This is a genomic window from Serratia sp. GW822-FHT06E05, from assembly GCF_058799445.1.
On sequence record NZ_JBXALM010000008.1, the window covers coordinates 1 to 57,671 of the forward strand.

General features: G+C 56.2%; 53 protein-coding genes, 1 tRNA gene and 1 other annotated feature (1 of these 55 running past the window's edge). Of the genes, 38 read left to right on the forward strand and 16 right to left on the reverse strand.

What is annotated here, in order from left to right; translation table 11 throughout:
• Window positions 1-110: 110 nt before the first annotated feature.
• A tRNA-Leu gene (locus AC1RKC_RS17505) sits at window positions 111-197 on the reverse strand.
• A gap of 72 nt (window positions 198-269) precedes the next feature.
• Window positions 270-1,214, reverse strand: coding sequence for a LysR family transcriptional regulator (locus tag AC1RKC_RS17510; RefSeq protein WP_020825104.1), 945 nt, complete (start codon window positions 1,212-1,214; stop codon window positions 270-272).
• A gap of 132 nt (window positions 1,215-1,346) precedes the next feature.
• Between AC1RKC_RS17510 and AC1RKC_RS17515 the strand changes: the two genes are divergently transcribed.
• On the forward strand, window positions 1,347-2,339 hold the full coding sequence (locus tag AC1RKC_RS17515) for an aldo/keto reductase (protein WP_046374564.1): 993 nt from the start codon (window positions 1,347-1,349) through the stop codon (window positions 2,337-2,339).
• A 61-nt stretch (window positions 2,340-2,400) separates the two neighbouring features.
• Here AC1RKC_RS17515 and rsmC read toward each other — a convergent pair whose 3' ends face one another.
• Window positions 2,401-3,444, reverse strand: a complete 1,044-nt coding sequence (gene rsmC / locus AC1RKC_RS17520; protein ID WP_020825106.1) for a 16S rRNA (guanine(1207)-N(2))-methyltransferase RsmC — start codon at window positions 3,442-3,444, stop codon at window positions 2,401-2,403.
• A gap of 281 nt (window positions 3,445-3,725) precedes the next feature.
• Here rsmC and AC1RKC_RS17525 point away from each other — a divergent pair, with 281 nt between their 5' ends.
• The 14 genes from AC1RKC_RS17525 (at window position 3,726) to AC1RKC_RS17590 (ending at window position 16,434) form a co-directional block, all read left to right on the forward strand.
• Entirely contained in the window at window positions 3,726-4,163 is a 438-nt protein-coding gene (locus AC1RKC_RS17525; protein ID WP_020825107.1) for a DNA polymerase III subunit psi, read from the forward strand.
• Window positions 4,108-4,551 (forward strand): ribosomal protein S18-alanine N-acetyltransferase, encoded by a 444-nt coding sequence (gene rimI / locus AC1RKC_RS17530; protein ID WP_234528920.1) that lies wholly within the window; start codon window positions 4,108-4,110, stop codon window positions 4,549-4,551. The genes AC1RKC_RS17525 and rimI overlap by 56 nt, the downstream gene beginning before the upstream one ends.
• A 170-nt stretch (window positions 4,552-4,721) precedes the next feature.
• Window positions 4,722-6,311 (forward strand): peptide chain release factor 3, encoded by a 1,590-nt coding sequence (gene prfC, locus AC1RKC_RS17535; RefSeq protein WP_020825109.1) that lies wholly within the window; start codon window positions 4,722-4,724, stop codon window positions 6,309-6,311.
• A 532-nt stretch (window positions 6,312-6,843) separates the two neighbouring features.
• Window positions 6,844-7,458, forward strand: a complete 615-nt coding sequence (gene osmY, locus AC1RKC_RS17540) for a molecular chaperone OsmY (RefSeq protein ID WP_020825110.1) — start codon at window positions 6,844-6,846, stop codon at window positions 7,456-7,458.
• Window positions 7,459-7,613: 155 nt separating this feature from the next.
• Complete coding sequence (locus AC1RKC_RS17545) at window positions 7,614-7,775, forward strand: DUF1328 domain-containing protein (RefSeq protein WP_004857650.1); 162 nt, start codon at window positions 7,614-7,616, stop codon at window positions 7,773-7,775.
• A gap of 58 nt (window positions 7,776-7,833) precedes the next feature.
• The gene (locus tag AC1RKC_RS17550) at window positions 7,834-8,019 is read left to right on the forward strand and encodes a CsbD family protein (protein ID WP_020825111.1); all 186 of its coding nucleotides are present in this window, start codon (window positions 7,834-7,836) and stop codon (window positions 8,017-8,019) included.
• A gap of 10 nt (window positions 8,020-8,029) precedes the next feature.
• Entirely contained in the window at window positions 8,030-9,151 is a 1,122-nt protein-coding gene (locus AC1RKC_RS17555) for a patatin-like phospholipase family protein (protein WP_493092649.1), read from the forward strand.
• Window positions 9,148-9,924, forward strand: a complete 777-nt coding sequence (locus AC1RKC_RS17560; RefSeq protein ID WP_020825113.1) for a TatD family hydrolase — start codon at window positions 9,148-9,150, stop codon at window positions 9,922-9,924. Before AC1RKC_RS17555 ends, AC1RKC_RS17560 begins: the two co-directional genes overlap by 4 nt.
• A 195-nt stretch (window positions 9,925-10,119) precedes the next feature.
• Window positions 10,120-11,397, forward strand: coding sequence for a NupC/NupG family nucleoside CNT transporter (locus AC1RKC_RS17565; RefSeq protein ID WP_048762894.1), 1,278 nt, complete (start codon window positions 10,120-10,122; stop codon window positions 11,395-11,397).
• 366 nt (window positions 11,398-11,763) lie between these two features.
• Entirely contained in the window at window positions 11,764-12,543 is a 780-nt protein-coding gene (deoC, locus tag AC1RKC_RS17570; protein ID WP_020825115.1) for a deoxyribose-phosphate aldolase, read from the forward strand.
• Window positions 12,544-12,611: 68 nt separating this feature from the next.
• Window positions 12,612-13,934 (forward strand): thymidine phosphorylase, encoded by a 1,323-nt coding sequence (deoA, locus tag AC1RKC_RS17575; protein ID WP_115060171.1) that lies wholly within the window; start codon window positions 12,612-12,614, stop codon window positions 13,932-13,934.
• A gap of 69 nt (window positions 13,935-14,003) precedes the next feature.
• Window positions 14,004-15,227: a phosphopentomutase gene (gene deoB, locus AC1RKC_RS17580; protein ID WP_020825117.1), complete on the forward strand. Its 1,224-nt coding sequence runs from the start codon at window positions 14,004-14,006 to the stop codon at window positions 15,225-15,227.
• Between the two features lie 111 nt (window positions 15,228-15,338).
• Window positions 15,339-16,070, forward strand: coding sequence for a purine-nucleoside phosphorylase (gene deoD / locus AC1RKC_RS17585; RefSeq protein WP_020825118.1), 732 nt, complete (start codon window positions 15,339-15,341; stop codon window positions 16,068-16,070).
• A gap of 139 nt (window positions 16,071-16,209) precedes the next feature.
• Complete coding sequence (locus AC1RKC_RS17590; protein WP_232103368.1) at window positions 16,210-16,434, forward strand: helix-turn-helix domain-containing protein; 225 nt, start codon at window positions 16,210-16,212, stop codon at window positions 16,432-16,434.
• Window positions 16,435-16,529: 95 nt separating this feature from the next.
• On the opposite strand, the gene AC1RKC_RS17595 is transcribed toward AC1RKC_RS17590, so the two are convergent.
• On the reverse strand, window positions 16,530-17,216 hold the full coding sequence (locus tag AC1RKC_RS17595; protein WP_048762896.1) for a YtjB family periplasmic protein: 687 nt from the start codon (window positions 17,214-17,216) through the stop codon (window positions 16,530-16,532).
• A 104-nt stretch (window positions 17,217-17,320) separates the two neighbouring features.
• On the opposite strand from AC1RKC_RS17595, the gene serB reads away from it, so the two are divergent.
• From serB to nadR, 3 genes are all read left to right on the forward strand, one after another.
• The gene (gene serB, locus AC1RKC_RS17600; RefSeq protein WP_020825122.1) at window positions 17,321-18,298 is read left to right on the forward strand and encodes a phosphoserine phosphatase; all 978 of its coding nucleotides are present in this window, start codon (window positions 17,321-17,323) and stop codon (window positions 18,296-18,298) included.
• A 65-nt stretch (window positions 18,299-18,363) separates the two neighbouring features.
• Window positions 18,364-19,749 carry a DNA repair protein RadA gene (gene radA / locus AC1RKC_RS17605; protein ID WP_020825123.1) on the forward strand — a complete coding sequence of 462 codons (1,386 nt, stop codon included), beginning with the start codon at window positions 18,364-18,366 and terminating at the stop codon, window positions 19,747-19,749.
• A 56-nt stretch (window positions 19,750-19,805) separates the two neighbouring features.
• The gene (gene nadR / locus AC1RKC_RS17610; protein ID WP_020825124.1) at window positions 19,806-21,062 is read left to right on the forward strand and encodes a multifunctional transcriptional regulator/nicotinamide-nucleotide adenylyltransferase/ribosylnicotinamide kinase NadR; all 1,257 of its coding nucleotides are present in this window, start codon (window positions 19,806-19,808) and stop codon (window positions 21,060-21,062) included.
• Window positions 21,063-21,095: 33 nt separating this feature from the next.
• On the opposite strand, the gene AC1RKC_RS17615 is transcribed toward nadR, so the two are convergent.
• Window positions 21,096-22,097, reverse strand: coding sequence for a zinc-binding alcohol dehydrogenase family protein (locus tag AC1RKC_RS17615; RefSeq protein ID WP_044554103.1), 1,002 nt, complete (start codon window positions 22,095-22,097; stop codon window positions 21,096-21,098).
• A 98-nt stretch (window positions 22,098-22,195) separates the two neighbouring features.
• Between AC1RKC_RS17615 and AC1RKC_RS17620 the strand changes: the two genes are divergently transcribed.
• Window positions 22,196-23,107, forward strand: coding sequence for a LysR family transcriptional regulator (locus tag AC1RKC_RS17620; protein ID WP_020825126.1), 912 nt, complete (start codon window positions 22,196-22,198; stop codon window positions 23,105-23,107).
• Window positions 23,108-23,137: 30 nt separating this feature from the next.
• Here the strand turns inward: AC1RKC_RS17620 and ettA are convergent, their stop codons facing one another.
• The 4 genes from ettA to yfiR form a co-directional block, all read right to left on the reverse strand.
• Window positions 23,138-24,805 (reverse strand): energy-dependent translational throttle protein EttA, encoded by a 1,668-nt coding sequence (gene ettA, locus AC1RKC_RS17625; protein ID WP_041414175.1) that lies wholly within the window; start codon window positions 24,803-24,805, stop codon window positions 23,138-23,140.
• 140 nt (window positions 24,806-24,945) lie between these two features.
• The gene (gene yfiB / locus AC1RKC_RS17630; RefSeq protein ID WP_020825128.1) at window positions 24,946-25,443 is read right to left on the reverse strand and encodes an outer membrane lipoprotein YfiB; all 498 of its coding nucleotides are present in this window, start codon (window positions 25,441-25,443) and stop codon (window positions 24,946-24,948) included.
• A 35-nt stretch (window positions 25,444-25,478) separates the two neighbouring features.
• Window positions 25,479-26,726 carry a diguanylate cyclase DgcN/YfiN gene (gene dgcN / locus AC1RKC_RS17635; protein ID WP_048762898.1) on the reverse strand — a complete coding sequence of 416 codons (1,248 nt, stop codon included), beginning with the start codon at window positions 26,724-26,726 and terminating at the stop codon, window positions 25,479-25,481.
• Window positions 26,723-27,337 carry a regulatory sequestration protein YfiR gene (gene yfiR / locus AC1RKC_RS17640; protein ID WP_020825130.1) on the reverse strand — a complete coding sequence of 205 codons (615 nt, stop codon included), beginning with the start codon at window positions 27,335-27,337 and terminating at the stop codon, window positions 26,723-26,725. The genes dgcN and yfiR overlap by 4 nt, the downstream gene beginning before the upstream one ends.
• Before the next feature lie 737 nt (window positions 27,338-28,074).
• Between yfiR and sltY the strand changes: the two genes are divergently transcribed.
• Both sltY and trpR read left to right on the forward strand, forming a co-directional pair.
• Window positions 28,075-30,003 (forward strand): murein transglycosylase, encoded by a 1,929-nt coding sequence (sltY, locus tag AC1RKC_RS17645; protein WP_020825131.1) that lies wholly within the window; start codon window positions 28,075-28,077, stop codon window positions 30,001-30,003.
• A gap of 55 nt (window positions 30,004-30,058) precedes the next feature.
• Window positions 30,059-30,388 carry a trp operon repressor gene (trpR, locus tag AC1RKC_RS17650; RefSeq protein ID WP_020825132.1) on the forward strand — a complete coding sequence of 110 codons (330 nt, stop codon included), beginning with the start codon at window positions 30,059-30,061 and terminating at the stop codon, window positions 30,386-30,388.
• A gap of 21 nt (window positions 30,389-30,409) precedes the next feature.
• Here trpR and yjjX read toward each other — a convergent pair whose 3' ends face one another.
• Window positions 30,410-30,949 (reverse strand): inosine/xanthosine triphosphatase, encoded by a 540-nt coding sequence (gene yjjX, locus AC1RKC_RS17655; RefSeq protein ID WP_020825133.1) that lies wholly within the window; start codon window positions 30,947-30,949, stop codon window positions 30,410-30,412.
• Between the two features lie 111 nt (window positions 30,950-31,060).
• Between yjjX and gpmB the strand changes: the two genes are divergently transcribed.
• On the forward strand, window positions 31,061-31,708 hold the full coding sequence (gpmB, locus tag AC1RKC_RS17660) for a 2,3-diphosphoglycerate-dependent phosphoglycerate mutase GpmB (protein ID WP_020825134.1): 648 nt from the start codon (window positions 31,061-31,063) through the stop codon (window positions 31,706-31,708).
• On the opposite strand, the gene robA is transcribed toward gpmB, so the two are convergent.
• Complete coding sequence (gene robA / locus AC1RKC_RS17665) at window positions 31,705-32,574, reverse strand: MDR efflux pump AcrAB transcriptional activator RobA (RefSeq protein WP_020825135.1); 870 nt, start codon at window positions 32,572-32,574, stop codon at window positions 31,705-31,707. The genes gpmB and robA overlap by 4 nt on opposite strands.
• A 342-nt stretch (window positions 32,575-32,916) precedes the next feature.
• Here robA and creA point away from each other — a divergent pair, with 342 nt between their 5' ends.
• Window positions 32,917-33,396, forward strand: coding sequence for a protein CreA (gene creA, locus AC1RKC_RS17670; RefSeq protein WP_020825136.1), 480 nt, complete (start codon window positions 32,917-32,919; stop codon window positions 33,394-33,396).
• A 44-nt stretch (window positions 33,397-33,440) separates the two neighbouring features.
• On the opposite strand, the gene arcA is transcribed toward creA, so the two are convergent.
• A complete protein-coding gene (arcA, locus tag AC1RKC_RS17675; RefSeq protein ID WP_004949989.1) occupies window positions 33,441-34,157 on the reverse strand; it encodes a two-component system response regulator ArcA in 717 nt (238 codons plus the stop codon).
• A 633-nt stretch (window positions 34,158-34,790) separates the two neighbouring features.
• On the opposite strand from arcA, the gene AC1RKC_RS17680 reads away from it, so the two are divergent.
• The 5 genes from AC1RKC_RS17680 (at window position 34,791) to thrC (ending at window position 40,524) form a co-directional block, all read left to right on the forward strand.
• The gene (locus tag AC1RKC_RS17680) at window positions 34,791-35,477 is read left to right on the forward strand and encodes a tRNA/rRNA methyltransferase (protein ID WP_020825137.1); all 687 of its coding nucleotides are present in this window, start codon (window positions 34,791-34,793) and stop codon (window positions 35,475-35,477) included.
• A gap of 212 nt (window positions 35,478-35,689) precedes the next feature.
• Window positions 35,690-35,758, forward strand: coding sequence for a thr operon leader peptide (gene thrL, locus AC1RKC_RS17685; protein WP_071998276.1), 69 nt, complete (start codon window positions 35,690-35,692; stop codon window positions 35,756-35,758).
• Window positions 35,697-35,815: a sequence feature (Thr leader region), on the forward strand. Its footprint overlaps the gene before it by 62 nt.
• A gap of 25 nt (window positions 35,816-35,840) precedes the next feature.
• Window positions 35,841-38,300 (forward strand): bifunctional aspartate kinase/homoserine dehydrogenase I, encoded by a 2,460-nt coding sequence (gene thrA / locus AC1RKC_RS17690; protein WP_201895758.1) that lies wholly within the window; start codon window positions 35,841-35,843, stop codon window positions 38,298-38,300.
• A gap of 1 nt (window position 38,301) precedes the next feature.
• Window positions 38,302-39,231, forward strand: coding sequence for a homoserine kinase (gene thrB, locus AC1RKC_RS17695; protein ID WP_044554113.1), 930 nt, complete (start codon window positions 38,302-38,304; stop codon window positions 39,229-39,231).
• Between the two features lie 3 nt (window positions 39,232-39,234).
• On the forward strand, window positions 39,235-40,524 hold the full coding sequence (gene thrC, locus AC1RKC_RS17700) for a threonine synthase (RefSeq protein ID WP_020825140.1): 1,290 nt from the start codon (window positions 39,235-39,237) through the stop codon (window positions 40,522-40,524).
• 63 nt (window positions 40,525-40,587) lie between these two features.
• Here thrC and yaaA read toward each other — a convergent pair whose 3' ends face one another.
• The gene (gene yaaA, locus AC1RKC_RS17705) at window positions 40,588-41,361 is read right to left on the reverse strand and encodes a peroxide stress protein YaaA (protein WP_046374550.1); all 774 of its coding nucleotides are present in this window, start codon (window positions 41,359-41,361) and stop codon (window positions 40,588-40,590) included.
• 105 nt (window positions 41,362-41,466) lie between these two features.
• Entirely contained in the window at window positions 41,467-42,891 is a 1,425-nt protein-coding gene (locus AC1RKC_RS17710) for an alanine/glycine:cation symporter family protein (protein ID WP_046374549.1), read from the reverse strand.
• A gap of 381 nt (window positions 42,892-43,272) precedes the next feature.
• Here AC1RKC_RS17710 and tal point away from each other — a divergent pair, with 381 nt between their 5' ends.
• The 3 genes from tal (at window position 43,273) to AC1RKC_RS17725 (ending at window position 46,395) form a co-directional block, all read left to right on the forward strand.
• Window positions 43,273-44,226, forward strand: coding sequence for a transaldolase (gene tal / locus AC1RKC_RS17715; protein WP_020825143.1), 954 nt, complete (start codon window positions 43,273-43,275; stop codon window positions 44,224-44,226).
• A 150-nt stretch (window positions 44,227-44,376) separates the two neighbouring features.
• Window positions 44,377-44,964: a molybdopterin adenylyltransferase gene (gene mog / locus AC1RKC_RS17720; RefSeq protein ID WP_493092650.1), complete on the forward strand. Its 588-nt coding sequence runs from the start codon at window positions 44,377-44,379 to the stop codon at window positions 44,962-44,964.
• A 123-nt stretch (window positions 44,965-45,087) separates the two neighbouring features.
• Window positions 45,088-46,395, forward strand: coding sequence for an MFS transporter (locus AC1RKC_RS17725; protein WP_493092651.1), 1,308 nt, complete (start codon window positions 45,088-45,090; stop codon window positions 46,393-46,395).
• Window positions 46,396-46,446: 51 nt separating this feature from the next.
• Here the strand turns inward: AC1RKC_RS17725 and satP are convergent, their stop codons facing one another.
• Window positions 46,447-47,046, reverse strand: a complete 600-nt coding sequence (gene satP / locus AC1RKC_RS17730; RefSeq protein WP_041415204.1) for an acetate uptake transporter — start codon at window positions 47,044-47,046, stop codon at window positions 46,447-46,449.
• Window positions 47,047-47,371: 325 nt separating this feature from the next.
• Here satP and dnaK point away from each other — a divergent pair, with 325 nt between their 5' ends.
• The 4 genes from dnaK to nhaR all read left to right on the forward strand — a co-directional run bounded on the left by dnaK (window position 47,372) and on the right by nhaR (window position 53,018).
• Complete coding sequence (dnaK, locus tag AC1RKC_RS17735) at window positions 47,372-49,285, forward strand: molecular chaperone DnaK (RefSeq protein WP_020825147.1); 1,914 nt, start codon at window positions 47,372-47,374, stop codon at window positions 49,283-49,285.
• 106 nt (window positions 49,286-49,391) lie between these two features.
• On the forward strand, window positions 49,392-50,522 hold the full coding sequence (dnaJ, locus tag AC1RKC_RS17740) for a molecular chaperone DnaJ (protein ID WP_020825148.1): 1,131 nt from the start codon (window positions 49,392-49,394) through the stop codon (window positions 50,520-50,522).
• A 235-nt stretch (window positions 50,523-50,757) separates the two neighbouring features.
• Entirely contained in the window at window positions 50,758-51,924 is a 1,167-nt protein-coding gene (gene nhaA / locus AC1RKC_RS17745; RefSeq protein ID WP_122077100.1) for a Na+/H+ antiporter NhaA, read from the forward strand.
• 194 nt (window positions 51,925-52,118) lie between these two features.
• A complete protein-coding gene (gene nhaR, locus AC1RKC_RS17750) occupies window positions 52,119-53,018 on the forward strand; it encodes a transcriptional activator NhaR (RefSeq protein ID WP_004950031.1) in 900 nt (299 codons plus the stop codon).
• A gap of 69 nt (window positions 53,019-53,087) precedes the next feature.
• Here the strand turns inward: nhaR and rpsT are convergent, their stop codons facing one another.
• Window positions 53,088-53,348: a 30S ribosomal protein S20 gene (gene rpsT, locus AC1RKC_RS17755; protein ID WP_012005147.1), complete on the reverse strand. Its 261-nt coding sequence runs from the start codon at window positions 53,346-53,348 to the stop codon at window positions 53,088-53,090.
• A 390-nt stretch (window positions 53,349-53,738) separates the two neighbouring features.
• Between rpsT and ribF the strand changes: the two genes are divergently transcribed.
• The 3 genes from ribF to lspA all read left to right on the forward strand — a co-directional run.
• A complete protein-coding gene (gene ribF / locus AC1RKC_RS17760) occupies window positions 53,739-54,677 on the forward strand; it encodes a bifunctional riboflavin kinase/FAD synthetase (protein WP_020825150.1) in 939 nt (312 codons plus the stop codon).
• A 156-nt stretch (window positions 54,678-54,833) separates the two neighbouring features.
• The gene (gene ileS / locus AC1RKC_RS17765) at window positions 54,834-57,650 is read left to right on the forward strand and encodes an isoleucine--tRNA ligase (protein WP_129941555.1); all 2,817 of its coding nucleotides are present in this window, start codon (window positions 54,834-54,836) and stop codon (window positions 57,648-57,650) included.
• On the forward strand, window positions 57,651-57,671 hold the beginning of the coding sequence (gene lspA / locus AC1RKC_RS17770; protein WP_490649766.1) for a signal peptidase II. The gene runs 489 nt beyond the window's last position; the window shows 21 of its 510 coding nt (coding positions 1-21); the start codon lies at window positions 57,651-57,653; its stop codon lies off the right edge, out of view.

Genomic DNA, 57,671 nt, shown 5'->3' on the forward strand with positions numbered 1-57,671 from the left:
GAGGGACTTGAACCCTCACGTCCGTAAGAACACTAACACCTGAAGCTAGCGCGTCTACCAATTCCGCCACCTTCGCATTGATGCTGTGCAATATAAATCATGTGGTTATTTGGTGCGAAGAGAGGGACTTGAACCCTCACGTCCGTAAGGACACTAACACCTGAAGCTAGCGCGTCTACCAATTCCGCCACCTTCGCATACCAGATACATTACCGGAGTAACGTTACCACGGAGGCGAATTCTAGAGATTTTGGCGGGTACGTCAATAGTTATTTCCCCTGTTTGCGGGCGTTTGCTGGAAAAACGTCCGTTTTGGGTGACTGATAGCGTTCAAACAGCCAAATCAGCCAGTCAATCAACACCCTGACCCGTGGCGCAAGGAAACGGCCGGGGGGATACATGACGTAAATGGGCATCGGCGGTGGCGGGGTTTCTGCCAACACTTCGACCAATTCTCCTTTCTGCAGCCAGGGTGCCAGCGAATAATGCGCTGCCTGTATCAGCCCCATGCCGGCGCGGCAGCCGCTGGTGTAGGCATCAGCCCCGCTGACGCTCAGTTTGGCGGGCAATTCGCGCAATTCCACTTTGCCGTTGCGGCAAAACTCCAGCGGATAATCCCGGTTGCTGGTGAGGGAAAAATAACCTACCGCCTGGTGATGCTGTAGCCGGTCAATCGACTGCGGTACGCCGAACGCCGCCAGGTAAGCAGGCGAGGCGCAGGTCAGCTGTGGCAACATGGCAATGCGGCGTGCCACCAGGCTGTCATCTTCGGTTTCCCAGGCACGCAGCACGCAATCTACTCCATCACGCAGTAAATCCACATGGGTGTCGTTGGCACCCAATGCCAGGGTCAGATCCGGGTAGCGCCGGTAAAAGTCATCCAATGCCGGAATAACGATTTCGCGCGCCAGTGAATGGGGCATATCGATACGCACTTTGCCGGAGGGCTGCAGTTTTTGGTGGCTGAACAAGGTGTCCGCCTCTTCCAGTGCGCCCAGCAACTGTACGCAACGCTGGTAATAGAGGGTGCCTTCGCTGGTCACCTGTACCTGACGGGTGGTGCGCAGCAGCAGGCGCACACCGAGGCGCTGTTCCAGCCGCTTAACGGCATTGCTGACCGTGGCGCGGGGTAACTGCAGGCGTTCCGCCGCCCGACTGAAACTGCCCAGTTCGACGATACGGGTAAAAATGCGCATGGCCTGGATCTGATCCATCTTGCCCGCTCCGTATTGTTAGTGATTTATGAACAGTGATGAGCAATCTGCATTATTTATCTTTTTAGGCGAAACAACCAGACTCTGTTGCATCAGCATCTTCGCTGATAAAAACCGCAAGAGGGCAACACAATGCAACAACGCAAATTAGGTCCCACTGGCCCGCTGGTTTCCGCTCTGGGGTTGGGCTGCATGGGGATGAGTGATTTTTATTCGACCGCTCACGATGAACAAGAAGCTATCGCCACGCTGCACCGTGCGCTGGAGTTGGGCGTCACTCTGCTGGATACCGCCGACATGTACGGCCCACACACCAATGAACAGCTGATTGGCAAAGCGATCAAGGGCAAGCGGCAGCAGGTCTTTCTGGCCACCAAGTTTGGCATTGTGCGCGATCCGGCCAACCCTGCAGCGCGGGGCGTCAGCAGCCGACCGGAGTACATCCGCCGATCGGTGGAGGGCAGCCTGAAGCGTCTCGGGGTCGAGGTGATTGATCTTTATTACCAGCACCGCGTCGATCCTGAAGTGCCGATTGAAGAGGTGGTAGGTACGATGGCGGACCTGATTAGCGAAGGAAAAATCCGTTATATCGGGCTAAGCGAAGCTTCGGTCGCCACGCTGGAGCGAGCGCATAAAGTCCACCCGATTACGGCGCTGCAAACTGAGTATTCATTGTGGACACGCGATGCCGAGCAGGGCGTATTGGCGGCCTGTGAACGCCTGGGCATTGGGTTTGTTCCCTATAGCCCGCTGGGGCGCGGTTTTCTGACCGGAGCGATCCAACGGCCAGAAGATCTGGACGCTGACGATTTCCGTCGCAGCAACCCGCGTTTTCAGGGGGAAAACTTTGCACGCAATCTGGCGCTGGTGGAAAAAGTGACCGAGCTGGCTAAGCAGAAAGGCGTTGCGCCGTCGCAGTTGGCGTTAGCCTGGGTGTTGGCGCAGGGTGAGCACATTGTCCCGATCCCTGGCACCAAACGCCGTCGCTATCTGGAAGAGAATATCGCAGCGGCCGAATTGACGCTCAGCGCCGCCGAACTGGCGGCCATTGAGGCGGTGTTCCCCCTGCAGGCCGCGGCAGGGGCACGCTACGGTGCAGAGTCGATGACCTATATCAACGGCTAATAAAAAGGGCGCAGCGTGTAAACGCTGCGCCCTGATACGGAGACGCGTTAGCGGGTCGCCGTTACTTCTTTTTCTTGGTATCGCGCGGCGCACGGGCTACGGTCGCCTGATACACCTTGAAGCGACCATTTTGTGCCAGCACTTCATGGCTGCCGAAGGTGGCGTCCAGGATGTCCGGATACGGCAGGAAGGCGTTGGCCACGATGCGCAGACGGCCGCCGATCGGCAGGTGCTTCAACGCCCCGCGGATCAGGGTTTCTGCTGCGGTCAGGCTGGTTTGCAGGCCATCATGGAACGGCGGGTTGGAAATGATCAGGTCGAAACGGCCGGTAATGTCGGAATAGACGTTACTGACGATCACTTCGCCTTCAATGCCGTTGGCGGCAAGCGTAGCCCGGCTGGATTCCACGGCGGCGGCGTTAACGTCGCTGAGGGTCAGCTTCATCTTCGGCGACAGTTTGGACAGCACGGAAGCCATCACGCCAGCACCGCAGCCTACGTCCAGCACCTTGCCTTTCATGTGTTTTTCCAGGGTCGACAGCAGCAGTGAGCTGCCGACGTCCAGCCCGTCGCGGCTGAACACGCCCGGCAGGGTTTTCACTTCCAGATCGTGCAGCTGATAGCTTTCCCACCAGTCTTCCAGGTTGAATTCGGTCTGCGTATCCAGACGGCCGTGATACAGGCCACAGCGGCGGGCGCTGTCGATTTTCACCAGTGTGGCATAGTCTTCCACCATCTGGTCGGCACTGCGCACGCCGCTGCGGTTTTCACCGACCACGAACACTTCTGCGCCGACCGGCATCAGCGCCAGAATGTTGCACAGTTGGAATTGCGCTTCCTGTTTGCTCTTCGGCCAATAGTAGATCAACGTATCGCACTCGGCGACAAACGCAGCGTCCACGGTCAGCCCGAACTGCACGTTTTCGCCCATCGCCCGGTTCAGTAACTGCCAGTGATGGTACTGCTGGGTATGGACACGCACATCCGCGGCCTCGAATTGGGCCGGCAGGGCGTCCTGCAGGTCACCGGCAAACAGAACGCGGCGTTCGATAAACTCATCACTGTGGCGCAGCATGACTTCACTGGCGGGGGTTAATGCAGACATCAGGTTTTGGCTCCTAGAAATTAGACCGGGGATTATAGAGCTTTGTGGCGATATGTTCGACGGGTTTATGCCCAATAGCTTTCTGGCTCAAGCAAGGCGGGGATCGAGGGAGTTCCCGGGAGCTGAGATAACTCAGTGACTGGGATGAGCGAGGGAAGCCAACGCCGCTGCAGCCTGAAAGATGAAGGGGATGTTGGCGCAGTCCGCGCGGGTTTGTTAGCATAGCGCGGCGCATGGCAGGCATGGCGCACCACAACGGGTAGATCCTGACAGGAATCGGCATGGCATCAAAACGCGACTGGCTGTTACAACAACTGGGTATTACGCAGTGGACATTGCGCCGCCCGGGCGTGTTGCAGGGCGAAGTAGCGGTCAGCCTGCCGCCCGAAGTGCGTTTGCTGATCGTAGCGCAGGCACTGCCTGAGCATAACGATCCGCTGTTTTGCGACGTGTTGCGCAGCCTGGGGTTGACCCCGGCGCAAACCTACGGCCTGACGCCGGATCAGGTGGCGATGCTGCCTGAAGATACCGAATGCAACAGTTGGCGGTTGGGCGTTGCGGAGCCGCTCGCGGTGGCCGGCGCACAGCTACACAGCCCGGCGCTGGCCGAGCTTTCTCTCGATGCGGGTGCCAAACGCGCACTCTGGCAGCAGATTTGTCATCATGAACAGTATTTCTACCCTGACCGCGGCCGATCTGGCCACGGCCTTCAAGATTGAGCAAGCCAGTCACGCCTTTCCCTGGACGCAAGCCACCTTTTCCAGCAATCAGGGCGATCGTTATCTTAACCTGAAACTGGACGCCGACGGGCAGATGGCGGGCTTTGCCATTACCCAGATCGTGCTGGATGAGGCCACCCTGTTCAACATCGCCATTCACCCCGACTGGCAGCGTCGCGGCTTCGGCCGCCAGTTGCTGGAAGCCTTGATTGCACAGTTGGAAACCCGCGGTGTGGTCACTTTGTGGCTGGAAGTGCGCGCCTCCAACCATGCGGCGATTGCGTTGTATGAAGATCTCGGCTTTAACGAAGTGACCGTCCGCCGTAATTACTATCCGAGCGCCAATGGGCGTGAAGACGCCATCGTCATGGCGCTGCCGCTGGCTTAGCCGGTGTCTTGGTTTTAACTTCTTCCCGCCGGGAAAAGCATTGATTGTCACCGGTTGACAAATCAGCGAAAATGCCCGGCTATTATCTTTTATTTACCGCTTTGCCTGGCGCCGTGCGCGGCGCGTTCTGATGCTTTCGCAGGGCGGACTAACTGTAGAATCTGAAAAACATGTCTCCTAGTGAATTTGCCCGCGAAGTCTCGAAAAGAAGAACTTTCGCCATCATCTCGCACCCCGATGCCGGTAAAACTACCATTACCGAAAAGGTGTTGCTGTTCGGACAGGCGATCCAAACCGCCGGTACGGTAAAAGGCCGTGGCTCAAACCAGCACGCCAAATCCGACTGGATGGAAATGGAAAAGCAACGTGGTATCTCGATCACCACCTCGGTGATGCAGTTCCCGTATCGCGAATGCCTGGTTAACCTGCTGGATACCCCAGGGCACGAAGACTTCTCCGAAGATACTTATCGTACCCTGACCGCCGTCGACTGCTGCCTGATGGTGATCGACGCCGCGAAAGGGGTTGAAGATCGTACCCGTAAGCTGATGGAAGTAACCCGTCTGCGCGATACGCCGATCCTGACCTTTATGAACAAATTGGACCGCGATATCCGCGATCCGATGGAAGTGATGGACGAAGTCGAGCGTGAGCTGAAAATTGCCTGCTCGCCTATCACCTGGCCTATCGGCTGCGGCAAGCTGTTTAAAGGGGTTTATCATCTGTACAAGGATGAAACCTACCTCTACCAGACCGGTAAAGGCCACACCATTCAGGAAGTACGCATTGTCAAAGGCCTGGATAACCCAGAGCTGGACGCCGCGGTGGGTGAAGATCTGGCCGCGCAGCTGCGTGAAGAGCTGGAGCTGGTGCAAGGCGCTTCGCACGAGTTCGATCATGAAGCCTTCCTGAGCGGCGATTTGACCCCGGTCTTCTTCGGTACCGCGCTGGGCAACTTCGGTGTGGATCACATGCTCGACGGTCTGGTCGCCTGGGCGCCGGCGCCGATGCCGCGCGATAGCAACACCCGTAAAGTGGTGGCTGCGGAAGAGAAATTCACCGGTTTCGTGTTCAAGATCCAGGCCAATATGGATCCAAAACACCGCGACCGCGTGGCCTTTATGCGCGTGGTGTCTGGCCGTTACGAAAAAGGCATGAAGCTGCGCCAGGTACGTACCGGTAAAGATGTGGTGATCTCCGACGCGCTGACCTTTATGGCGGGCGACCGTTCGCACGTGGAAGAAGCCTATCCGGGCGATATCATTGGCTTGCATAACCACGGCACCATTCAGATCGGCGATACCTTCACCCAGGGTGAAGACATGAAGTTCACCGGTATCCCGAACTTCGCACCGGAGCTGTTCCGCCGTATTCGTCTGCGCGATCCGTTGAAGCAAAAACAGCTGCTGAAGGGTCTGGTTCAGCTGTCTGAAGAAGGGGCGGTACAGGTCTTCCGTCCAATCGCCAACAACGACTTGATCGTGGGCGCGGTGGGTGTGCTGCAGTTTGACGTGGTAGTTGCGCGTCTGAAAAGCGAATACAACGTCGAAGCCTTGTACGAGTCGGTCAACGTCTCTACGGCGCGCTGGGTGGAATGCAGCGACGTGAAGAAATTCGAGGAGTTCAAGCGTAAGAACGAGCTTAACCTGGCGTTGGACGGCGGCGACAACCTGTCTTACATCGCGCCTACCATGGTTAACCTGAATCTGACGCAGGAACGCTATCCGGAAGTGGTGTTCCGCAAAACGCGCGAGCACTAACAGATCAGCAGGGCGCCTTAGGGCGCCCTGTGTTATATTGCGTCTCCCCATTCTGCTAATTAATAAATCTCCTTCACCAGTTTCGTCTCCCCCGCATCCGCCAGCATTTACCCGGTCTTTCCTGTTTTTTCTGTCATATGGTCTATATTTAATAGGGCATCATTTAGCCAGTAAGCGTAATTCACTATTTTTTGCCACGATAATAGCGAGTTATTCGGTAGTGTTGCCAATAAGAGACAGTGTGATGTTATTAATATCAATAACATAGCTATAACCTTGATTTAACGGACGGGTGTTGTCGTCAATAGGCGACAGTTTTTAGTTCGATTATTAATCAACTTTTATTTTGTTATTGATTTTTAATGATTTTTTAAAGTTGGCACAGCCGTTGCAATATTCCTGGTGTGGCAACAATCGTCTTAGCGTGAATGTTTGAACGTATAGAAATCGTGAAGTATTCACTGAGTGAGTCGCGTTATGGCGACTGAAGGGTCCGCAATCATTTTGGATCCATAACCAAAGGAAGAGATCGATGAAAAATACTAAATTTGCACAATCACTGATGGCTGTTGTTTTGGGTTCCGTTCTGGTTAGTGGCAGCGCGCTGGCTGAAGATACGCTGCTCAACAAAGCGTCGAGTGCCGCTGATAGCGCGGGTGCCAAAATCGATAGCTCCATGAAAAAAGTTGACGGCTACATGGATGACAGCGCAACAACGGCTAAAGTTAAAAGTGCGCTGGTGGATGACAAAACCATTACCAGCAGCGATATCTCGGTGAAAACGGAAAAAGGTACCGTCACCCTGAGCGGTTTTGTCGGCAGCCAGGCGCAGGCCGAGCATGCGGTTGAAGTGGCCGGTAAAGTGGAAGGCGTCAAATCCGTCAGCGACAAGCTGCACGTGAAAGACGAAAGCAAACAGTCCGTGAAGGCTTATGCCGGTGACACCGCGACCACCAGTGAACTGAAAGCCAAACTGCTGGCCGATGACATCGTGCCTTCACGCAACGTGAAAGTGGAAACCACCGACGGTGTGGTGCAGCTTTCCGGTGAAGTGAAAACTCAGGCCCAGTCTGAGCGTGCAGAAAGCATCGCCAAAGCGATCGACGGCGTGAAAAGCGTTAAAAACGACCTGGTAGTTAAGCCGTAAGTTTTAGTACGAGCAACAATAAGCACCAAATCCTGGGTTGGCTGAAAGGTTAACCCAGGAAGCACCATCAAAAAAAGAAACTGACCGGCAACCTGGATGAGCCTGAAAAGGGCACAGGTTGCGATGTGTTTTTTCACTATGGTAAGGAGAAGCTTATGTTTCGTTGGGGCATTATCTTTTTAGTCATCGCACTGATTGCTGCTGCGTTAGGTTTCGGCTCTCTGGCGGGTACCGCCGCATGGGCTGCAAAAATCGTCTTCGTCGTGGGGATCATTCTGTTCCTGGTCAGCCTGTTTACCGGCCGCCGACGTCCTTAGCTTTTCTCTCAAAGTGTAACAAAGCTTAATTCCTTTTCTCACCGCAGGGAGGTCAGTCATGAATAGCGACATCATCCTCGGACGCTGGAAACAGTTGAAGGGCCGGGTGTGTCAGGCATTGGCGGAGTGGTCCGACAATGACTGCATCTGGCTGATGGGAAGCAATGACTGCCTCTCTGGCATACTGCAAGAGGATTACGGAAGAGAGCAAGACGAGGTATCCTCGGGTAAAACGTCTCACTGAGGATGCAGGGTTGGGATACAGAATACCCATCACGCTCGGCAATATAGAACCGCTGGCGTATAAACCTTACCGGCCCGGCAAAATGGCGCTGGTATGTGAAGGGGGCGGGCAGCGCGGCATTTTTACCGCCGGCGTGCTGGACGAGTTTCAGCGTGCCCGCTTTAATCCTTTTGATCTGATGATCGGCACTTCTGCCGGCGCGCAAAATCTCTCGGCCTTTATTTGTGGCCAGATGGGCTATGCGCGACGGGTGATCACCCGTTACACCACCTCCGCTGAATTCTTTAACCCGCTGCGCTTCGTGCGTGGCGGGCATTTGATCGATCTCGACTGGTTGATCGACACCACGTCGCAACAGCTGCCGCTGGCAATGGACGTGGCGGAAAAACACCTGATCGATGGCCGTGAATTCCTGATGTGCGCCTGCCGCAGCGATGACTTTGAACCCACTTACCTGCCAGCGCAGCGTGCCAGTTGGTTGCCGGCGATCAAGGCATCCAGTGCCATTCCGGGTTTTTACCGTATGGGCGTGGATTTGGACGGCGTCAGCTATCAGGACGGTGGCATCAGCGATGCGATCCCAGTCGAAGAGGCCTACCGACGCGGCGCGGACACTATCGTGGTGATCCGTACCGTGCCTTCGCAGATGTATTACACCCCGCAGTGGATGAAGCGCATGGAGCACTGGCTCAGCGAAAGCAGCCTGCAGCAGATGGTGCGTATCCTTCAACACCACGAACAAAGCTATCACCGCATTCAGCAATTCATTGAGAAGCCGCCCGGCAAGCTGCGCATCTTTGAAATTTTCCCGCCGAAGCCGCTGGCCAGCAATGCCTTGGGCAGCCGGCTGACCTCGCTCAATCAGGACTATCATCTGGGGCGCCGCTGCGGCCGCTATTTCCTGGCGACCGTCGGGCACTGGCTGGTCGAGCAGGACAAACTGGACAGTATGAAGGTGAAAAAGGCGCTGTCGCGCCGTTTGATCCAGCCTGAGAATGTCGTTATGCCTTCGCCGATCATCACCGACGTGGCACACCCGCGCGAACTTTCCACGCAGCCGGAGCCCAATCTGGCCGCGAGAGAAATTATTCTGCCGGGTGACGTACCCCCGGGTGAAGGGGGGTTGCTGTGACCCCAGATTTCACCGATACCCACTGCCACTTCGATTTCCCGCCGTTCAGCGGACAGGAGCTTGAAAGCCTGGCGTTGGCCGAACGGGCGGGCGTAAGGCGTATTATCGTGCCGACGGTGACTGCCGACCGCTTTGCGCGGGTGGTAAAACTGGCGCGCGACTATCCGCCGTTGTTCGCAGCCCTCGGGCTGCACCCGCTGTATATTGCCCAGCATCAGGAAGCGGAGCTTGAACAGTTGGCGGGTTTTCTGGCCAGCCGACCTCGGAAGCTGGTGGCGGTGGGGGAGATTGGTCTGGATCTGTATATGGAGAACCCGCAGTTCGAACGGCAACAGCGGCTATTGAAGGCCCAGTTGAAACTGGCTAAAGAACACGACCTGCCGGTGATCCTGCATTCCCGCCGCAGCCACGATCAGCTGGCGGCGATGCTGCGTCGTAGTGAAGTGCCACGTCGTGGCGTCGTACATGGTTTTGCCGGTAGCCTGTCGCAGGCGCAGGCGTTTATACGCCTGGGCTATTACATTGGCGTGGGGGGCACCATCAGCTATGAGCGGGCGCAGAAAACCCGTAGCGTGATGGCTCAATTGCCGTTGACCTCCTTGCTGTTGGAAACCGATGCGCCGGACATGCCGCTGGCCGGTTACCAGGGGCAGCCCAACCGCCCTGAACGTGCCGCCGAAGTTTTCCAGGAACTGTGCCGCTTGCGCCCCGAGTCAGCCGAGGATATTGCCGCCCAGTTGCAACACAACACTCACGCCCTGTTTACCCTTTAGGTGTCTAACCCGCCATAACTGTGATGATGCTCACGTTATAAGATTTTCATTTGCTTCCTGTTGTATGCATTTGTGACATAAATCGGTACGAGGGGTACCTCGCTCCGTATAATCGCTCCCCGAAATTACTCTAAAGCAACCCCGTGTTCCTCTCTGACAGGGATGCATTTCTTTTTCGCAACAGGGATACTTTGCATGCAACTCATCATGAGCCTGGTTGGCATGGCGGTGCTGATCGCCATTGCGGTGCTGCTCTCCAGCAACCGCCGCGCGATTAACCTGCGCACCGTTATTTGGGCATTTGTTCTTCAGGTCGCCATCGGCGCGCTGGTGCTGTACGTTCCAGTTGGTCGCGCGATTCTCGGCGGCATGTCGGCGGGCGTAGCTAACGTGATCGCCTACGGCAACCAGGGGATCTCCTTCATCTTCGGTGGCCTGGTTTCCGACAAGATGTTTGAAGTCTTCGGCGGCGGCGGTTTTGTGTTCGCGCTGCGCGTACTGCCGGTGATCGTGTTCTTCTCCTCGCTGATTGCGGTGCTGTATTACCTCGGTATCATGCAATTGGTGATCCGCGTGTTGGGCGGTGGCTTGCAAAAGCTGCTGGGTACCTCACGGACCGAATCACTGTCGGCGACCGCCAACATTTTTGTCGGCCAAACCGAGGCCCCGCTGGTGGTGCGTCCGTATATCGCTACCATGACCCAGTCTGAGCTGTTTACCGTGATGTGCGGTGGCCTGGCCTCGGTAGCCGGTTCTGTATTGGCAGGTTATGCCCAGATGGGGGTGCCGCTGGAATACCTGATCGCCGCTTCATTTATGGCTGCACCGGGTGGCTTGCTGTTCGCCAAGCTGATGGTGCCGGAAACCGAAAAAACCCACGATAAAGACGACGCGATGAAGTTGATCGCAGAAGATGAACGCCCGGCCAACGTGATCGATGCGGCTGCTTCAGGTGCGGCTTCCGGCATGCAGCTGGCGCTGAACGTCGGCGCGATGCTGTTGGCGTTTATCGCGTTGATCGCTTTGCTGAACGGTATTCTTGGCGGTGTCGGCGGCTGGTTCGATTATCCGCAGCTGTCGCTGGAACTGATACTTGGCTGGGTATTCTCACCGATCGCCTTCCTGATCGGCGTGCCTTGGCATGAAGCGATGGCGGCCGGCTCGTTTATTGGCCAGAAGATTATCGTTAACGAATTCGTCGCCTACATGAACTTCGGTGCTTATCTGCGTCCGGACGACGTGGTGGCGGCAGAAGGGCTGCAGGTGCTGTCGGCGCACACCAAGGCGATCATCTCCTTTGCGCTGTGCGGCTTTGCCAACCTGTCGTCGGTGGCGATCCTGCTCGGCGGTCTGGGCAGCATGGCGCCGAACCGTCGTCATGACATCGCGCGCTTCGGCCTGAAAGCCGTGGCTGCGGGTACGCTCTCCAACCTGATGAGTGCGACCATCGCCGGGTTCTTCCTGGCGCTGTAACCCCGGTCCTGTCCTGTGATAGCGCCGCGAGCCCTATTGCAGGACACCGCCTATACTCTAAGACGGGCGCAACGTGCCGTGCCCGCGTCCGTTTCTTTAGCGAATTTGTGAACGATATCGCGTTATTTTGTGATGTTCTTCACATATAATTCCGGCCTGTTACAGTGTTATTTCATATAGTGTGACCCTGAGCGCGAATTGCCCCCGGCGATCGTGTTCAAATAGCTATTACTGACCCTGCGCGATGCGAAGGGTTATGTGCGGTGAGAAGGATCTCAGTTGCCGCGGTGGGAACCCGTTCCCCAGCGCTATCTTCAAGGAACCAAGTCCGCTCGCCAACACCCAGGTACTCAGTTGGAGAGTTTTATGACCGAATTAACCGCAGCAGCGCAACGTGCGCTGACCTTAATGGATTTGACCACGCTGAACGACGATGACACCGATGAAAAAGTGATCGCGCTGTGTCGTCAGGCCAATAGCCCGGCCGGCCATACGGCGGCCATCTGTATTTACCCGCGTTTTATCCCGGTGGCGCGCAAGGCTCTGCGTGAGCAGGGGACGCCGGACATCCGCATTGCGACCGTCACCAATTTCCCGCATGGCAACGACGATATTGAAATCGCGCTGGCGGAAACGCGCGCGGCTATCGCCTATGGCGCCGATGAGGTGGACGTGGTGTTCCCTTACCGCGCGCTGATCGCCGGTAACGAGCAGGTGGGTTTTGAACTGGTCAAACAGTGCAAGCAGGCTTGCCAGGCCGCCAACGTGCTGTTGAAAGTGATCATTGAAACCGGTGAGCTCAAGCAGGCCAGCCTGATCCGTAAAGCATCGGAAATCGCCATCAACGCCGGCGCTGACTTTATCAAAACCTCTACCGGTAAAGTGCCGGTCAACGCAACGCTCGAAAGCGCGGAGCTGATGATGTCGGTGATCCGCGATCTTGGCGTTGCCAAAACGGTGGGCTTCAAGCCGGCCGGTGGCGTACGCACAGCGGAAGACGCGCTGCATTATCTGCAACTTGCCGATCGTATTCTGGGCGAAGGTTGGGCCGATGCGCGTCATTTCCGCTTCGGGGCTTCCAGTCTGTTAGCCAGCCTGCTGACGACGCTGGGCCACAGTGCCGGGCAGTCCGGCAGCGGTTACTGAACGATTACGTCGGCAAGGCGAGATAATCGCCGGCCTGCACTCTACTCTAGCTAAAACAGGGGGACGCTTTGTTCCTGGCCCAAGAAATTATCCGTAAGAAACGTGACGGTCAGCCGTTGAGCGAAGCAGAAATTCGCTTTTTCATCAATGGTATCCGTGACAACGTCGTTTCAGAAGGTCAAATTGCCGCGCTGGCGATGACCATTTATTTCCACGATATGACCATGCCGGAGCGCGTGGCGCTGACCATGGCAATGCGTGATTCCGGTACCGTGCTGGACTGGAAAAGTCTGACACTGAATGGGCCACTGGTCGACAAGCACTCCACCGGCGGCGTGGGCGATGTCACTTCGCTGATGCTGGGCCCGATGGTGGCGGCTTGCGGCGGCTATGTGCCGATGATCTCCGGCCGTGGTTTGGGCCATACCGGCGGTACGCTGGACAAGCTGGAAGCGATCCCGGGCTTTAATATCTTCCCGGACGACAATGCCTTCCGCAAAATTATTCAGGACGTGGGCGTGGCGATTATCGGCCAAACCAGCTCGCTGGCACCGGCGGACAAACGCTTCTACGCGACCCGTGATATCACTGCTACCGTAGATTCCATTCCGCTGATCACCGCCTCTATTCTGGCGAAGAAGCTGGCGGAAGGCCTGGATGCGTTGGTGATGGACGTCAAAGTCGGTTCCGGTGCCTTTATGCCAACCTACGCACTGTCGGCCGATTTGGCGCAGGCGATTGTTGGCGTAGCCAACGGCGCCGGCTGCAAAACCACCGCGCTGCTGACAGACATGAATCAGGTGCTGGCCTCCAGCGCCGGTAACGCCGTGGAAGTTCGCGAAGCCGTGCGCTTCCTGACCGGCGAATACCGCAACCCGCGCCTGCTGGAAGTGACGATGGCGCTGTGCGTGGAAATGCTGCTTTCCGGTGGACTGGCGAAAGATGATGCCGATGCGCGTGCCAAACTGCAGGCAGTGCTGGACAATGGTAAAGCGGCAGAAGTGTTTGGCCGTATGGTCGCCGCACAGCAGGGCCCGACCGATTTCGTCGAGCGCTACGACAGCTATCTGCCTGCCGCAACCCTCAGCAAGCCGGTTTACGCTGAGAAAAAAGGTATCATCAGTGCAATGGATACCCGTGCACTGGGCATGGCGGTGGTGTCCCTGGGCGGCGGTCGTCGCCGTGCAACCGACAGCATCGACTACAGCGTGGGCCTGACTGATATGGCGCGCCTGGGCGACAAAGTGGATACCCAGCAGCCGCTGGCGGTGATCCATGCCAACGACGAAGAGACTTGGCAGCAGGCGGCCGAAGCGGTACGCAGTGCGATGGTGCTGAGCGACAAAGCGCCGGAAGTGACGCCAGTAGTCTACAAGCGCATCACGGAATAATTAACGAATCAGGAGCGGCAGCGGCCTTTTCGCTGTCGCCCACAGCGTGAGAACACGCAGGAGAGCATGATGAAACGTACATTTATTATGGTATTAGACTCATTCGGTATTGGCGCGAGCGAAGATGCCGAGCGTTTTGGCGACAAGGGTTCCGACACTCTGGGTCACATCGCCGAGGTCTGCGCGCGCGGTGAAGCCAACGTTGGCCGTCAGGGCCCGTTGACGCTGCCTAACCTGAGCCGCCTGGGCCTGGGCAAGGCCGCGGAAGAATCCACCGGTACCTTCCCGCAAGGGTTGGATCGCAATGCGGACATCATCGGCGCCTATGCTTACGCCAGCGAACTCTCTTCCGGTAAAGATACGCCGTCAGGCCACTGGGAAATCGCCGGCGTGCCGGTACTGTTCGATTGGGGCTATTTCAGCGACGAACACAACAGCTTCCCGCAGGAGCTGCTGGACAAGCTGGTCGAGCGCGCTAACCTGCCGGGCTACCTCGGTAACTGCCACTCATCCGGCACTGTGATCCTCGACCAACTGGGCGAAGAGCACATGAAAACCGGCAAGCCGATTTTCTATACCTCTGCCGACTCGGTATTCCAGATCGCCTGCCACGAAGAGACCTTCGGCCTGGATCGTCTGTATGAACTCTGTGAAATCGCCCGTGAAGAGCTGACCGAAGGCGGTTACAACATTGGCCGCGTGATCGCTCGTCCATTCCTGGGCGACAAGCCGGGCAACTTCCAGCGTACCGGTAACCGTCACGATCTGGCCGTAGAGCCACCGGCGCCAACCGTGCTGAAAAAGCTGGTGGACGAGAAGGGCGGCGAAGTGGTGTCGATCGGTAAAATTGCCGATATCTACGCCAACGTGGGCATCACCAAAAAGGTCAAGGCTACCGGCATCGACGCGCTGTTCGACGCAACCGTGACCGAAATGGAAAAAGCCGGTGACAACACTATCGTGTTCACCAACTTCGTTGATTTTGACTCCTCTTACGGCCACCGCCGCGACGTTGCGGGCTATGCCGCTGCGCTGGAGCTGTTCGACCGCCGTCTGCCGGAGCTGCTGAAACTGGTGAAAGATGAAGATATCATTATCTTCACCGCTGACCACGGCTGCGACCCGACCTGGCCGGGCACCGACCACACCCGTGAGCACATTCCGGTCCTGATTTACGGTCCGAAAGTGAAACCGGGTTCGTTGGGCCACCGTGAAACCTTCGCCGACATCGGCCAGACCGTAGCCAGCTACTTTGGCGTGTCACCGATGGATTACGGTAAATCCATGCTCTAAGCCCCGTATTTCAAGCCGCAGCGTTGTTGCTACGCGCCTGGCTGCAACTCGAAATTCAAGGCTTAGATGTTTGATGTTTTTATTAAATATGATTTCTGAAGGAAGATAATTATGGCTACGCCGCACATTAATGCTGAAATGGGTGATTTCGCTGACGTAGTACTGATGCCGGGCGATCCGCTGCGTGCAAAATACATCGCGGAAACTTTCCTGGAAGGCGCGGTGGAAGTGAACAACGTGCGTGGCATGCTGGGCTTCACCGGTACCTACAAGGGCCGCAGAATCTCCGTAATGGGCCACGGTATGGGTATCCCATCCTGCTCCATCTATGCGCGTGAACTGATTGCCGAATTCGGCGTGAAGAAAATCATCCGTGTGGGTTCTTGCGGCGCGGTGCGTGACGATATCAAACTGCGTGACGTGGTGATTGGTATGGGTGCTTGCACCGATTCCAAAGTAAACCGTCTGCGTTTCAAGGATCACGACTACGCGGCAATCGCCGACTTCGATATGGTGCGTAATGCCGTAGACGCGGCAGCAGCGCAGGGTATCCCGGCGCGTGTGGGCAACATCTTCTCCGCTGATCTGTTCTATACGCCGGATCCGGATATGTTCCAGGTGATGAAGAAGTACGGCATCCTGGGCGTGGAAATGGAAGCGGCCGGTATCTACGGCGTGGCGGCTGAGCTGTTCGAAGAGTTCGGTTCCAAGGCACTGACCATTTGTACCGTCTCCGACCACATTCTGCGTCATGAAGCGACCACCGCTGCAGAGCGTCAAACCACCTTTAATGAAATGATCATTATCGCGTTGGAATCTGTGCTGCTGGGCGACAAAGCCTAATCATACTGCGGGCGCAGCGTTCTGCTGCGCCCCTGTCAATCTATTCATCGTGCTCCCCTCATTTTCTTGAAATGCTTTACCTTATAGGTAATTAGCGCTATTACTCTATTCATCAATCTATTCACTCCTCTATTCATCTATGACCAGCCTCGAGCAAGTTCTGCGTAAGGGGCCCGCCGCGTCGAAAGCACTCACTGATGCGCTGGGTATCAGCCAACCGACGCTGTCGCGCCGTATCCGTGTACTGGCGGAAGCGGTACTGGCTATGGGTAAAGGCCGAGCCACTCGCTATGCCTTGCGCAGGGCCGTGGCGGAGGAGACGTATTTTCCACTCTATCAGGTGGATGAGCAGGGCACAGCATGAGCTGATCAGCGAGGCGTTCCGTGGTCTTGCCGACCAGATGTTGATGCAGGTTCAAGGGTTGAATGAACACATCCAGCGTATGGCTTAAAGCAAGCCTAGGGCATCTTCTCTTCTTTCTTATCTTCCGGCTTTTCGTCATCATCATCTTCCACCGTATTGCCTTCCTCCAACGGCGTGTTGGCGGTTAACAGGTACGGGGACTGCTGCCAGCGGCTGCGGCGGTGCTGCAACAGCGTACGGGCCAGGATGATGCCGATGGCCAGCGCCAGCAAAATCATCAGGCGTAGCAGGTTGGTGGTGTTATCCACCTGTTTGGATTCGGTCGCCAGCACGTGGGTGTCCAGCGTGATGCGGATAAAGCCGATCGGCCCGTCTTTGTTCTCAATGGGTTCAACCAGCTGGTGATTGAAGTAGCTGCCGGCGCGTTTACCGTCAAGCGACAGGCGATCGCGTATACTTATCTGCTCACCGGCGTGGGAAACCAGGGAGCCGTCCAACTGATAGACGCTGGCGTCCAAAATGCGGCTGTGGTCGGTGAGCTGTTTGAGGATGGCGTCGATGCGTTGGTTGTCGACGTCGCTGTCGTCATCCATCAGGGGGGCCAGGCTGGATGCCACCTGTTTGGTCAGCGTTTGCGCCAGTTCTTCCACCTGTTCGGATCGCGCCAATTGGTGACTCAGGCTAAAATAGGAAGCGCCCTGCATCAACAGCACCAGCAAAGCCAGGCAAATCAGGATAATAGCGGTGCGGTGCAGGCGGAATTTCAGTTTAGCGCGGGCCATGCAGGTTCCTTGGGCATCTTGGACACTTTATGTTGCCAGAAGCAATGGCGATAGGATAGCTTGATGCGTCGTTTTATCATGCAGTGTTTTTTCAGGAGTTAAGGATGTCGAATAGTCTGACCTATTGCGATCTCCCGGCTGAGATCTCTCAATGGCCGGGTCTTCCCCTTTCGCTGAGCGGTGACGAAGTGATGCCGCTGGATTATCGGGCGGGTCATACCGGTTGGCTATTATATGGCAGAGAACTGAACAAAACGCGCATTACCGATTTCCAGCGCAAGCTGGGCGCGGCGATGGTGATCGTCACCGCCTGGTGCGTAGAGGATTATCAGGTGGTGCGTCTGGCGGGCACGCTGACGGCACGCGCCAAAACGCTGGCGGCGGAGAGCGGGCTGGACGTGGCGCCGCTGGGCAAGATCCCCCATCTGCGCACCCCCGGGTTGCTGGTGATGGATATGGACTCCACCGCGATTGAAATTGAATGCATCGACGAGATTGCCAAACTGGCGGGTGTCGGTGAGCAGGTGTCGGAAGTGACCGAACGCGCGATGCGCGGCGAGCTGGACTTTACCGCCAGCCTGCGTCAGCGCGTCGGTACGCTGAAAGGCGCCGATGCCAATATCCTCAAGCAGGTGCGTGACGAGCTGCCGCTGATGTCCGGGCTGACCAACCTGGTGCGCAAGCTGCAGGCGATGGACTGGCATGTGGCGATTGCCTCCGGCGGCTTCACCTACTATGCCGAGTATCTGCGTGACAGACTGAAGCTGGTGGCGGTGGTGGCTAACGAGCTGGAGATCCGCGACGGCAAACTGACCGGCGAGGTGCTGGGACCGGTGGTGGACGCGCAGTTCAAAGCCGATACGCTGGTAGCGCTGGCGGAAAAACTGGGTATTCCACCGCAGCAAACTGTCGCCATCGGCGACGGCGCCAACGATTTGAAAATGATGCAGGTTGCCGGGTTGGGCATTGCCTATCACGCCAAACCGAAAGTGTATGAGAAGGCGCAGGTGTCGATTCGCCATGCCGATCTTATGGGCGTGCTGTGCGTGTTGACCGGCAGCCTGAAACACGAAGTACGCTAAAGTAGGCCCCTGACCCGGCGATGACGCCCGTCAGCGGCAATGTGGTAATAAAGCAGAGGTAATACGTGGCAAAAGCAGCAAAACGGGCGTTTGTATGTAATGAGTGCGGCGCAGATTATCCGCGCTGGCAGGGGCAGTGCAGCGCTTGCCACGCCTGGAACAGCATTACAGAAGTGCGTCTGGCTGCCGTGTCTTCCTCTTCTCGCAACGAGCGTCTGAGCGGCTACGCTGGCGATGCCGGTATCAGCAAGGTACAAAAGCTGTCGGACATCAGCCTGGAAGAGCTGCCGCGTTTTTCCACCGGTTTCCTGGAGTTTGATCGCGTGCTGGGCGGCGGGGTGGTTCCGGGCAGTGCGATCCTGATCGGCGGTAACCCCGGCGCAGGTAAAAGTACCTTGCTGCTGCAGGTGCTGTGCAAACTGTCCGAGCAGATGAAAACCCTGTACGTCACCGGTGAGGAATCACTGCAGCAGGTCGCGATGCGCGCCCATCGTCTCGGCTTGCCAACCGGCGGCCTGAATATGCTGTCGGAAACCAGCATCGAACAGATCTGCCTGATCGCCGAGCAGGAACAGCCGAAGCTGATGGTGATCGACTCCATTCAGGTGATGCACATGGCGGATATTCAATCTTCGCCGGGTAGCGTTGCGCAGGTACGTGAAACGGCGGCTTATCTGACGCGTTTCGCCAAGACGCGCGGCGTGGCGATTGTCATGGTCGGTCACGTCACCAAAGACGGTTCCTTGGCCGGGCCGAAAGTATTGGAACACTGCATCGACTGTTCGGTGCTGCTGGACGGCGACGCCGATTCACGTTTTCGTACCCTGCGCAGCCATAAAAACCGCTTTGGTGCGGTGAATGAGCTGGGCGTGTTCGCCATGACCGAGCAGGGCCTGCGTGAGGTCAGCAACCCGTCTGCCATCTTCCTCAGCCGTGGCGATGAGGTCACCTCCGGCAGTTCGGTGATGGTGGTTTGGGAAGGTACGCGGCCGTTGCTGGTGGAAATTCAGGCGCTGGTGGATCATTCCATGATGTCTAACCCGCGGCGAGTGGCGGTCGGCCTGGAGCAAAACCGATTGGCGATCCTGTTGGCGGTGCTGCATCGCCATGGCGGATTGCAGATGTCCGATCAGGACGTGTTCGTTAACGTGGTCGGTGGGGTGAAGGTCAGTGAAACCAGCGCCGATTTGGCGTTGCTGATGTCGTTGGTGTCCAGCCTGCGTGACCGCCCATTGCCGAACGATTTGGTGGTGTTTGGCGAAGTGGGGCTGGCGGGGGAGATCCGTCCGGTACCGAGCGGTCAGGAACGGATTTCCGAAGCGGCGAAACACGGCTTCAAGCGTGCCATCGTGCCGCACGCTAACGTGCCGAAAAAACCGCCGGCCAATATGCAGGTGTTTGGCGTGAAGAAACTGGCGGATGCGCTGGACGTGTTGGAACAGTTTTATTAATTGCCACGCGGTACGCAGATTATGCTATTTTGTTTAGCATACTAAACGGAGGGGCTATGCGGCAATTCGATTACCTGAAGGCGTCGATTAAGCAAAAGAACTGCACTCTGCAGCAGGTGGCGGATGCCAGTGGCATGACCAAAGGCTATCTTAGCCAGCTGTTAAACGACAAAATCAAAAGTCCGAGCGCCCAGAAGCTGGAGGCGCTGCACCGTTACCTCGGGCTTGAGTTCCCACGCCGTGAGAAAAAGGTCGGCGTGGTGTTTGGTAAATTTTACCCTCTGCACACCGGTCATATTTACCTGATCCAGCGAGCCTGTAGCCAGGTGGATGAGTTGCACGTGATCCTGTGTCACGATGAACCGCGCGATCGGGAGCTGTTCGACAACAGCTCGATGTCGCAACAGCCGACGGTCAGCGATCGTCTGCGCTGGCTGCTGCAAACCTTCAAGTATCAGAAAAACATTCATATTCACTCGTTTGACGAACAGGGCATCGAGCCCTATCCGCACGGCTGGAACGTGTGGAGTGACGGGGTGAAAGCTTTTCTGGAGCAAAAGGCCATAGTGCCGAGCTTTATCTATTCCAGTGAAGCACAGGATGCTCCGCGCTATCGCGAACATCTGGGCATTGAAACCATTCTGATCGATCCCGAACGTTCATTTATGAACATCAGCGGCCGCCAGATCCGTCAGGATCCGTTCCGCTATTGGGACTATATCCCGACCGAAGTGAAGCCGTTTTTTGTACGCACCGTGGCTATCCTTGGCGGTGAGTCGAGCGGGAAATCGACCCTGGTCAATAAGCTGGCGAACATCTTCAACACTACCAGCGCTTGGGAATATGGCCGCGACTACGTGTTCTCGCACCTCGGCGGGGATGAAATGGCGCTACAGTATTCCGACTATGACAAAATCGCCCTGGGCCAGGCGCAGTACGTTGATTTTGCGGTGAAATACGCCAATAAAGTGGCGTTTATCGATACCGACTTCGTGACCACTCAGGCGTTCTGCAAAAAGTACGAAGGGCGCGAGCACCCCTTTGTACAGGCGTTGATCGACGAGTACCGCTTTGATCTGGTGATCCTGCTGGAGAATAACACCCCATGGGTGGCGGATGGGTTGCGCAGCCTGGGCAATCCCAACGATCGCAAGGCATTCCAGTATTTGCTGGAAGAGATGCTGCGGGCCAACAACATTGAATACGTACACGTAGAGTCCAGTGATTACGACGAGCGTTTCCTGCGCTGTGTAGAACTGGTCAAACAGCTGTTGGCGGCCGATGCCAGCCGCCTGGTTGGCGTTGCAGTCTAAGCCTGCGGGGCGCAGGCTGCGCCCCGTCGGTTATCAGTAAACAATCACCAGTTTTCCCTGCATATGTCCGTCGAGCAGTTTTTGATGCGCGGCGGTCAGCGTCGGCACCGTTAGCCCCTGCATCGTTTCGCTCAGGGTGGTGCTCAGCTTCCCTTCATCCAGCAGTTGCGCCACTTGCTTGAGGATCTCGCCCTGCTGAGCGATATCCGGCGTGTTGAACATACTGCGGGTAAACATCAATTCCCAGTGCAGCGCGGCGCTTTTCAGCTTCAGTGCGCTCTGGTCCAACGGCTGGGCGTTTTCCACGATGGTGCAGATATGGCCCATCGGCGCGATCAGATCGGAGATGGCTTGCCAGTGGCCGTCGGTATCGTTCAGGCACAGAATATAATCCACGTTCTCAATGCCCTGTTGCGCCAGGTTAGCTTTCAGATCGCGGTAGTCCACCACCAGATCGGCACCCCGTTCCAGACACCAGGCCGCCGACTCGGGACGAGAGGCGGTCGCAATCACCTTCACCTGACTGCGCTGGGCCGCAAACGGGATCGCCAGCGAACCAACACCACCGGCGCCGCCAATGATCAACAGAGTTTTCCCCGGTGCCGCATCCTGAATTTTCAGATGTTCGAACAGTGCTTCCCAGGCAGTCAGGGCAGTCAGCGGCATGGCGGCAGACTCGGCCCAGTTCAGGCTGCGAGGCTTGTGGGCAGTAATACGTGAATCGATCAATTGTTGGGTGCTGTTGCTGCCCGGGCGAGTGATATCACCGGCGTACCAAACCTCATCGCCGGGTTTGAAGCCGCTGACGCTGCTGCCCACTTCAACCACGACGCCGCTGGCGTCCCAACCGAGAATGCGTGGCTGCTGCAGGCCGCTTTTTTGCAGGCCGGCATGGACCTTGGTATCCACCGGGTTGACCGACACCGCTTTCACTTCCACCAACAGATCGTACTGACCCGGCGTGGGCTTTTCCGGGCTGATCTCTATGAAGGCGGCGGGGTTTTTCGGGTCTACGGCAATGGCTTTAATCGGCATGACTGTGCTCCTTTCGAATGAATAATCTCAGTGTAGACCTCTTGAGAGGGAGTGATAAGATGGACAATAACTAACTAAGTGTTCGTTTGAGGTGAACAATGAGGTTTAAGCAGCTGCAGGATATGGCGCTGTTTGCGCTGGTGGCCGAGTGCGGCAGTTTTACCGCCGCCGCCAAACGCGCCGCTTTGCCGAAGTCCAGCGTCAGCCAGCGCATCAGCCAGTTGGAACAGACGCTGGGCCTGCGCTTGCTGAACCGTACCACCCGCCAGCTCAACCTGACCTTTGCCGGCGAACGCTATCTGGAACACTGCCAGGAGATGCTGAATGCTGCCGAACGCGCCGATTTTGCGCTGCAACGGCTGCGTGACAACCCGAGTGGTCGGTTGCGCATCTCAACCCCTGCCGGGCTGGGGGCGACGTTGCTGGCGCGGCTGGCGGCGGATTTTCAGCGCCAATACCCGGACGTGTCACTGGAGGTGTCGGTATCCGATGCGATGGTGGATATGGTGCAAGACGGGTTTGACGCCGCATTACGCACCGGCAAACCGCAGGACTCCTCGCTGATTGGCCGGCGTTTGGGGCATGCGCCGCGCTATTTGCTGGCATCGTCGGCATATCTGGCGCAGTATCCGCCGATCCTGCATCCGCAACAGTTGCAGCAGCACCGCTGCATCGCGCATCGTTCCTGGCCCGCATGGAATCTGCGCCGGGGCGATGAGTATTTTCGCTGGCAACTGCCGACGCTGCATATCACCGATAATCTGCTGTACGCGCGCGAATGTGCGATTTACGGCGCGGGTATTACTTTGTTGCCGGCATTTCTCAGCCGCGAGGTAGTGGCGCAAAAACAGCTGGTGGAGGTGTTGCCGGAATGGCAGGCGGAAGGCAATGAACTCTATCTGGTTTATCCCAGTCGCAAGCTCAATTCCCCGGCGCTGGCCTGTTTTATTGACGTGGTGTTGCAACATCCGGTATTTGACGATTATGCCCGCGAGCTGGCGCGGGAATAAAAAAAGGCGCCGCATGCGGCGCCTTTCGGATTACTTGGCGATTCTCTTGTACTTGATACGGTGCGGCTCAAGCGCTTCGGCGCCCAGCGTACGTTTCTTGTACTCTTCGTATTCGGTGAAGTTACCTTCGAAGAACTCGACGTTACCTTCATCCTGGTAATCCAGAATGTGGGTAGCAATACGGTCGAGGAACCAACGGTCGTGCGAGATAACCATCGCGCAGCCCGGGAACTCCAAAAGGGCGTTTTCCAGCGCGCGCAGGGTTTCAATATCCAGGTCGTTGGTCGGTTCGTCGAGCAGCAGTACGTTGCCGCCAACCTGCAGCAGCTTGGCCAGGTGCAGACGACCGCGCTCACCGCCGGACAGTTCGCCCACGCGCTTGCCCTGATCGACGCCTTTGAAGTTAAAGCGACCGACGTAAGCACGGCTTGGCATTTCGGTGTTGCCGATACGCATGATGTCCTGGCCGCCGGAGACTTCTTCCCAAACGGTTTTTGAATTGTCCATGCTGTCACGGAACTGATCGACCGAGGCCAGCTTGACGGTGTCGCCCAGCACGATGCTGCCGGAATCAGGCTGTTCCTGACCGGACATCATGCGGAACAGCGTGGATTTACCGGCGCCGTTCGGGCCGATAATGCCGACAATCGCGCCTTTCGGCACGGCGAAGGAGAGATCGTCAATCAGCACGCGGTCGCCGTAGGACTTACGCAGGTTGCTGACTTCAACCACTTTATCGCCCAGGCGTGCGCCAGGTGGAATAAAGAGTTCGTTGGTTTCGTTACGCTTTTGGTATTCGGTGCTGTTCAGCTCTTCAAAGCGGGCCAAACGCGCCTTGCCTTTGGACTGACGGCCTTTAGCGCCCTGACGAACCCACTCCAGCTCTTTCTCGATGGATTTGCGGCGTGCGGCTTCGGAAGAGGCTTCCTGCGCCAGACGTGCGTCTTTCTGCTCCAGCCAGGAAGAGTAGTTGCCTTCCCACGGGATGCCTTCGCCGCGGTCCAGCTCGAGGATCCAGCCGGCCACGTTGTCGAGGAAGTAACGGTCGTGGGTGATCGCCACAACGGTCCCTTCGAAGTCGTGCAGGAAGCGTTCCAGCCAGGCCACGGATTCCGCATCCAGGTGGTTGGTCGGTTCGTCCAGCAACAGCATGTCCGGTTTTTCCAGCAGCAGGCGGCACAGCGCGACACGGCGACGTTCACCACCGGACAGGTTGGCGATTTTTGCGTCCCATTCCGGCAGGCGCAACGCATCGGCGGCGCGCTCAAGCTGGGTATTCAGGTTGTGTCCATCATGGGCCTGAATGATTTCTTCCAGACGGCCCTGTTCAGCGGCCAGCTTGTCGAAGTCCGCGCCTTCTTCAGCGTACAGCGCGTACACTTCATCAAGACGTTTCAGGGCACCGACCACTTCCGCCAGCGCTTCTTCGACCGACTCGCGGACGGTGTGCTCCAGATTCAGCTGCGGCTCCTGAGGCAGGTAGCCGATTTTGATCCCTTGCTGCGGGCGAGCTTCACCTTCGATATCGGTGTCGATGCCGGCCATGATGCGCAACAGCGTGGATTTACCCGAGCCGTTCAGACCCAGCACGCCGATTTTGGCGCCAGGGAAGAAGCTCAGTGAGATGTTTTTCAGAATATGACGCTTCGGCGGAACCACTTTGCCGACGCGGTGCATGGTATAGACGTATTGAGCCACGGTGCTCTAGCCTCTCTATATCAGTTTTTATAGGATGTCTGGCTGCGGAGTGTAGCCCGTTTCGAAAGCGGATCCCAGACATCACTCAGCGATCGCTAAGTATAACCGGTTATGCGCCCGTGAAGGCGCATATTGGTGGCTTAAGGAGTGACGACGATCGCGACGCGGCGGTTTTCCGCCCGGCCGCTGGAGGTGCGGTTATCGGCGACCGGGTCGCGTTTGCCCATGCCGCGAGTTTCGATGTTAGCGCGTGGGATGCCTACGCTGGCCAGCAGGTCGGCCACCGCATTGGCGCGGCGCAGCGAGAGCTGGTCGTTATAGCTGTCTTCACCGTAATTATCCGTGTGACCGTCCAGACGGAATTTGGTGATGCCGACGCTCATCAGTGCACGGCCCATTTTCTGTACCGTGTCGGTGCTTTCCGGGTTCAGCTTGCCCACGTTGTTGCCGAACAGCACCTTGTCGGACAGGCCAAATTCCCAGCCGTTATCCGTCAGTTTGAACCCTTGCGACTGCAACAGGGCAATCTGCTCGGGCGTCAGGCCCTGCGGCTTGCTCTGACAGCCGGCGAGCGCCAGCAGGGCGATAAACATCATCGTCAGCAGTGAAAAACGGTTTTTTAGTGTTTGCTGTATCATAATCAAATCCCTAGTTTTATTTTATAGCCGGGGCTTTATTTTTGTATTGCCAGCCGCCAGCCTCCGTTATAACGATGCTTGGCCTGGTACATCGCATCGTCAGCTTCGTGCAAGAGCCCCTGAGGCGTCACCGCATGTTCAGGGTAAAGTGCAATACCGATACTCAAAGAGGAAATGACCTCTTCGCCGTTCGGTAACATCACCGGTTGGGTCATGCAGTCGATAATGTTATCGGCAATCTGCAGTACATCTTCCGTAGTGTGGACCGGTGCCAACAGTACGGCGAACTCATCACCTCCTAAACGTGCAACCAGGTCGCTCTCGCGTAACTGCGCGCGGATACGCCCGGCAATGGTGGTCAGCACTACGTCGCCGGCGGCGTGGCCGTAGCTGTCGTTAACTTCCTTGAAGCGATCGCCGTCGATAAACAGCACCGCCAGTTTTTCGGGTGACTCGATGTCTCCCAGCGCGCGACTCAGTCGGCCTTCGAAGAAAGCGCGGTTTGGCAAGCCGGTCAGGCTGTCGTGGGTCGCCCGGTGGGTCAGCGAGTCATTCTCCTGTTTCAGGTGCGCCTGCCAGGCTTCCAGTTCGTCAAGCAGGCCATTAAAGTCGCTGCTCAGCTCATGCAGTTCGGCAATCGGTGCCGAAGGCACCCGCAGCCCAAAGGCGCGATCGCGCCGTACCGCATGCGCCACGTTAGCGATATCGTCCAGCGAGCGGACGATCCCCTGCAACATGCGGCGCGACAGTACCAGCGCACACAGGGTACTGAGCACCAGACAGGCGATCATGCCTACCATACCGCGTAGCAAAAAACGCAGCAGGCTGCCGCCGTGGCCACTTAACCACACTTTGCCGACTTCTTTGCCTTCGTGAGTGATCGGCAGGATCACCGGTTGTGGCAACGCCCAGTGCGCCACGACTTGCTCCATGCCGTGCAGTGGGCCATCCTTGGGATGGTGCCAGGTCGCAAGCACTTTGCCGTTGTTGTTCAGAATCCTGGCTTCCGACACTTCCTCTTTAGAGGCGATCAGCACCAGGGCTTCGCGGGCGGCGGCACGGTCTTCGAACACCACGGCGGCTTCAACGGTATAGCTGATGGAGCGCGCGATCAGATGCAGGTTATGGTTGGCATAGGCGCGCAGTGCAAACAGCGCCACCAGGGTCAGGAAGATCCCCGCAGTACCCACGGCAATCAGCGCCAGCCCAAGGTGTACTCTTTGCAGTACCCGGCCCAGCGTAGGGCGTGACTGACCCGAACGGTTCTTGCGCAACCACTTCATAGCGGGGGCGCCTGTTTGCGTGCCAACTGCAACACGTTGGGGTGAACGCGCACGCCGCTACGTGCCAGCGCATCGAGATTGGCTTTAAAACTCGCGGTATCCCCTTCGATTTGCAGGCAGAACGCGCTGCCGGCTGAGCATTCAACATCGTTCTCGCTAATGCTGAGAATGGAATGGCCGCTGATACGCTGTATAAAATTCTGCTTCTGACCAGCGTTAACATTGCCCAAATAAATAACATCGCAGCCGGTGCTCAGCAGCGGACTGTCAAAGGATACGCGTTCGGCCTTAATGGGCCGCGGAGCACTAAGCAGGATCGGATCGAACAGGCCTTCGGCATACTGGGTGGGTGCCGTCACACACAGTCGGATCGGATTGGGTTCGCTGGGCCAGCGGGCATAGCTGATAATGCCTACCACCACGGTGGTGACGGCATGGATGCGATTTTGATAAGGATCACCGGTTTCGGGGCGGGCTGAACCGGGAAAGGCCAGCAGGGTGAGCAGCACCAGCGACAACAGGCGGCCGTAGTCCAGACGTGCGCAAATGAAACTCGCAAGAGAATTTTTTGCGCAGGTCGCTAACCACGCGGCATTATTTGCCATCTTCATCTGCCATTCCTGCCCAGATCCGCAGTACCGATGCGGCAACATAACAATGAGAAGCCTGACCCGCTCGAAGGGATAATTGCCTTACTGAAAACTGTCAATCGCACTGCCTGATGAACACTATCTACCCATTATTGGCGCGGATTGTATTATAAGATATCCCGGTTGCGCGCTTTATGTGCCGTTTTCTCAGAATTATCTTACCTTTTTTTAATAGTATAAAAACGTCCGTCAGGGTTTGCCAGGCGTTTTCTGCAAAGTTAGCCCGCCCGGCCTGAGGTTTGGGGCATTTGCGCAACGGCGTTGTCGTCGGCCAGGAAATATATCCTGCATGACTAATTATTTCAGATGACTTCATCTTATTGTCGGCAGCGCTTATTAATAATAAATGAGCTGCTCGTTTCCAGTGTTAACCTCGGGTTAATGATTAATACGCTGTCTTTGGCGCCGGCTTTATTTTATTTGTCAGCGAGGGTAAACCTTTTTTACCTGAAGCCCTTCGTGACGATAAACTTCATCTACAGTAGTGAATGGATAAGCGATCGCGCTGTCTATGGTAGATGGCTGAGCCAGTCACTCAGCGCCTCCTTTTGTTCTGGCGTGCCGGATGAAGCGATATCCCACGACAGAGCGCGAAACACTCGGAGAGCCGTTTCACTGTCCGTTGGCTGCTGGCGTAGCGCGGCAACGGGGGAATCGGCTCTGGCAACACCATCAGCATTAGCGAGGAAAGAGTCAGTATGGTCAAGGTAGACAAGTGGCGGTTTTTGGCTGTGGGCCTGTGCCTGACGGCATTCTCAGGCGCCGCATTGGCGGACTCGCTGGACGCCCAGCGTCAGCGTTACCTGCAGATTAAACAGGCGTGGGACAGTAAGCAGATGGACGTCGTGGCGCAATTGATGCCGACGCTGCGTGATTACCCGCTATACCCTTATCTGGAATACCGTGAGCTGACGCAAGATCTCAGTCAGGCTGGGTTCTCCGAGGTGAACGATTTTATCAAACAGCATCCGACGCTGCCGCCGGCCAAATCATTGGCCCCGCGCTTTGTTAACGAGCTGGCACGGCGTGAAGACTGGCGCACCCTATTGGCCTTTAGCCCACAGGCGCCTAAACCTATAGCTGCGCGTTGCAATTACTACTACGCCAAATGGGCCACCGGCGATCAACAGGCGGCCTGGAGCGGTGCTGAAGACGTTTGGATGAGCGGTAAATCGTTACCGGGCTCCTGTGACAAGCTGTTCAGCGTCTGGAAGGGCTCCGGCAAACAGACACCATCGGCGATACTGGAGCGCATGAAACTGGCGTTGAAAGAGGGCAACAGCGGCCTGGTCAACAGCTTGTACCGTCAGTTGCCGTCAGATTACCAAACCATGGGCGATGCATTGGTGCGTCTGCAAAACGATCCGGCCACGGTAGAATCCTTTGCCCGTAGCGTAGGGCCAACAGATTTTACCCGTGCCGCGACCGGCATCGCTTTTGAACGCCTGGCCCGCCAGGATGTAGAAAATGCTCGCGCGATGATCCCGACGCTGGTGCGCCTGCAGAAAATGAGCGACAGCGAGCGGTTGGGGTTGGAAGAGGCGGTGGCCTGGCGCCTGATGGGTAGCGATGCCACCTTCGAACAGACCCAATGGCGCGATAAGGTGATCCTGCGCAGTCAGTCTCCGGCTCTGCTGGAACGTCGTGTGCGTATGGCATTGGGCAATGGCGATCGCCAGGGGGTGGCTACCTGGCTGGCTCGCCTGCCAGCGGAGTCTCGCAATAAAGACGAGTGGCGTTACTGGCGTGCAAGCCTGCTGCTGGATGAAGGCAAACGCAGTGAAGGTGAAGAGATCCTGCGTCGCCTGATGAACGAACGCGGTTTCTATCCAATGGTGGCGGCGCAGAAACTGAATAAGCCTTACCCGGTAATGGTGGCCGTGGCGGCGAAACCTCGCGCTTCGCTGGTGGACGGACCGGAGATTGCCCGGGTACGCGAACTGATGTACTGGAATATGGATAATCTGGCGCGCAGCGAGTGGACCTCGTTTGTGTCCAGCCGCAGTCGTCCGGAACAGGAAGCGCTGGCGCGTTATGCATTCGAGCAAAAATGGGCCGATCTCAGCGTGCAGGCAACCATCGTTGGCAAACTGTGGGATCACCTTGAAGAGCGCTTCCCGGTAGCCTGGCCGCAAGAGTTCCGGGCCGCGACCGATGACAAGGGGATCACGCCGAGCTACGCCATGGCGATAGCCCGTCAGGAGAGCGCCTGGAACCCGAAAGCCCAGTCACCGGTAGGGGCTAGCGGCCTGATGCAGGTGATGCCGCGTACCGCGCAGCATACGGTGCAGATGTACAATATTCCCGGCTACTCAAGCCCAAGCCAGCTGCTTGATCCCCGGGTTAACATTACCATCGGTACCAGCTACCTGGAGTATGTGTACCAGCAGTTTGGGCGTAACCGTATTCTGTCATCGGCGGCCTACAACGCCGGTCCATCGCGGGTAAATACCTGGTTGGGCAACAGCGAAGGGCGGGTAGATGCGGTGGCGTTTGTCGAAAGCATCCCGTTCTCGGAAACCCGTTCTTATGTGAAGAACGTACTGGCCTATGACGCATTTTATCGCTACCTCATGCATCGTCCGGCCAAGGTGCTGACCGATGCCGAGTGGCAGAGGCGTTATTGATTTTTGCGGCGCTATGGTATGCTGCTGTACTAGTTAAATAGTATGGTGGCTTGCCATGACGCAATTATCGCTTAACGACCCGGCTCTTTCAGAACAAGGCAATGAGGATTGGCTGCGCTTTGTCGCGCTGCTGCAGAATTCGTTCGCCCAGGATCTGCATCAACCTCTGCTGCAACTGCTGCTGACGCCGGACGAAAGAACGGCCTTGGGGACGCGGGTGCGGATTATTCAGGAACTGATGCGCGGTGAGATGAGCCAGCGTGAGCTGAAGAACGAGCTGGGGGCCGGTATTGCCACCATCACTCGTGGTTCGAACAGCCTGAAGGCGGCGACGCCGGCGTTGAAGCAGTGGCTGGAGCAGCAATTGCTGGGCGAGGCACCTTAGTCGCGCCACGCCCGCATGCGCTTATTTTTGCGGCGCGTTGTTATGGTTTTGGTAGATCGGGTTGTGGAAGGGCACCAGTGCCAACAGCAGAGCCTGATGGTAAACGCTGGTGCGGCTCAACCGCCCATCGGTGAAGATACCGATAGCGCCGCCCTGGCGCTTCACTTCGGCATTGCCGGTGATGGTCGCCATTTCCGTCCCCAATTCGCGGCCGGCGCGAATTCCCTGTAAAATCGTCTCCGGCAGCATCAGACTGGCTGAACGCGATTCGCCCCGGGTGTACGGGTTTTCCACCGTCATCCAGGCGAAGGTCATATTCTCTTCGATACCCGCTTCCACGCCGACCCAAAAGTCGGCCTCCGGGCGTACCTGGCGTGCTTCCATGACGCGCTGGCGTGCACCGGTACGGGTTTCGAGATTGCCGATGGGTTGTAGTGAGACACCGCTGGCGACGTCGACCGATTCAATGCGGCATTGGTCTACGCCAAAGGTGTCCTCAAAGGCCAACTGAATAGCCTTAATCTTTGCCGGGTTGGTAGTTGCAGCGACAACATGATACATAACGGGTTTAGCATCCTTAAGCTAAGAGCCTATTCAATACGTCAGACGCTTGCGCAAGCGGCCTGTGACGAAGATAAACTCAGGTTTCACGCAGTATAACGGAAAAGCAAAATGTTACAGGTATACCTCGTTCGCCACGGCGAAACGGAATGGAATGCGGCTCGCCGTATCCAGGGTCAGTCCGACAGCCCGTTAACCGCCCACGGTGAACATCAGGCTCATCTGGTTGCCCAACGCGTCAGCAAGCTCGGCATCACGCACGTGATTACCAGCGATTTGGGGCGTACCCGACGCACCGCGCAAATCATCGCAGAAGCCTGCGGTTGCGAGGTGATAAACGATCCACGTTTGCGCGAGTTACACATGGGGGTTCTGGAAGAACGCCTGATCGACAGCCTGACGCCGCAGGAAGAGCAGTGGCGCAAGCAGATGGTCGATGGTACTGCTGACGGCCGTATCCCTCAAGGTGAATCCATGAGCGAGCTGGGTGGGCGGATGCGCGAGGCGCTGGAAAGCTGCCTGATGCTGCCGGAGGGGAGCAAACCGCTGATCGTTAGCCACGGTATCGCGTTGGGTTGTTTGATCAGCACCGTGCTCGGGTTACCTGCCTATGCCGAACGTCGCCTGCGTTTACGCAACTGTTCGCTGTCACGTGTCGACTATCAGCAGAGCCCATGGTTGGCTTCCGGCTGGATTGTCGAAACGGCGGGCGATATCACGCATCTGGACATGCCCGCACTCGACGAACTGCAACGTTAACGGCGGATCGGGATCAAATAGTCGCAGTTGATCTCGGTCGGCGGTTGGGGTGGCCGACGGTCACCCTTGGGATAAAAGCGCTCAATGTCGTGCCCTTTGCGGCGCGTGAGTTTGAGTGCCGGCAGACAAGTGCCGTACAGCGTCAGAATAAAGTCCTGCAGGCCAGAGGCTGGGCCTTCATAACTGAACATCGCATACTCGCCACCCTGCAGCGTCAGCGGCTGCCCAGCCTGAATTTCCTTCGGAACGTGATGCGGTTCCAGCGCCGTGGTGTACAGCACTTCCTGCTCGTCGTCCTTTTCCTGGCTTGGACGCGAATGGTGCAGACCGTACAGTACCGGCGGCAGCGTCTCCGCTTCGCCCAGGTATTGGCGCCAGAACTGTGAACGCAGCTCGGTACGGAAGTTTGAAATTTGCTCCAGCGTGCACGAATAGCTTTGCGTCAGGCCAATCAGGTGCAGTTCCGGTAGTGTGACAAACTCTGGCTGCGGCAGGGTAAAGGCGCCCAAGCGAATTGGCGGACAGATGCCGAATGCGCTCCAGTCTTCGGCGCGGCGATACAACGCCGGCGTTTGCGCAAACTGTTTTTTAAATGCGCGAGTGAATGTCTGCTGCGAGTCGAAGCGATACTGTAAGGCGATATCCAGAATAGGGCGGCTGGTTAAACGCAGCGCCACCGCAGCCTTGGATAATCTCCTTGCCCGGATATAAGCGCCGATGGCGTTACCGGTAATATCTTTGAACATCCGTTGTAGATGCCATTTTGAGTAACCCGCTTTCGCCGCCACGTTGTCCAGCGACAAGGGTTGGTCCAAATGGCTTTCCAGCCAGCTAAGCAGATCACGAATGATACCGGCTTGATCCATAGATCTTCCTCGTAGAGCTTTAGGGTTGAGACCCGAACTGTTTATTCATCACGCTGGTGCTTGCGCTATCAGACCAATCCATGAGCCATTTTGCGTAGCACTCTTTGCCTCTCGCTGCGGGTTGCGCGAAAGCTGGACAGGGACACACCTTAAAGGGCGCAAAGAAATAACGACGCCGCATAATAGCAATTTTTTTCCTCCGAGACTCTCAAAGATTTTTTTCACGCTCTGTGCTAAAAAGACCGGTGCGGACCAGAAAAAGGCCCATTCTGTGACCTAAAACATAAACAATATTAATTGCCTGAACTCAGTTTCATGATTCAGGTTATTGGAGTTAAGTGAATGAAAAAAGGATGGATATTTTTGTTTGGTTTAGTTTGCGCAACGGTAAATAGTGCGCAAGCAGAACAGGTTGGCTCAGTGGATACAGTATTTAAACTCTTCGGTCCGGACCACAAAATCGTGGTGGAAGCGTTCGACGATCCTGATGTTAAAAATGTAACTTGTTATATCAGCCGAGCCAAAACCGGCGGCATTAAAGGCGGGCTGGGATTGGCGGAGGATACTGCGGATGCGGCCATTTCTTGCCAGCAGGTCGGGCCGATTGCGCTGAACGATAAAATCAAAAACGGCAAGGCGGAAGGGACTGTGGTGTTCCAAAAGCGGACGTCGCTGGTGTTCAAGAAGCTGCAGGTGGTACGCTTCTACGATTCAGCTCGTAATGCGTTGATTTATCTGAGCTACTCAGATCGTGTGGTGGATGGTTCGCCGAAGAACGCGCTGAGCGCGGTGCCGATCATCCCTTGGGGTGAGGCAAAATAAGAGACTTGGGGTTCAACTGAACCCCAACTATTTTAACGCGAGACTTACTCTTCCAGATCGCCGCAGAAACGGTAGCCTTCACCGTGAATGGTAGCGATGATTTCAGGCGTGTCCGGCGTGGATTCGAAGTGCTTGCGGATGCGACGAATGGTCACGTCCACGGTGCGGTCATGCGGTTTCAGCTCGCGACCGGTCATCTTCTTCAGCAGTTCGCCACGGGATTGGATCTTGCCCGGGTTTTCGCAGAAGTGCAGCATGGCGCGGAATTCACTGCGCGGCAATTTGTATTGCTCGCCCGCTGGGCTGATCAGTGAGCGGCTGTTGATGTCCAGCTCCCAACCGTTGAACTTATAGCTTTCAACCAGACGGCGTTCTTCGCCGACGCTGCCCAGGTTCATGGTGCGGGACAGCAGGTTGCGTGCGCGAATGGTCAGTTCACGTGGATTAAATGGCTTGGTGATATAGTCATCAGCGCCGATTTCCAATCCGAGGATCTTATCAACTTCGTTATCACGGCCGGTCAGGAACATCAGCGCAACGCTGGCCTGTTCGCGCAGTTCACGCGCCAGCAGCAGGCCATTTTTGCCTGGCAGATTGATGTCCATGATAACCAGATTGATATCATTTTCAGACAGGATGTTGTGCATCTCTGCACCATCATTGGCTTCATGAACAACGTAGCCTTCCGCCTCGAAAATGCTCTTCAGGGTGTTACGAGTGACTAACTCGTCTTCGACAATCAGAATGTGCGGGGTCTGCATATTTGCTACCTAAAATTGCCAACAAAATAGAAAATAGGAAGTACAGAAGTCTTTGTTTTCTTAGCGGAGGGCAGAGATTAGCGCTCACGTTCCCTCTTACCAAATGACTACAGTACGTAAACTCGTTCTTGATGCACTTTCCATCTCATGTCAACAAGATCGCTAGCTTGGTGGGGGTGCTATTCCTTACATCCCCAAAGGTGCCAAAACGGCGCATATCCTAACCCTATTAACAGCAATATAACAGTGCGTACCGAATTCATCACCCAACAAAACTAAGCTTTGTTGACATATATCAAATTCAATTGTAGCACGTTAACAGTTTTGTGAAAAACACTTACAGAAATGCCAGCTTAAGTCACAGAACCATAAATTCTGTGTACGATTCAGCATTGTTGTGCCTAATGAGGTCGAATTAACGGCTTATTGATAAAGCAGTTATATTAACACCTTGATTAATAAGAGTAGTAAATCATAAGAAGTAATAATATGTATTCCGTGCCATTTATAAGGCCAATAGCGCATTTACCCCTGTCTATCGTGGTGCGCGGGATTATTGTTGCACACTTGTAAATATAATCAGAGTATCCTGAACAGTCAAAAACCTGCGATCCCTTATTCAGTGGAGTATTGATGCAGCTGCATATTGTTTTAGTGGCTCCGGCACGGCCGGAAAACGTCGGCGCTGCGGCGCGGGCAATGAAAACCATGGGTTTTACTTCGTTGCGCATTGTCGACAGCGAAGCGCACCTGCAGCCGGCAGCGCGTTGGGTTGCTCATGGGGCGGGGGATATCCTCGACGGCGTGCAAACTTTCGCCACGCTGGAACAGGCACTGGCGGACGTAGATTTCACCGTAGCCACCACGGCCCGCAGCCGTGCGCGTTTTCATTATTACTGTACGCCGCAGCAACTGTTGGGCCAACTGAGTGAGCGCAGCCAGTGGGTGAACCAGGCGGCGCTGGTGTTTGGCCGTGAAGATTCCGGCCTGACCAATGAGGAGCTGGAACTGGCGGATTTGCTGACCGGCGTACCTATGCAGGCGGATTACCCTTCGCTCAATCTCGGTCAGGCGGTGATGGTGTACTGTTATCAACTGTCAGAGCTGATGAACGTCAGTGCGCCACAAGAGCCGGTAGCCAACGAGGGGCAACTCAAGGCATTACGTCAGCGCGCTGAGGGATTATTGGCGGCGCTGGAGGTCAGCGACGATCAAAAATTGCGCGACTGGCTGCATCAACGTCTTGGTGTTCTGCAACAGCGGGACACGGCGATGCTGCATACTTTGTTGCACGATATCGAAAAAAAACTGACAAAGTGATACCCGTAAACATGGCTAATTTTGCAGTGTGATCCACTGCAAATTTGCCGCCTGCCTGTCTTTTTGTTCTGTCATCTGGCTTTTCATCTCTCGCATCGCCCGGTTAGCCTGCTGGACGATAAATAAGCAAAAACAAGAAATAATTTGACTTGGGATAGCGATTGCTTTAACCAATAGAGGGGACAGAGTATTTAATGAGACAGACAGACAAAATGCGAAACATCAGCCTGAACACAACAATTATTACCACCACCGATACCACAGGTAACGGGGCGGGCTGACGCGTACAGGAAACAAAAGAAAAAAGCCCGCACCTAACCAGTGCGGGCTTTTTTTTCGGCTTAAATTCGGGAGAGACAAGAAATGCGAGTGCTGAAATTTGGCGGAACCTCGGTAGCGAATGCAGAACGTTTTCTGCGCGTTGCCGACATCATGGAAAGTAATGCACGTCAAGGACAGGTGGCCACGGTCTTGTCCGCTCCGGCTAAAATCACTAACCACCTGGTGGCAATGATTGAAAAAACGGTAGCGGGGCAAGACATTCTGCCAAATATGAGCGATGCAGAGCGCATCTTCGCCGACCTGCTGAGCGGACTGGCGCAGGCGTTGCCCGGCTTTGAGTACGATCGCCTCAAGACGTTTGTCGATCAGGAGTTCGCCCAGCTCAAGCAGGTGCTGCATGGCGTTGCGTTGCTTGGACAGTGCCCGGACAGCGTGAATGCGGCCATTATCTGCCGCGGCGAGAAGCTCTCCATCGCCATCATGGAAGGGGTGTTTCGCGCCAAAGGTTTCCCGGTCACGGTGATTAATCCGGTTGAAAAGCTACTGGCACAGGGGCATTACCTGGAGTCCACGGTAGATATCGCAGAATCTACATTGCGTATCGCCGCATCGGCCATCCCGGCGGATCACATTCTGCTGATGGCCGGTTTCACCGCCGGCAACGACAAGGGCGAATTGGTGGTGCTGGGCCGTAACGGTTCCGACTACTCTGCCGCGGTGCTGGCTGCCTGTTTGCGCGCCGACTGTTGCGAGATCTGGACCGACGTTGACGGCGTTTATACCTGTGACCCACGCACCGTGCCGGATGCCAGGCTGTTGAAATCGATGTCGTACCAGGAAGCCATGGAGCTTTCCTATTTCGGCGCCAGCGTTCTCCACCCCCGCACCATTGCCCCCATCGCCCAGTTCCAAATCCCCTGCCTGATCAAAAACACCGCTAATCCACAGGCGCCAGGCACGCTGATTGGCGGCGAAAATCTGGATTCCGATACGCCGGTGAAGGGCATCACCAACCTGAACAATATGGCGATGATCAACGTCTCCGGTCCGGGGATGAAAGGCATGGTCGGCATGGCGGCGCGGGTGTTTGCCGTAATGTCGCGCGCCGGCATCTCTGTGGTGCTGATCACCCAGTCGTCATCCGAATACAGTATCAGTTTCTGCGTGCCGCAGAGCGAACTGCAACGTGCGCGTCGGGCGCTGGAAGACGAGTTCTATCTTGAATTGAAAGACGGCCTGCTGGAGCCGCTGGACGTAATGGAACAGTTGGCGATCATCTCGGTGGTCGGCGACGGCATGCGTACCCTGCGCGGCATTTCGGCCAGCTTCTTCTCTGCGCTGGCTCGCGCCAATATCAACATTGTCGCTATTGCTCAGGGCTCTTCTGAACGCTCCATCTCGGTGGTGGTCAGCAATGATTCCGCGACCACCGGGGTGCGCGTTTGCCATCAGATGTTGTTCAATACCGATCAGGTGATTGAAGTGTTTGTCATCGGCGTTGGTGGCGTGGGCGGCGCGTTGATCGAGCAGATTTACCGTCAGCAACCTTGGCTGAAACAAAAGCATATCGACCTGCGGGTGTGCGGCATTGCCAATTCGCGTGCCATGTTGACCAACATTCACGGCATTCAGCTTGAAAGCTGGCGTGATGAGCTGGCCGGCGCGCAAGAGCCGTTCAACCTGGGGCGTTTGATTCGTTTGGTGAAGGAGTACCACCTGCTGAACCCGGTGATTGTCGACTGCACCTCCAGCCAGGCCGTTGCCGATCAATACGCGGACTTCCTGGCGGATGGATTCCACGTGGTGACGCCGAACAAAAAGGCCAACACCTCGTCGATGAACTACTACCAACAGTTGCGCACCGCCGCGGCCGGTTCGCGCCGCAAGTTTCTGTATGACACCAACGTCGGCGCGGGCTTGCCGGTGATCGAAAACCTGCAAAACCTACTGAACGCCGGTGATGAGCTGACGCGTTTCTCCGGCATCCTGTCCGGTTCGCTGTCGTTTATTTTCGGCAAACTGGACGAGGGCATGTCGCTGTCGGCGGCGACCCTGGAGGCCAAGGCCAAAGGATATACCGAGCCGGATCCACGTGACGACCTTTCCGGTATGGACGTGGCCCGCAAGCTGCTGATCCTGGCCCGTGAAGCGGGGTACAAACTGGAACTGGAAGATATTGAGGTCGAGTCGGCGCTGCCGCCTTCCTTTGACGCCTCCGGGGATGTGGAAACCTTTATGGCGCGCCTGCCGGAACTGGATAAAGAGTATGCTCGCAATGTGGCCAACGCCGCTGAGCAGGGCAAGGTGCTGCGCTACGTCGGCGTCATTGAAAATGGCCGCTGTCAGGTTCGCATAGATGCGGTAGATGGCAACGATCCGTTGTATAAAGTGAAGAACGGCGAGAACGCCTTGGCTTTCTACAGCCGTTACTATCAGCCGTTGCCGTTGGTACTGCGTGGCTACGGTGCCGGTAACGATGTGACTGCAGCAGGGGTCTTCGCCGATCTGTTGCGCACACTGTCATGGAAGTTGGGAGTTTAATATGGTTAAGGTGTATGCGCCGGCCTCAATTGGCAACGTAAGCGTCGGCTTTGACGTTCTGGGTGCAGCGGTGTCACCGATCGACGGTACCTTGCTGGGCGACTGCGTCAGCGTCGAGGCTGCCGCCACGTTCAGCCTGCAGAACGCCGGTCGCTTCGTCAGCAAACTGCCGGACGATCCAAAAGAGAATATCGTTTATCAGTGCTGGCAGCGTTTCTGTCAGGAGATCGGCCGTGAGATCCCGGTGGCGATGCGGCTGGAGAAAAACATGCCGATCGGTTCAGGATTGGGTTCCAGCGCCTGCTCGGTGGTTGCCGGGCTGATGGCGATGAATGAATTCTGCAACCGTCCGCTGGATAAAATGACCCTGCTGAGCCTGATGGGCGAGCTGGAAGGCCGCATCTCCGGCAGCGTGCATTACGACAACGTGGCGCCTTGCTACCTTGGCGGCTTGCAACTGATGCTGGAAGAAGAAGGCTTCATCAGCCAGGAAGTGCCATGCTTTAAAGACTGGCTGTGGGTGATGGCCTATCCGGGCATCAAGGTGTCCACCGCCGAAGCGCGCGCGATTTTACCCGCGCAGTATCGTCGTCAGGACTGTATCAGTCACGGTCGCTATCTGGCGGGCTTTATTCATGCCTGCCATACCCAGCAGCCGCGTTTGGCCGCCAAACTGATGCAGGACGTGATTGCCGAGCCGTACCGCACCCGCCTGCTGCCGGGCTTTGCCGATGCGCGTAAAGCTGCGCAGGATATAGGTGCGCTGGCTTGCGGTATTTCCGGCTCCGGCCCGACGCTGTTCGCCGTCTGTGATGATGGCGCTACGGCTCAACGCATGGCCGATTGGCTGACTAATCACTATCTGCAAAACGACGAAGGTTTTGTTCATATTTGCCGTCTGGATACCGCAGGCGCACGACTACTGGGATAACGCATGAAACTGTACAACCTTAAGGATCACAACGAGCAGGTCAGCTTCGCGCAGGCGATCAAACAAGGCCTGGGCAAACAGCAAGGGCTGTTTTTCCCGCTGGAACTGCCGGAATTTGAATTGACCGAAATCGATCATCTGCTGGAGCAGGATTTTGTCACCCGCAGCAGCCGCATCCTGTCGGCGTTTATTGGCGATGAAGTTTCCGAAGAGGCTCTGCATAAGCGCGTAGCGGCGGCCTTTGAATTCCCGGCACCGGTGGCGCAAGTGGAAGACGACATCGCGTGCCTGGAGCTGTTCCACGGCCCGACGCTGGCGTTCAAAGACTTCGGCGGCCGCTTTATGGCGCAAATGCTGGCGGAAGTGGCAGGCGATCAGCCGGTGACTATCCTGACGGCGACCTCCGGCGATACCGGCGCGGCGGTGGCACATGCTTTCTACGGCCTGAAGAATGTTCGCGTGGTGATCCTTTACCCGCAGGGCAAAATCAGCCCGTTGCAGGAAAAACTGTTCTGCACCCTGGGCGGCAACATTCACACCGTGGCGATTGATGGCGACTTCGATGCCTGCCAGGCCCTGGTCAAGCAGGCGTTTGACGATCAGGAACTGAAAGAAGCGCTGCACCTGAACTCGGCCAACTCGATCAATATCAGCCGCCTGCTGGCGCAGATTTGCTACTACTTCGAAGCGGTAGCGCAACTGCCGCAGGAAGCACGTAATCAACTGGTGATTTCGGTACCCAGCGGTAACTTCGGCGATCTGACCGCCGGCTTGTTGGCCAAATCACTGGGACTGCCGGTGAAGCGTTTTATCGCCGCGACCAATGCCAACGATACTGTGCCGCGCTTCCTGACGAATGGTCAGTGGCAGCCACACGCCACGGTGGCTACGCTTTCGAATGCGATGGACGTCAGCCAGCCGAATAACTGGCCGCGCGTAGAAGAGCTGTTCCGTCGCAAGATCTGGCAGTTGAAAGAACTGGGGCACGCAACGGTGAGTGACGAAACCACCAAGGACAGCATGCGTGAGCTGGCGCAACTGGGCTACCTTTCTGAGCCGCATGCGGCAATCGCTTATCGCGCGTTGCGTGACCAATTGAAGGAAGGGGAGTTTGGCTTGTTCCTCGGTACTGCGCATCCGGCCAAGTTCAAAGAGAGCGTAGAGGAAATTCTCGGTCAGGAGCTGCCCCTGCCCAAGGCGCTGGCGCTGCGCGCCGATTTGCCGCTGTTGTCCCACAATCTGCCGGCCAGCTTTGGCGAACTGCGTAAGTTCCTGATGGCCTTGCCTGCCTGATCCCGCTGGGGGCATAAAGCGAAAAGCCGTCATTGCGACGGCTTTTTTTATGGGCGTGGCGGATTACTGCTCGGGGCGTTTGAACACCAGTTCGTTGCCTTTGGAGTCGGCTTCATCGAAGGCGTAACCTTCCAGGTTGAAACCAAGCAGTTGTTCGCGCTGCGTCAGGCGATTCTTGATGATATAGCGGCTCATCAATCCACGCGCCTTCTTGGCGTAGAAGCTGATCACTTTGTATTTGCCGTTCTTTTCGTCGAGGAACACCGGTTTAATCAGCGTGCCGTGCAGTTTGGTCGGCTTCACCGATTTGAAGTATTCGTCGGAAGCCAGGTTGACCACCACGTCGTCGCCCTGTTGCTCCAGCGCTTCGTTAAGCTTTTTGGTGATCTGCTCGCCCCAGAAGCTGTACAAATCCTTGCCCTTGGCGTTCTCCAGTTTGATGCCCATCTCCAGACGGTAAGGCATCATCAGATCGAGCGGGCGCAGCACGCCGTACAGCCCGGACAGCATGCGCAGGTGCTGCTGGGCGAAGTCAAAATCGCCCTCGCTGAAGTCCTGTGCGTGCAAACCGGTATAGACGTCGCCTTTGAAAGCCAGCAGGGCCTGGCGAGCATTGTCCGGGGTGAACTTTGGCTGCCAGTCGCCAAAGCGAGCGGCGTTCAACCCGGCCAGTTTGTCGCTGATGCCCATCAGTTTGGAGATTTGTACCGGCGTCAGCTCGCGGCAGATTTTGATCAGCTGCTTAGATTTGTCCAGCAGTTCCGGCTGAGTGAAGCGTTCTGTCGCCAATGGGCTTTCGTAATCAAGGGTTTTTGCAGGTGAAATAATAACGAGCATGGCCAGATCCTGTTTATCCAAGAAGGGGTACTGTAGCAAAAAGCGCGGGAAAAAGGGTCAATGGGTCTGATAGGCAGGGCGCGTGCCAGACGCGCCCGTAAAAACTCAGTTTTTATCCCATACGCCGGGTTCCAACTGAGATTTCAGTTCAGGGAAGCGGTTGGCGTCGAAAGTGGGTAATTTGCCCAGCGTACGCTGGCGGTGGTAATCGTTGGCCAGTTTCAGCGCCACTTTTGACAGTAGCAGGATCGCCGTCAGGTTGGTGATGGCCATTAACGCCATTGAGGTGTCAGCCATTTTCCAGACAACCGGCAATTCAGCCAGCGCACCAAACATCACCATGCCCAGTGCGGCACAGCGGAAAACCAGCAGGCCGGCCGGGTGGTTGCGCTCGAGGAACACCAGATTACTTTCGGCATAGGCATAGTTAGCGATAATCGAGGTAAAGGCGAAAAAGAAAATGGCGATGGCAACAAAGGGAGCACCCCAACTGCCGACGGCGGTGGACAAGGCTCGCTGAGTCATGTCGATACCACTGACATTGGCTACCGGCTGATCCAGTACGCCGGACGACAGAATAATCGCGGCGGTTGCGCTGCAAATCACGATGGTATCGATAAAGACACCGAGCATTTGCACGTAGCCCTGAGATGCAGGGTGCGGTGGGTAAGGGGAGGCGGAAGCCGCCGCGTTGGGCGCGGAACCCATACCGGCTTCGTTGGAGAACAGGCCACGTTGAACGCCCTGGGTCATTGCCTGCGAAATACCATAGCCGACGGCACCTGCCGCCGCTTCCTGCAGCCCGAAGGCGCTCTTGAACACCAGCGACAAGATTGCCGGCATATGCTCGATATTCTGGCCAATCACCCAGAATGCCAGCAGTAGATAAGCCGCAGCCATCAGTGGCACCACCCATTCAGCCACGCGGGCAACCGAGCGGATACCGCCGAAGATGACCAGACCGCTCAGTACGACCAGACCGATACCGATATACAGAGGCTTCACGTTGAAGGCAACGGCGGAGGCCTGGGCAATGGAATTGGCCTGCACGGCATTGAACACTAATCCGAAGGCCACTATCAGAAAGATGGAGAACAGCACGCCCATCCAGCGCATGCCCAGCCCTTTTTCCATATAGTAAGCTGGCCCGCCGCGGAAGTTGCCCTGATCGTCTTTGGTTTTGTAGAGCTGCGCCAGGCTGCTTTCGACAAAGGAAGTGGCCATGCCGATGAACGCCACCACCCACATCCAAAAGATGGCCCCGGGGCCGCCAGCGGTAAGGGCAATAGCCACGCCAGTCAGATTACCGGTGCCTACGCGTGCGGCGAGGGTGGTGCATAAAGCTTGAAAAGAGGAGATGCCCGCGCTGTCGCTTTTGTTGCTGTGTTTGAGCACCGAGAACATGTGGCCGAAATGGCGAACCTGGATAAAGCGGGTACGCAGGGTAAAATAAATGCCTGCGCCAAGCAGTAAATAAATCAGTACCGAACCCCACAAAATATTATTTATAAAATTCATCAGGTCCGTCACGGATCCCTCCTTGTTGTTATTTTTTGTGCACCGCGCCGCATCCACCGCGGGTGAAGATATATTGATTGAATTTTTACAAGAGCTTAGCTGAAACCAGTCGGGTTCCGAGCAATTGAGATTTTTCTCAGATCACTGGCCCTATTGCATCAATTTTCGCGAATTTAACATAATTTATTCAATCGATAGCACGTTATTGCCTTTTCTTCAGCTCGGGAATGACGAAAGATACGAGCGTAAACGGTTGCTCGCTCAAGGATAAAACCAGCGCCGCCGGGCCGCGATTTTCCAGCCTTGCACCGGGCCTTGCGCATGTTATTATCAGGGCAGGGCATGGTTGAACGATGCCAAAAGTTCATGCACAAACGATGAGATAATGCCAACATGACCGATAAATTAACTTCCCTGCGCCAACTCACTACCGTGGTTGCAGATACGGGCGATATCGCGGCAATGAAGCTGTATCAACCGCAAGATGCTACAACCAACCCTTCGCTGATCCTCAATGCAGCCCAAATTCCTGAATACCGCAAACTGATTGACGAAGCCATTGCCTGGGCGCGTGAGCAGAGCAGCGATCGCGAACAGCAGATCGCCGACGCCGCCGACAAGCTGGCCGTCAACATCGGTCTGGAAATCCTTAAGCTGGTTCCTGGCCGTATCTCTACCGAAGTGGACGCACGTCTGTCCTACGATACCGTGGCCAGCGTTGCCAAGGCCAAGCGCCTGATCAAGCTGTACAACGATGCCGGCATCAGTAACGACCGCATCCTGATCAAACTGGCTTCTACCTGGCAGGGCATCCGCGCGGCAGAGCAGTTGGAGAAAGAAGGCATCAACTGTAACCTGACGCTGCTGTTCTCCTTCGCTCAGGCGCGTGCCTGTGCCGAAGCTGGCGTGTACCTGATCTCTCCGTTTGTTGGTCGTATCCTCGACTGGTACAAAGCCAACGGCGACAAGAAAGAGTTCGCGCCAAACGAAGATCCAGGTGTGGTTTCCGTTACCGAGATCTACCAGTATTACAAAGAGCACGGTTACAAAACCGTGGTGATGGGCGCCAGCTTCCGTAACGTCGGTGAAATCATCGAACTGGCTGGCTGTGACCGTCTGACCATCGCCCCTGCACTGCTGAAAGAGCTGGCAGAGAGCGAAGGTTCCCTGGAGCGTAAACTGGCTTACACCGGCGAAGTGAAAGCGCGTCCTGCGGCGCTGACCGAGCCTGAGTTCTACTGGCAGCACAACCAGGATCCAATGGCGGTTGAGAAACTGACCGACGGTATCCGCAAGTTTGCCGTAGACCAGGGCAAGCTGGAAAAAATGATCGCCGATCTGCTGTAATTCAGGCAGTCAGCGCAGAAAAAGGTGGCTTAGGCCGCCTTTTTTTATGCCCGCAGATCCCCGGCGCGGGCAGACACCTTATACTCTCGGGATGAATAACAGGGCGGGAAGCGAACCCGCTCGAACCCCATTAGGCTGTAGAGGTTACGCATGGACATATTACGTATTGGTTTGGTTTCAGTTTCTGACCGCGCTTCCGGCGGCGTTTACCAGGACAAAGGCATACCGGCTTTGGAAGCGTGGCTGACCGACGCGCTGGGCACGCCGTTCAAACTGGAAACCCGCCTGATCCCCGATGAGCAAACGTTAATCGAGCAAACCCTGTGTGAGCTGGTGGATGAAATGGGCTGCCATCTGGTGTTGACGACCGGCGGTACCGGGCCGGCGCGACGTGACGTGACCCCAGACGCCACGCTGGCGATCGCCGATCGCGTGATGCCTGGCTTCGGCGAGCAAATGCGTCAAATCAGCCTACACTATGTGCCAACGGCAATTCTTTCACGCCAGGTGGGGGCGATCCGCAAGCAGGCGCTGATCATCAACCTGCCGGGACAACCGAAGTCAATCAAGGAAACGCTGGAAGGGGTCAAGGACGAACAGGGCAAGGTGGTGGTGCATGGTATCTTCGCCAGCGTGCCGTACTGCATTCAGTTGCTCGAGGGGCCTTATGTGGAAACTCAGGCTGAAGTGGTAGCAGCATTTAGGCCGAAGAATGCGCGTCGCGAGATAAACCTCTAAATTTCAGCGTTATGTGAGATAAGCCCCAAGCGTTCTGGTGTGAAAATATTTTGCCGTTATAGTAAGGATTCGTTTACAGAAGCCGCTGGCTTTTATTTTAACAGTCTCCTCTGACGGTACCCTATGCCTCACGATAATAATCGCCGGTTAAACCGGCAAGACTACAAAACTCTGACGTTAGCTGCCCTGGGCGGAGCGCTGGAGTTCTATGACTTCATCATTTTCGTCTTCTTTGCTGCGGTGATGGGCGAACTTTTCTTCCCGGCGGATATGCCTGAATGGCTGCGTCAGGTGCAAACCTTCGGCATCTTTGCCGCCGGTTACCTGGCCCGCCCGTTGGGCGGCATCGTCATGGCACACTTCGGCGATTTGGTCGGCCGTAAGAAGATGTTCAGCCTGAGCATCCTGCTGATGGCGCTACCGACGCTGGGCATGGGCCTGTTACCGACCTACGCCAGCATCGGTATTGCCGCGCCGCTCTTGCTGCTGCTGATGCGCGTGCTGCAGGGGGCAGCGATTGGTGGTGAAGTGCCGGGGGCCTGGGTGTTTGTTGCCGAACACGTGCCGCGCCGCCGCATTGGTTTCGCCTGCGGTACCCTGACCGCCGGTCTGACGGTCGGTATCTTGCTGGGCTCGTTGGTGGCGACGGTGATCAACACTACGCTCAGCCAACAGACCATCGCCGAGGGGGGCTGGCGCATTCCTTTCCTGCTGGGCGGCATTTTCGGCCTGGTGGCGATGTACCTGCGCCGTTGGTTGCAGGAAACGCCAATTTTCATCGAGATGCAGGCGCGCAAAGCCCTGGCGGAGGAGCTGCCGCTGAAATCCGTGATGCTTAACCATCGCAAGGAAGTGGTGGTGTCGATGCTGCTGACCTGGCTGCTGTCCGCCGGTATCGTGGTGGTGATCCTGATGACCCCGACTTACTTGCAAAAGCAATTTGGCATTGCCCCGGCGCTGTCGCTGCAGGCGAACAGCATTGCCACCATCATGCTGATTGCTGGCTGCATTACCGCCGGTTTGGCGGCGGATCGCTTCGGTGCCAGCAAGACCTTTATCGTTGGCAGTTTGCTGTTGGCCGGCTGCAGTTGGCTATTTTATCGGACGGTGGGAGAACACCCGGAAATGCTGTTCGCCTGCTATGCGCTGGTAGGCTTCAGCGTGGGCGTGGTGGGCGCTGTACCCTATGTGATGGTGCGGGCTTTCCCGGCGGAAGTGCGATTTACCGGTATTTCGTTCTCATATAATGTCGCATACGCTATTTTTGGGGGTTTAACCCCAATATTTGTGACGTTGATCATGAAGTTAACCCCGTTAGCACCCGCTTACTACGTATTGGCGTTGTCGGGGATAGGACTGCTGCTGGGGATTTACCTCCATCGCGATCTGAACAGCGAAACCAAGGCGCAACGCGCCGGTTCTTACAGCTAAAAAAAAGCCCTGCAATCAACCGCAGGGCTTTTCATTTCAGGTTAATGACGCTTATGCCACTGCCCGGATAGGTTCTACATTGTTGACGCTGGGTTCGCCAATCGGCAGCACCGTACGGCCAAACTGCTCGTTGAGCACTTCCGCCATAGCCAGGTAGATGGCGCTGGCACCGCAGATGATGCCTTCGTAGCCGGCAAATTTCAGCAGCGCAGGGTTGCCGGTGATGTTACCTACGGCCAGCAGGGCGAACAGCAGCGTCAGGCTGCCGAACACGAACTGCAGCACGCGGTTGGCGCGCAGAGTGCCGAAGAACATGAACAGGGTGAAGACGCCCCACAGTGCCAGATAGATCCCCAGCACGCTGGCGTCGGTTGGTTCAGCCAGGCCCAGGCGCGGCAGCAGCAGCAGCCCGACCAGGCTCAGCCAGAAGCTGCCGTAAGAGATAAAGGCCGTCATGCCGAAGGTATTGCCTTTCTTGTATTCCAGCAGGCCAGCCATAATCTGGGCCAGTCCACCGAAGAAAATCCCCATGCTGATGATGGAAGAGTTCAATGGGAAAAAGCCCGCGTTGTGCAGGTTCAGCAAGACGGTGGTCATCCCGAAGCCCATCAGGCCGAGAGGGCCGGGATTCGCCAACTTGTTGGTGTGCATATGTCCTCTGCGATAACAGAATTTTAACGAAAATGGATAGGTAAATTCATAAATGGTCTGAATGGCCGAAAAACCTATAACTTCCATCAGAGCGCGCGGCATCATAATGATCCCCAGAACAGGAAACAATGATCTGAGTGACGATAAAAACGAATTTTTTTTTTGCCCTGCCCCTTGATGCTGGATTGTATGGCCCCATCTTATTTGCAACCGCAGTTGCTGACCGCGGGTAAGTCTGAAATGTCGGGCAGTTGAAAAGCAAAAATTCGCCCGCATATAGGTTAGCAACCTGACCGAATATGAATTTATTAGTGGAGACGTTTAGATGGGCAAAATCATTGGTATCGACCTGGGTACTACCAACTCTTGTGTAGCAATTATGGATGGTGGTAAAGCGCGCGTGCTGGAGAACAGCGAAGGCGATCGTACTACACCTTCGATCATCGCATATACCCAGGATGGTGAAATTCTGGTTGGCCAGCCTGCTAAGCGTCAGGCTGTTACTAACCCACAAAACACTCTGTTTGCGATCAAGCGCCTGATTGGCCGTCGCTTCCAGGATGAAGAAGCACAGCGTGATAAAGACATCATGCCGTACAAAATTGTGGCTGCTGATAACGGCGACGCATGGGTAGAAGTGAAAGGCCAGCGTGTGGCACCACCGCAGATCTCTGCAGAAGTGCTGAAGAAAATGAAGAAAACGGCGGAAGATTACCTGGGTGAACCGGTAACTGAAGCGGTTATCACCGTACCTGCATACTTCAACGACGCACAGCGTCAGGCGACCAAAGACGCCGGCCGTATCGCAGGTCTGGAAGTAAAACGTATCATCAACGAACCGACCGCTGCGGCTCTGGCTTACGGCCTGGACAAAGAAGTCGGCAACCGTACCATTGCGGTTTATGACCTGGGTGGCGGTACTTTCGATATCTCTATTATCGAAATCGACGAAGTTGACGGCGAAAAAACCTTCGAAGTTCTGGCAACCAACGGTGATACCCACCTGGGTGGTGAAGACTTCGACAGCCGCCTGATCAACTATCTGGTGGAAGAGTTCAAGAAAGAACAAGGTTTCGACCTGCGCAACGATCCGTTGGCGATGCAGCGTCTGAAAGAAGCCGCTGAGAAAGCGAAGATTGAACTGTCTTCCGCTCAGCAGACCGACGTAAACCTGCCGTACATTACTGCAGATGCGAGCGGTCCAAAACACATGAACATCAAAGTGACCCGTGCAAAACTCGAGTCGCTGGTAGAAGATCTGGTTGCGCGTTCTATCGAGCCGCTGAAAGTCGCTCTGAAAGACGCTGGCCTGTCGGTTTCCGACATTCAGGACGTGATCCTGGTGGGCGGCCAGACCCGTATGCCAATGGTTCAGAAGAAAGTCGCTGACTTCTTCGGTAAAGAACCACGTAAAGACGTTAACCCGGACGAAGCCGTTGCGGTGGGTGCTGCGGTACAGGGCGGCGTGTTGGCCGGTGATGTGAAGGACGTTCTGCTGCTGGACGTTACCCCGCTGTCGCTGGGTATCGAAACCATGGGCAGCGTGATGACTCCGCTGATCACCAAAAACACCACCATCCCGACCAAGCACAGCCAGGTGTTCTCTACCGCTGAAGACAACCAGTCTGCGGTAACCATCCACGTGCTGCAGGGTGAGCGTAAACGCGCTAACGATAACAAGTCACTGGGCCAGTTCAATCTGGACGGCATCCAGGCGGCTCCACGCGGTATGGCGCAAATCGAAGTGACCTTCGACATCGACGCCGACGGTATTCTGCACGTGTCTGCCAAAGACAAGAATACCGGCCGTGAGCAGAAGATCACCATCAAGGCTTCTTCTGGTCTGAACGAAGAAGAAATCCAGAAAATGGTGCGCGATGCTGAAGTGAACGCCGAAGCTGACCGTAAGTTCGAAGAGCTGGTGCAGACCCGTAACCAGGCCGACCACCTGATCCACGGTACCCGTAAGCAGTTGGAAGAAGCGGGCGACAAACTGCCGGCGGAAGACAAAACGGCTATCGAAGCGGCGCTGAAAGATCTGGAAGTTGCGGTTAAAGGCGAAGATAAAGCCGAGATCGAAGCTAAGACCCAGGCTCTGGTGCAGGTTTCCGGCAAGCTGCTGGAAATGGCTCAGGCGCAGCAGGCTCAGCAAGGTGCTGATGCCGGTGCTGACAACGCGGCGCAGAAAGATGACGACGTGGTTGACGCTGAGTTCGAAGAAGTTAAAGACAAAAAATAATCGCCCTTAAGCGGGCACGGAACGGCTGAGAGGCCGTTACCGGAAACCAGCACGGGCGTCGAGGCAACTCTACGCCCGTGCACGCATGTTAAGGGTTACAGAAATAATGGCGAAGAAAGACTATTACGAGATTCTCGGCGTCTCCAAGACGGCGGAAGAACGTGAGATCAAAAAGGCGTATAAACGCCTGGCGATGAAGTACCATCCTGACCGCAACCAGGATCAGGACGCCGAAGCCAGATTTAAAGAGGTCAAGGAAGCGTACGAAGTTCTGACCGACGATCAAAAGCGTGCGGCCTACGATCAATACGGCCATGCGGCGTTTGAACAAGGCGGCATGGGCGGTGGCGGTGGGTTTGGCGGCGGCGGTGCCGACTTCAGCGATATCTTTGGCGACGTATTTGGCGACATCTTCGGTGGTGGCCGCCGTCAACGCGCCAGCCGCGGTTCCGATCTGCGCTACAACATGGAGCTGTCCCTCGAGGAAGCTGTTCGTGGCGTGACCAAAGAGATCCGCATTCCGACGCTGGAAGAGTGTGGTGTTTGTCACGGCAGCGGCGCGAAGCCAGGCAGCTCGCCGGTGACCTGTCCAACCTGTCACGGTCAGGGCCAGGTGCAGATGCGCCAGGGCTTCTTTACCGTGCAGCAGGCCTGTCCGCACTGTCATGGCCGCGGTCAGATCATCAAAGACCCTTGCAACAGCTGCCATGGCCACGGCCGGGTAGAGAAAGCCAAAACGCTGTCGGTGAAAATCCCGGCTGGCGTGGATACCGGTGACCGCATCCGCCTGGCGGGTGAGGGTGAAGCAGGCGAACACGGCGCACCTGCTGGCGATCTGTACGTTCAGGTTCAGGTGAAGGCTCACCCGATCTTCGAGCGTGAAGGCAACAACCTGTACTGTGAAGTACCGATTAACTTCGCGATGGCAGCATTGGGCGGTGAGATCGAAGTGCCGACGCTGGATGGCCGCGTGAAGCTGAAAGTGCCGACAGAAACCCAGACCGGCAAACTGTTCCGCATGCGCGGCAAGGGTGTTAAATCGGTACGTGGCGGTAGCCAGGGCGACCTGCTGTGCCGTGTAGTGGTGGAAACCCCGGTTAACCTGAACGACAAGCAGAAGCAATTGCTGAAGGAACTGGAGGAGAGCCTGGGTGGCCCTTCCGGTGATAAAAACAGTCCGCGTTCGAAAAGTTTCTTCGACGGCGTGAAAAAGTTTTTTGATGACCTGACGCGTTAAGCTTCTGTCTCCGTTAGCGTTCTGCATAACCCCGGTGTCAAAACCGGGGTTTTTTATTGACGTTTATTCACCAATACCCCTATAAAAAATGTGATATATATCGTTAATTGTTCGTTTTTAACGATGTTTAAAGCATTTATAAACGTATTTTATCGAGCTAAATCGCCGTCTATACTCGTTCCATTACTTTGTCTGCGGGGCCCATGTGCTACGCACAGATCTGGAGAGACGTATTGTGACCAACATTATTCGTCAGTTTTTACGTCAGGAGGCCGCGGGCGGTATCATCCTGATAGTCGCCGCGATTATTGCATTGATCATGGCCAATACCCCGGCTCAGGGGATCTATCACGCTTTCCTCAATTTACCGGTCATGGTTAAGGTGTCTTCACTGGAGATTGCCAAGCCGCTGCTGCTGTGGATTAACGATGGCCTGATGGCGATCTTTTTCCTGGTGGTGGGGCTGGAGGTTAAGCGTGAGCTGATGCAAGGTTCATTGGCCGGGCGCGACAAGGCGGTCTTCCCGGCAATTGCCGCGCTGGGCGGCATGCTGGCACCGGCGCTGATTTACCTGATGTTCAACGGCGCGGACGAGGTGACTCGTCAGGGCTGGGCAATCCCGGCGGCGACCGATATTGCGTTTGCCCTCGGGGTGATGGCGCTGCTGGGTAACCGCGTGCCGACCAGCCTGAAGGTGTTCCTGCTGGCGCTGGCGATTATTGATGACCTGGGCGTGATCGTAATTATCGCGCTGTTCTATACCCACGAAGTCTCGATGGCGGCGCTGGGCGTGGCGGCGGCGGCTGTTGCGGTACTGGCGTTTATGAACTGGCGCGGGGTGGGGAAAACTTCACTCTATATGATTGTCGGCCTGGTGCTGTGGGTAGCTATCCTCAAATCCGGGGTGCATGCAACGCTCGCCGGGGTGATCGTCGGTTTTATGATCCCGCTGAACGTGAAGAAAGGCCCGTCGCCTTCAGAAACGTTAGAGCATGAACTGCATCCGTGGGTGGCCTTTATGATCCTGCCGCTGTTTGCTTTCGCTAACGCCGGCGTTTCATTACAGGGCGTGTCGTTGAGCGGGCTGACCTCGCTATTGCCGGTCGGGATCGCGGCGGGTCTGTTTATCGGTAAGCCGTTGGGCATCTTCACCTTTAGCCTGTTGGCAGTGAAGTTGGGGATTGCCAGGTTGCCTGAAGGAATTGGTTTCAAACAGGTGTTTGCCGTTTCTGTGCTCTGTGGTATTGGTTTCACCATGTCGATTTTCATCGCGTCACTGGCGTTTGGTGATGCGGATGTTGCACTAAGCACCTATTCGCGACTGGGGATCCTGATTGGGTCAACTACGGCGGCGGTGGTCGGGTACGCTCTGTTGCGCATGTCGTTACCAAGGGTCAGATAACCCCTTTAGGGTATCCCCTGTTTGCGGGGACACACTACAATAGCTGGTCGGAGCTGCACAGTATAAAATATGTGCAGCTTCGGCCGTTCTGTTTGGGACGAATGCAGCAACAGGTTGTCTGAAACAGGGAAAGGACATTAGTCGCTCGTCACGGTCGAAAGTTCGCCGCGATGAAATGTTAAGGAGAGCACCTCGTGAGGATGTCGCATATCAACTTTAATCACCTTTACTACTTCTGGCAGGTCTGCAAGGAAGGTTCTGTGGTCGGCGCCGCCGAAGCGTTGTTTCTGACGCCGCAGACCATCACAGGCCAGATCAAAGCGCTGGAAGAGCGTTTGGACGGCAAGCTGTTCAAGCGGCAGGGGCGTGGGCTGGTGCCTTCTGAATTGGGGCAGCTGGTGTTCCGCTATGCCGACAAGATGTTTATGCTCAGCCAGGAAATGCTGGATATCGTCAACTATCGCAAGGAATCCAACCTGCTGTTCGACGTTGGGGTGGCGGATGCGCTGTCCAAGCGTTTGGTGAGCCAGGTGCTGGAAACGGCGGTGGTGGTGGATAATGAGCAAATTCACCTGCGTTGCTTTGAGTCGACGCATGAGATGCTGCTGGAGCAGCTCAGCCAGCATAAGCTCGATATGATCCTGTCAGACTGCCCGGTGGATTCCAGCCAGCAGGAAGGGCTGTTTTCACTCAAGCTGGGTGAGTGCGGCATCAGCTTCTTCTGTCGTCAGCCGGCGCCGGACCTGCCGTTCCCCGCCTGCCTGGAACAGCGCAAATTGTTGATCCCTGGCCGACGTTCGATGCTGGGGCGTAAATTGCTTAACTGGTTTAATACCCAAGGCATTCAGGTGGAAATCCTGGGCGAGTTTGACGATGCGGCCCTGATGAAAACCTTTGGCATGTACCACAACGCGATCTTCGTTGCTCCGACGCTGTATGCGCAAGATACCTATAACGACGATGACGTGGTGGAGATTGGACGTATTGATAGCGTGCAGGAAGAGTACTACATCATCTTTGCCGAGCGCATGATCCAGCATCCGGCGGTACAGCGGGTGTGCAACAAGGACTTCTCTGCGCTGTTTGCCTACTAGACCGGGTAGCGTAGACGTAAAAAAACCGGCCTGAGCCGGTTTTTTTTCAAGCAGACAACACGATGCTTATTACAAAGCGTTGATGCGCGCCGACAGGTTTGACTTATGGCGTGCTGCTTTGTTTTTGTGGATCAGGCCTTTAGCAGCCTTGCGGTCCACGATTGGTTTCATTACAGCGTAAGCAGCTTGCGCAGCTTCTTTGTCGCCAGTGGCGATAGCAGCTTCTACTTTCTTGATGTAGGTACGCATCATTGAGCGGCCGCTAGCGTTATGCTTACGACGCTTCTCAGACTGTACGGCGCGCTTCTTAGCTGATTTGATATTAGCCAAGGTCCAACTCCCAAATATATTCTATTGAGGACAATTCGAAGGCCGAGGAATATGCCCTTTTAGCCTGCGTTTGTCAATGAATTTGTGCAAATAAGCGCCGTTTGTACGGGCGGCACTTGCTACGTTGTGATGGCGCAGGATTTTACCAGCTTCGGTCATGGGAATACAGTCTTTCGCGAGAAAATTCACCAATGATTTGCCACGGTGGTCGCAACCCATTGGCCGCAGTCGGTAATCACCCGGATGACGCCGGATAAACTGCGGTTAGGGCGTTTCACCTGCAGATTATCTCCGGTATGGTATGTCTATTACATAAAGGCACCAATCGCGGGTTAACCTTAACCGCTGTACAAGGTATAATCCGGCGATTTCCACTGTTTTGAGCCAGCTATGGAGCTAATTCGCGGCATTCACAATATCCGGGCACGCCACCATGGTTGCGTGCTCACCATCGGCAACTTTGACGGCGTACACCGCGGTCACCAAGCGTTGCTGGAGCAGCTGAAACAAGAGGGGCAACGCCTCGGGCTGCCAGTGATGGTCATGATCTTTGAGCCGCAGCCGCTGGAAATGTTTGCAGCGGACAAGGCACCGGCCCGTCTCACGCGTTTGCGTGACAAGGCTAAATACCTGGCGCAGGCGGGCGTTGATTACCTGCTGTGCGTCAAGTTTGATCCGCGTTTTGCCGCCAACACGGCACAGGCGTTCGTCGCCGACCTGCTGGTGGAAAAACTGGGCGTGAAATTCCTGATGGTCGGGGATGATTTTCGCTTTGGCGCTACCCGCCAGGGTGATTTTCCGCTATTGCAAAAAGCCGGGAAAGAATACGGCTTTGAAGTGATCAGCACGCCGACCTTCCGCGAGGGCGATCAACGCATCAGCAGCACGGCGATCCGCAATGCGCTGCGCGATGACGACCTGGCGCAGGCGGAGACGCTGCTGGGCCACCCGTACAGCATTTCTGGTCGGGTGGTGCACGGCGATGAGCTGGGTCGCACCATCGGCTTCCCGACCGCCAACCTGCCGCTGAAGCGCCTGGTTGCCCCGGTGAAAGGGGTTTATGCGGTAGAAGTTTATGGTCTGGGGCCTGAGCCGCTCCCTGGCGTAGCCAATATCGGCACGCGCCCAACCGTTGCCGGTGTACGTCAGCAGCTGGAAGTCCACCTGCTGGATGTCACAATGGATCTTTACGGGCGCCATATAGACGTGGTGCTCCGCGCGAAATTGCGCAATGAACAGCGTTTTGCTTCGCTCGATGCCCTGAAGCAGCAAATCGCCAATGATGTGGTGACGGCCCGAAAGTTCTTCGGGTTAAAAACACTGGTTTAATCGTTTATCCTAAACAATTCGAGTGGCATCGCGGCGGCAACCGCGCGAACCCCGATGAGCTTGCACAGGCAAGTGATTCGGGTAAGAAAGGGCAGCCAACAAAGATGCAGCTTGAAGTGTGACGGGTAAATAGCCGAAAACGGAAACGAGAATCTCATGAGTGACTACAAGAATACCCTGAACTTGCCGGAAACAGGGTTCCCGATGCGCGGCGATCTGGCCAAGCGTGAACCTGGCATGCTGCAACGTTGGTATGAACAGGATCTGTACGGGATTATTCGTACTGCCAAAAAGGGCAAAAAATCCTTCATTTTGCATGACGGCCCTCCGTATGCGAACGGCAGCATTCACATTGGTCACTCGGTTAACAAGATTCTCAAAGACATTATTATCAAGTCGAAAGGGATGTCCGGCTTCGACTCGCCTTACGTTCCGGGTTGGGACTGCCATGGCCTGCCGATCGAACTGAAAGTTGAACAGCTATACGGCAAACCGGGTGAGAAACTCACCGCCGCGGAATTCCGTGTGAAGTGCCGTGAGTACGCCGCAGAGCAGGTTGAAGGCCAGAAAAAAGACTTTATCCGTCTGGGCGTGTTGGGCGACTGGGATCACCCGTACCTGACCATGGACTTCAAAACCGAAGCCAATATCATCCGCGCGTTGGGCAAAATCATCGACAACGGCCACCTGCTGAAAGGCGCCAAGCCGGTGCACTGGTGTACCGACTGCCGCTCTTCGCTGGCGGAAGCGGAAGTGGAATATTACGACAAGACTTCGCCGTCGATCGATGTGGCTTTCCACGCGGTTGACGCGGCTGCCGTGGCGGCCAAATTTGGCGTCACCAGCTTCAACGGCCCGGTTTCTCTGGTGATCTGGACCACCACGCCGTGGACCTTGCCGGCTAACCGCGCGATCTCTTTGCACCCTGAATTTGCTTATCAACTGGTACAGGTCGAAGGCCAGTGCCTGATCCTGGCGGCTGAGCTGGTAGAAAGCGTGATGAAGCGCGCCGGTATCAGCTCATGGACCGTGCTGGGCAGCTGCAAAGGCGCCGATCTGGAGTTGATGCGCTTCGAACACCCGTTCATGGGCTTCGACGTGCCGGCGATCATGGGCGAACACGTCACGCTGGATGCCGGTACCGGTGCGGTCCATACCGCCGGTGGCCACGGTCCGGATGACTTTGTCATCAGCCAGAAATACGGTCTGGAGATTGCCAACCCGGTAGGGCCGAACGGCTGCTACCTGACCGGCACTCATCCGTTACTGGACGGCAAGTTTGTCTTCAAAGCCAACGATCTGATCGTAGATCTGCTGCGTGACAAAGGCGCACTGTTGCACGTTGAAAAACTGGTTCACAGCTATCCATGCTGCTGGCGCCACAAAACGCCGATCATCTTCCGCGCAACGCCACAGTGGTTCATTAGCATGGACCAGAAAGGCCTGCGTCAGCAGTCGCTGGAAGAGATCAAAGGCGTGCAGTGGATCCCGGAATGGGGCCAGGCACGTATCGAAACCATGGTGGCCAATCGCCCGGACTGGTGTATTTCGCGTCAGCGTACCTGGGGCGTGCCGATGTCGCTGTTTGTGCACAAAGACACTGAACAACTGCACCCACGTAGCGTTGAGCTGATGGAAGAAGTGGCGAAGCGCGTTGAGCAAGACGGCATTCAAGCCTGGTGGGATCTGGACGCTGCCGATATTCTCGGCGCGGATGCTGCCGACTACGTCAAAGTGCCAGACACCCTGGACGTGTGGTTCGACTCCGGTTCTACCCACTCTTCCGTGGTTGACGTGCGTCCGGAATTCCAGGGCCACGGTGCCGACATGTATCTGGAAGGCTCCGATCAGCACCGCGGCTGGTTTATGTCATCGTTGATGATTTCCACCGCGATGAAGGGCAAGGCGCCATACAAAGAAGTGCTGACCCACGGTTTCACCGTTGACGGTCAGGGCCGCAAGATGTCCAAGTCCATCGGCAACACCGTTAGTCCACAAGACGTGATGAACAAGCTGGGTGGCGACATCCTGCGCCTGTGGGTGGCGTCTACCGACTACACCGGTGAAATCGCGGTGTCCGACGAGATCCTCAAGCGTTCTGCCGATTCTTATCGTCGCATCCGTAACACCGCGCGTTTCCTGTTGGCCAACCTGAACGGGTTTGAGCCAAGCACCGATTGCGTGGCCCCGGAAGACATGGTGGTACTGGATCGCTGGGCGGTGGGCCGTGCACTGGCGGCGCAGAAGGATATCGAACAGGCTTACGCCAACTATGACTTCCATGAAGTAGTGCAGCGCCTGATGCAGTTCTGCTCGGTCGAGATGGGCTCCTTCTATCTGGATATCATCAAGGATCGTCAGTACACCGCGAAGAGCGACAGCGTTGCTCGCCGCAGCTGCCAGACCGCATTGTTCCACATCGCGGAAGCGCTGGTTCGCTGGATGGCGCCGATCATGTCGTTCACCGCCGATGAAATCTGGAGCTTCCTGCCAGGCAAACGTGCGCAGTACGTGTTCACTGAAGAATGGTACGACGGTCTCTTCGGTTTGGCCGAAGGTGAAGGCATGAACGACGCCTTCTGGGCCGAGCTGCTGAAAGTGCGCGGCGAAGTGAACAAGGTGCTGGAACAGGCACGTGCCGACAAACGCCTGGGGGGTTCTCTGGAAGCGGCGGTCACGCTGTATGCTGATACCGAGCTGGCCGAACGTCTTAACAGTCTGCAGGATGAGCTGCGCTTTGTGTTGCTGACCTCGGCGGCGCGCGTTGCTCCACTGGCCGATGCGCCGGCGGATGCACAAACAGCAGAATTGGTGAAAGGTCTGAAAATTGCCTTCAGCACCGCAGAAGGTGAGAAGTGCCCGCGCTGCTGGCATTACACCACCGATATCGGCCTGGTGGCGGAGCATGCAGATCTTTGCGGCCGCTGTGTGATCAACGTAGCCGGTGACGGCGAAAAGCGTAAGTTTGCCTAAATGAGTAAACCAATCTGTTCG

Coding starts and splice junctions, on each gene's coding strand:
- AC1RKC_RS17510 (WP_020825104.1), bottom strand. CDS start 1,214: ATGGATCAGATCCAGGCCATGCGCATTTTTACCCGTATCGTCGAACTG.
- AC1RKC_RS17515 (WP_046374564.1), top strand. CDS start 1,347: ATGCAACAACGCAAATTAGGTCCCACTGGCCCGCTGGTTTCCGCTCTG.
- rsmC (WP_020825106.1), bottom strand. CDS start 3,444: ATGTCTGCATTAACCCCCGCCAGTGAAGTCATGCTGCGCCACAGTGAT.
- AC1RKC_RS17525 (WP_020825107.1), top strand. CDS start 3,726: ATGGCATCAAAACGCGACTGGCTGTTACAACAACTGGGTATTACGCAG.
- rimI (WP_234528920.1), top strand. CDS start 4,108: ATGAACAGTATTTCTACCCTGACCGCGGCCGATCTGGCCACGGCCTTC.
- prfC (WP_020825109.1), top strand. CDS start 4,722: ATGTCTCCTAGTGAATTTGCCCGCGAAGTCTCGAAAAGAAGAACTTTC.
- osmY (WP_020825110.1), top strand. CDS start 6,844: ATGAAAAATACTAAATTTGCACAATCACTGATGGCTGTTGTTTTGGGT.
- AC1RKC_RS17545 (WP_004857650.1), top strand. CDS start 7,614: ATGTTTCGTTGGGGCATTATCTTTTTAGTCATCGCACTGATTGCTGCT.
- AC1RKC_RS17550 (WP_020825111.1), top strand. CDS start 7,834: ATGAATAGCGACATCATCCTCGGACGCTGGAAACAGTTGAAGGGCCGG.
- AC1RKC_RS17565 (WP_048762894.1), top strand. CDS start 10,120: ATGCAACTCATCATGAGCCTGGTTGGCATGGCGGTGCTGATCGCCATT.
- deoC (WP_020825115.1), top strand. CDS start 11,764: ATGACCGAATTAACCGCAGCAGCGCAACGTGCGCTGACCTTAATGGAT.
- deoB (WP_020825117.1), top strand. CDS start 14,004: ATGAAACGTACATTTATTATGGTATTAGACTCATTCGGTATTGGCGCG.
- deoD (WP_020825118.1), top strand. CDS start 15,339: ATGGCTACGCCGCACATTAATGCTGAAATGGGTGATTTCGCTGACGTA.
- AC1RKC_RS17590 (WP_232103368.1), top strand. CDS start 16,210: ATGACCAGCCTCGAGCAAGTTCTGCGTAAGGGGCCCGCCGCGTCGAAA.
- AC1RKC_RS17595 (WP_048762896.1), bottom strand. CDS start 17,216: ATGGCCCGCGCTAAACTGAAATTCCGCCTGCACCGCACCGCTATTATC.
- serB (WP_020825122.1), top strand. CDS start 17,321: ATGTCGAATAGTCTGACCTATTGCGATCTCCCGGCTGAGATCTCTCAA.
- nadR (WP_020825124.1), top strand. CDS start 19,806: ATGCGGCAATTCGATTACCTGAAGGCGTCGATTAAGCAAAAGAACTGC.
- AC1RKC_RS17615 (WP_044554103.1), bottom strand. CDS start 22,097: ATGCCGATTAAAGCCATTGCCGTAGACCCGAAAAACCCCGCCGCCTTC.
- AC1RKC_RS17620 (WP_020825126.1), top strand. CDS start 22,196: ATGAGGTTTAAGCAGCTGCAGGATATGGCGCTGTTTGCGCTGGTGGCC.
- yfiB (WP_020825128.1), bottom strand. CDS start 25,443: ATGATACAGCAAACACTAAAAAACCGTTTTTCACTGCTGACGATGATG.
- dgcN (WP_048762898.1), bottom strand. CDS start 26,726: ATGAAGTGGTTGCGCAAGAACCGTTCGGGTCAGTCACGCCCTACGCTG.
- yfiR (WP_020825130.1), bottom strand. CDS start 27,337: ATGAAGATGGCAAATAATGCCGCGTGGTTAGCGACCTGCGCAAAAAAT.
- sltY (WP_020825131.1), top strand. CDS start 28,075: ATGGTCAAGGTAGACAAGTGGCGGTTTTTGGCTGTGGGCCTGTGCCTG.
- trpR (WP_020825132.1), top strand. CDS start 30,059: ATGACGCAATTATCGCTTAACGACCCGGCTCTTTCAGAACAAGGCAAT.
- yjjX (WP_020825133.1), bottom strand. CDS start 30,949: ATGTATCATGTTGTCGCTGCAACTACCAACCCGGCAAAGATTAAGGCT.
- gpmB (WP_020825134.1), top strand. CDS start 31,061: ATGTTACAGGTATACCTCGTTCGCCACGGCGAAACGGAATGGAATGCG.
- robA (WP_020825135.1), bottom strand. CDS start 32,574: ATGGATCAAGCCGGTATCATTCGTGATCTGCTTAGCTGGCTGGAAAGC.
- creA (WP_020825136.1), top strand. CDS start 32,917: ATGAAAAAAGGATGGATATTTTTGTTTGGTTTAGTTTGCGCAACGGTA.
- arcA (WP_004949989.1), bottom strand. CDS start 34,157: ATGCAGACCCCGCACATTCTGATTGTCGAAGACGAGTTAGTCACTCGT.
- AC1RKC_RS17680 (WP_020825137.1), top strand. CDS start 34,791: ATGCAGCTGCATATTGTTTTAGTGGCTCCGGCACGGCCGGAAAACGTC.
- thrA (WP_201895758.1), top strand. CDS start 35,841: ATGCGAGTGCTGAAATTTGGCGGAACCTCGGTAGCGAATGCAGAACGT.
- thrB (WP_044554113.1), top strand. CDS start 38,302: ATGGTTAAGGTGTATGCGCCGGCCTCAATTGGCAACGTAAGCGTCGGC.
- thrC (WP_020825140.1), top strand. CDS start 39,235: ATGAAACTGTACAACCTTAAGGATCACAACGAGCAGGTCAGCTTCGCG.
- yaaA (WP_046374550.1), bottom strand. CDS start 41,361: ATGCTCGTTATTATTTCACCTGCAAAAACCCTTGATTACGAAAGCCCA.
- tal (WP_020825143.1), top strand. CDS start 43,273: ATGACCGATAAATTAACTTCCCTGCGCCAACTCACTACCGTGGTTGCA.
- mog (WP_493092650.1), top strand. CDS start 44,377: ATGGACATATTACGTATTGGTTTGGTTTCAGTTTCTGACCGCGCTTCC.
- AC1RKC_RS17725 (WP_493092651.1), top strand. CDS start 45,088: ATGCCTCACGATAATAATCGCCGGTTAAACCGGCAAGACTACAAAACT.
- satP (WP_041415204.1), bottom strand. CDS start 47,046: ATGCACACCAACAAGTTGGCGAATCCCGGCCCTCTCGGCCTGATGGGC.
- dnaK (WP_020825147.1), top strand. CDS start 47,372: ATGGGCAAAATCATTGGTATCGACCTGGGTACTACCAACTCTTGTGTA.
- dnaJ (WP_020825148.1), top strand. CDS start 49,392: ATGGCGAAGAAAGACTATTACGAGATTCTCGGCGTCTCCAAGACGGCG.
- ribF (WP_020825150.1), top strand. CDS start 53,739: ATGGAGCTAATTCGCGGCATTCACAATATCCGGGCACGCCACCATGGT.
- ileS (WP_129941555.1), top strand. CDS start 54,834: ATGAGTGACTACAAGAATACCCTGAACTTGCCGGAAACAGGGTTCCCG.